Here is a 57,671-nt window from a genome sequence, read left to right on the forward strand (position 1 = left end):
GGAGGTGGATCTGAGCGGGGTGGCCGAGGGGGAGCGGGAGGCGGCGCTGGGTGAGTTGTTGCGGGCTGATCTGGCCGAGCGCATCAGCGGGCCGCCGGGGACGTGGGCGGCCGGGGGCAGGCAGACGGCGGTGTTGCCGGTCTCCGTCAGGCCGTAGATCTGCGCGAACTCGCAGTCCAGGACGGTGAGGCTCTCCTCCAGGAGGGCCTCGGAGATCGGGGAGCCGCCGTACACGGTCTTGCGCAGGGTGGTGAAGTCGACGGCGGTGACGCCGGGTTCGGTGAGCATCATGCGGAGCATGGCCGGGACCACGCAGGCGGTGGTGACGCCGAGGTCGCGGATGAGGTCGACGGCCTGCCGGGCGGCGAAGGCCCGCATCGCCACGATCGTCGTGCCGGCGTTGAGGTTCTGGGTGGCCCACCACAGCCCGCCGACGTGGAAGCCGGGGATGCCGACGAGCGCGATGTCACCCGGCCGCCAGTCGATCCAGTCCAGCCCCTCGCTCGCGAGACCGTCACGGATCGCGAAGAAGCTGCGGTGGGCGAGCACGACTCCCTTGGGCAGGCCGGTGGTGCCGCTGGTGTAGAGCTGGGCGACCGGAGTGTCGGGCGTGGCTTCGAACTCGGTCTCGGCGTCGGGGTGTTCGGCGCGCCATTCGAGAACCGAGCCGAGACCGACGACCGTCTCGGGCGGGGCGGTCGGCATGCCGCCGACGATCGGCGCGAACTCCTCCTCCAGGAACAGCAGCCGGGTGCCGGAGTCCTGGAGGATGTGGCTGACCTCGGGCGCGGTGAGCCGCCAGTTGACGGGGACCAGGACGGTGCCGGTCTTGGCGCAGGCGAAGAGGACCTCGTAGTAGTGCTCGGACTCCTTGCCCAGGTAGGCCACCCGGTCGCCCTCGGTGAGCCCGGCGGCGCGCAGCGCGTGGGCGAGGCGGTTGCTCGCGGCGTGCAGGTCCGCGTAGGTCAGGGTGCGGCCCTCGCAGAGCACGGCGGGGGCGGCGGGTCGCCGGTCGGCGTGGAAGCGGGCGGTCTGGACGAGGGTGGTGAGTTCGGGGTGGTGCAGCCGGTGCCGCACCGGCTGCGTACGTGTCTGCATGGACGTTCTCCCGTTCGGCGGGGCATCGGTGAGTCAGGGGACGTTGACGAACGCGAGGGTCGCCTCGCCGTCGCACCTGCCGCCGTCGCCGTCCCAGTAGCGGTACGACGTCCGCGCGTGGAGGAAGGGGGCGCCGCCGCCGGGGGTGCGCCGGGTGACGGAGTGGAACTCCATCTCTCCGGAGAAGGCACGGGGGTCGACGGGGCGGCGGAAGCTGCCGGCGAAGCGTGCGATGAGGATGTCGGGGAGCTGGTGGCGCCAGAAGTCGTCCGGCGTCCAGGACCCGAACCCGGTCAGGAGCCCTTCCCGTACGGACATGGCGACCAGGTAGTACATCATCTGGTTGTAGGCGATGTTGGCCTCCACCGAGTTCAGGTGGCCGGTGTCGTCGATGTAGCAGGACTCCGGGATCGCGAACTCGCAGCGGACGGCGGAGAGTCCGGCGCCGGCGGTGACGAGGGCGGATCTCAGGTACTTGCAGTTGTCCTTGTAGGGCACCAGGACACGGGCCAGCAGTTCCTCGTCCGTGGCGTACGTGGCACAGGCGGCGTACGTGGCGTTCGAGTCCTGTGGCGGGGCCTCGGGGCGGTCGGCGGCGGGCGCGGTCACGCGGCCGGTGTCCCGTCGTACAGGGTGCGCTCGTCGTGGACGGTGAGGCGGTGGGAGACCGTCGGTTCGGGTGTCGTGGTGTGGCGGGCGCGGTGGATCAGGCTCCGGTTGTCCCAGATCAGCAGGTCGCCCTTCGTGAAGCTCTGGAGGTGGATGTTGCCGTGCTCGAAGGTCTCGTCGAGCTGTCCGGTGGCCTCGAAGAGCCGCTTGAGCAGTTCCTCGTCGAGCGGGTTGCCGTCCGCGTCCTCGATGCCGACGGTGAAGCCCTCGCTGATGTAGAGGACGGTCTCGCCGGTCATGGGGTGGATGAAGGTGGTGGGCTGGACGACGGGCGGGGTCCTGGTCTCGACCTCCTCGATGACTTCGCAGAGGGGGCGGTACACGTCGTGCGGGCGGATCTTGAAGTACTTGCGCACGGAGTGCCGGCACCGCGTCCCGGCGATCTCCTTCTTCAGTTCGGCGGGCAGCGCCTCGTAGGCCCGGCCCATGTCGATGAAGTACGTTCCGCGGTTCTTCTCCGGGATGACCAGGGGGTAGATGAGGGTGATGCCGAAGGGGTCGGGCATGAACTGGTAGTCGGCGTGCCAGAACTTGCCGGTCTTCGGCACTCCTGTCTGCCTGCCGTTCTCCGGGACGTTGGAGGAGACGAATATCTCCGGGACCTCGGGGTGCTCGTACATCGGCTCGTAGTAGGTCTCGGGGCGGCCGAGGCGCTCGCCGAGTGCGAGAAACTCCCGCGGGGCGAGGTCCTGGCCCTTCAGGACGGCGATCTTCTTCGTGTAGACGGTCCGCTTGAGCGTCGCGATGTCGGCGTCGGACGCCGTGGTGTGGTCGAAGTCCTCGACGGTCGCGCCTGGTCCGGCTCCGGCCTGGTCCGTGATCCGCATGGTCGTTGGTCCTTCCGCGGGGTGCGGGGGTGGGGTTCAGGAGTGGGGTTCAGGGGTGGGGGTGCGCGGGGTTCAGACGGTGGTGGCGCGGCGTGCGTCGATGAGTGCGGCGATCTCACCGAGCGTGAGGCCGGGCTGGAGTTCGTCGTCGCCGACGGTGACGCCGAGGTCGCGTTCGATACGGATGCTGATCTCGACGGTGGTCAGGGAGTCGACGTCCAGGGCGCCGAGGGTGGCCTCGGAGCGGATCAGGGCGGCGGGGGTGTCGTGGAGGCGGGTGAGGATCCCGACGAGTTCTTCGTAGGTACTGGTCATGGTGTGGTCCGTTCCGATTGCGGATGCGTGGGGAGCGAGGGCCAGGTCAGCAGGCAGGAGCCCCAGGTGAGGCCGCCGCCGAAGGCGGTGAGCAGGAGGCGGTCGCCGGGCCGGATCCGCCCTCGGGCGGCGGCGTCGGCGAGGGCGAGCGGGATGGAGGCGGCGCCGGTGTTGCCGACGGAGTCGACGTTGGCCACGCAGCGTTCCCGGGGCAGGCCCAGGTCGTCGGCGACGGAGTGCAGGATGCGCAGGTTGGCCTGGTGGGGGACGAGGTGGTCGACGTCGTCGGTCTTCCGTCCGGCCCGGTCCAGAGCGGTCCGCGCCGAGGCGGCCATGCGGGTCACCGCGTGGCGGTAGACCTCCCTGCCGCGCATCGCGAAGTGCCGCTGGGCAGGGGTGGGTTCGCCGCCGTGGGCGTACGGCCGGCGGGAGCCGCCGGCGGCGACCATGATCAGGTCCTCGTGGGCGCCGTCGCTGCCGAGGTCGACGTGTCCGACCGCGCCGGGCTCGTCCGGGTGCCCGGCGCGCAGGACGACCGCTCCGGCACCGTCGCCGAAGATGATCGCGTTGGCCCGGTCCAGCGGATCGACGATCGTGGAGTAGGTGTCCGCGCCGATCAGCAGGACCCGTGCGGCGACCCGGGAGGCGATCAGACCCGCGGCGGTGGCGAGGCCGTACACGAAGCCGGTGCACACCGCGCCGACGTCGAAGGCCGCGGCCCCGTCGAGCCCGAGCCGGGCCGCGACCAGGGGCGCGGTGGCCGGGCAGGGGCGGTCCGGGGTGGTCGTGGCGACGATCACCGTGTCGGCGGAGCCGTCCCCGGAGCCGCCCTCGGCGGAGCGCAGGGCGAGCCGCCCGGCCTCGACGGCGAGGTCGGAGGTGGCCTGGCCGGGGTCGGCCAGGTGCCGGCGCCGGATCCCGGTGCGGGTACGGATCCAGGTGTCGTCGGTGTCCAGCCGCTCGGCGAGTTCGTCGTTGGTGACCACGCGGGACGGCACCCACCCGGCCAGTCCGCACAGGACGGCCGCCGGGGCGGACGGGCTGGGGGCGTTGCTGGGCACAGCTGTTCTCCTGACGGGGTGGGGAGGAACGGCGGGTTGAGGAGAGTTACCGGGAGGTAGCGGTTCCGCGCAGGGCCAGGACCAGCAGGCCCCCGCAGCCGAGACCGGCCGCGACGGCGAACACGGCGGACCGGATGCCGGTGAGCAGCGCGTCGTCCGGCGGGTCCTGGCCGCTGCCGCCCGCCAGAGCGACCAGCAGGGCCAGTCCCACCGCGCCGCCGACCTGGAGGCTGGTGGAGGCCATGCCGGACGCCACCCCCTGGTCCTCGGGGGCCGTCCCCGAGCCGGCGGCGATCCACATGCCGGTCCAGGCGGCGCCCTGGCCGAGGCCGAGCAGCACGATCCCGGGCAGCAGCAGGCCGTACGGGCCGTCCGCGGTGAGCGCGGCTCCCAGGGCGGCGGCTCCGGCCGCACCGGCGACCAGACCGCCGACGAGCATGCGCCGTACGCCGACGGCTGCGACGGCCCGTTCCCCGGCCTGGGTGCCCAGCGCGGTCACCACGGCCGGTACGAGGAAGGCGAGGCCGGTCGTGAACGGGCCGTAGCCGCGCACGTTCTGGAAGTACAGGGTCAGGAAGTAGGGCAGCGAGTTGAACGTGGCGCTGTAGAGGGCGGTGACCGCCATCGCCGCGGCCAGACCCCGGTGTGCGAACAGCCGGGCCGGGACCAGCGGGTCGCGGGCGCGGGACTCGACGACGGCGAACAGGGTCAGGAGGACGACCGCGAGACCGGCGGCCGGCGGGACGGACGGGCTGGTCCAGCCCGCCTCGGGCGCATGCACCAGGGTGAACACCAGGAGGGTGATGCCGCCGGTCCCGCAGAGCGCGCCGGTCACGTCGTAGCTCCGCGCGCCGAGGCGTGGGCCACCCGGACGCGGACCGTCCGCGGGGAAAAGGCTCCGGCCGGCCCACGCCATGGCCGCCGCCACCGGCACGTTGACGAAGAACACCGACGGCCAGCCGAACGCGCCGACCAGCACCCCACCGAGCAGTGACCCCAGGCAGAGGCCGCCGGCCCCCGCCGCACCCCACACCGCCAGGGCGCGGTTGCGGGCCGGTCCCTCCTCATAGACCGTGTTGATCAGGGAGAGCGTGGCCGGGAAGAGCAGCGAACCGCCGATGCCCTGGACCGCGCGGACGGCGACGAGAGTCCCCGCCGACTGCGACACCCCGCCCACCAGGGAGGAGGCGGCGTAGACCAGGGCCGCGGCGACGAACGTGCGGCGCCGGCCCAGCAGGTCCGCCGTCCGGCCGCCCAGCAGCAGGAAGCCGCCGCTCGTCACGACGTACGCGCTCACCACCCACTGGAGGTCGTGCGCGGAGAAGCCGAGGCCGGTGCCCATGTCGGGAAGCGCGACGTAGACGATGTTGTAGTCGAGCGCGATGACCAGCTGAGCGAGCGCGAGAACGAGAAGCGACAGTCGTGCACGCATCGGTCGGCCTCCTCCTCACGCCTGAACGGGAAACGGCGGTGAATTCGAACTCGATATCCACGCCGGTCGATCAATTTCGGTCACCATAACACCCCGGAGAAGGCTTGAGAATGATTCGCCGGAAAACATTTCTCCGCGACTTGGATCGCATTTTCCGGCACGCCTGAATTCCGGCGGACAGAAATTCCGCCGGCTGAATTCGCGGTACGGGTTGCGGGCGGTCAGCCGTCACCCATCAGGCGCCTGATCTCGGTGATGAGCGCGACCAGCGCGCGCCTCTCCGGAACCGTCGTCTCCGGATGCCACAGGTCCACGAGCAGACAGGTCCGCGGACGCTCGCCGTCATTGCGCGCCTCATGCTCGAAGGAATAGTCGAAGAGCAGGCATTTCCCCTCCCGCCAGGAACGGCTCTCACCCGCCACGGTGATACTGCAGCCGTCCGGAATGTCGACCGCGAGATGCAGGTTGATACTGAAGTTCCACAGGTCGCTGTGCGGGGCGATGACGGCCCCGGGGAGCAATGTCGAGAAGTGGGATTCCAGGAGGGGGCAGATCTTCCCGGTGTCCACCGCGAATTCCTTGAGCACCCGGTACGCGGTGGGTGCGGGTCCGGCCGACTCCTCGACCAGCGCCCCTCGCCGGTACAGGTAGAGGGCCTGCCAGTCCTCCTGTCGGGTCAGGTAGTGCTCGTAGCCCGAGAACGCCTCCCGCCGTCCCGCCCAGGCGGCGGTCAGCTCGTCCTTGACGGCGGGGTGGGCGCTCTCCAACGCCTCGACGATCGGGGCCAGTTCGGGATACCCGTGCGGATCGTGCCACGGGGTGGCGGACAGTCCCGGCAGGATCCACTTGGCCTGCTTCTGCAACGGGTGCCGTGGGCCGCCTCCGCCGGGCTCCAGCATCCGTTCCACACGCAGGAGGGAGTCCGTGCCGTGGTCGCCTCTGATCGCCGCGAAGGCGGTCTCCATCTCGGGTGTCATACGGGCCCCTCCCACTGGTGCCACGACCGGCTCCACGAGCCGGTGTCGCACTAGTAGTCGGACGCACAGGTGAGCGGGTTCCCGCGGGTTTCCGCCGATCGCCCAGCCGGGCGGAGCCGTTGGTGCTCCCCCGGCGGGGAGCACCGACCCGTCCCGTCAGGCCGCCGGTGCGGCCGGGGCCTCGGCGCCCAGGAACTGCCGTTCCAGAGCCGCCCGGGCGCGGGACACCCGGGAGCGGACGGTGCCGACGGCGCAGCCGGTGAAGCCGGCGGTCTCCTCGTAGGAGAGGCCGACCACCTGGGTGAGGACGAACGCCTCACGGCGTTCGTCGGGCAGCGCGTCCAGCAGATCGAGCAGGGCCACGCCTTCTTCGAAGCCCGGCAGGCCGCGCGGCTGGGTGCGTTCGACGGCCGCCTGCCAGTCGGAGGTGTCGGCGAGCCGCGGCCGGGCGGCGGCGTGACGGAAGCTGTCGGCCACCGCGCGACGGGCGATGGACAGCAGCCAGGTGCGGGCCGAGGCCCGGCCTTCGAAGCGGTGCAGGCTGCCGAAGGCCCGCACGAAGGTGTCCTGGGTCAGGTCGTGGGCGGTCTGGGGATCGCCGCTGAGGTGGACGACGTAGCACAGCACGTCGTTGTGGAGCGCGCGGACGAAGCGCTCGGCCGCATGGCGGTCGCCACTACGGGCGGCCAGCGCCCAGGCGGTCGCCGCCGCGTCCGTCGCGGCGCGTTCCGTCCGGGAAGCGGGCAGGACGGTAGCAGTCACGTGATGTCCTTCTCGGGTCGTCCGGGGCCGGCCGCTGGGAGCGGCGGCGCACCGGGACTTGGGGTGCGGCCGTACCCGGTGGGTACGGCGATGCCCGGGGCCCGTCAGGAGGCGTCGGCGCAGGGCGGCACGCGGACGTACCGGTGTGAAGCGCCGGCAGGAGGAACTGCGCGCGAAGGCGGCAGGACGGAAGGCGAGACGTGAGGCCCCGGTGGTTCCGGCTGTCTCAGGCGACAGCGGCACCCGTGGGCGGGGCCCGAGAGGTGAGGGAACAGCACAGCAGAAGGCGCGCCGGAGCCGGGACGTCGGTGGCGCGGCGCCTGCCCGCGAGCGGGCGCGGGAGCGGCGCGGGGCCGGCGAGCAGCATCCGCAGCGGGGCCACCAGCCGGGTGGCCGCGGCCCGCAGGACGCTGAAGAAGGCACGCTCGCCGTACGCGAGCCAGAGCCCGCACAGGATGGCGGCCAGGAGGTGCGCGGCGAACATGCCGTACGTGGTGGCGCCGCTCATGCCGGCCATACCGTGCGTGTGCTGGGCACCGGCCATGGTGTGCGCCATGGACCCCATGTCCATGCCGCCCATCTCCATGCCGCTCATGCCCGTCATGGAACCCGCGGCACTCACGGCGGCGCCCTGGCCGGGCACCGCAGCAGGTGTGAGCTTCTGTGCCAGCGAGAACGCCTCGTGGAGCACCGCCTGCGCCACCGTCACCACCGTGACGATCTGCGTGCGTTCGCGCTCACGCCCGGCCAGCAGCCAGCCCGCCGTGCCGGTCCCGGCCGCCCCGGCCGCCATCGCCCACCAGGGGACGGAGGTGCCGGACATGATCACGTGGCCGAGGGCGGCGAGCAGCACGCAGGCGGCGGCGAACACACCGGCTCGCAGCGCACGGCACCACCCTCGGACAGTCATAGCCCGCCCATCCTCGCACCCGGCGTCCGCTCGTCGTCAGGGGATACGTACGGGCACCCGCCCTCCGACTCACCGGCCGAACGGTAACGCACCTCACACCGGGTGACCGGGAACCCGGCGGGCGGTCGGCACGACTACCGGAACGGGGCACTCCCCGGACGCACCGCCACCGCAAGGACCTTGACCCGCCCACTGTGCCGGAACTCCAGGACGAAGGGCACCAGGTCGCCCGAGTTCCACTTCCCGGCCGGAGCGGGCACCGCCAGATCCACCCCCTGCGGCGACATCGTGACGCTCCCGCCCGCCGGTATCCCGACGGAGTCGACGGTGGCGCGGTAGGCCGCGTTCCCGTCGTTCATGCGGTGCCGGCCGAGCGTGACGGCGCCGGTGACGTCGCGCGAGGTCACGCGTGTCAGACGGTCGGCGGAGCCGCCCGTGTTCTCGATACGGAAGAACGCGGCCGTCTCCCCGCCCCCGGCGGACGGCAGCAGGACGCGCCCCTCGGTGACGCTCATCCGCGGCGGGCTGCCCGCCCTGCCGGTGCCGGTCCAGACGGTCAGGCCCGCCAGCGCCACCGTGCACGCGGCGACGGGAACGAGAGCGGCGAGCACGCCGTCCCGCAGCCGCCGCCGGGCGCCGAGGGCCGTGGTCGTCCACCTCACAGAACAGCCGCCTTCCCGTTCCGCGCCCCGCGCCCCCGGCCTGCGCCCCCGCGGCGCGTCGGCTGCCAGCGGCGCAGCCGCAGGCTGTTGGCCACCACCAGCACCGAACTCACCGACATCGCGGCGGCGGCGAGCATCGGGTTGAGCAGCCCCACCATGGCGAGCGGCACGGTCACGACGTTGTAGCCGAAGGCCCACAGGAGATTGGCGCGCATGGTGCCCAGAGTGCGCCGGGCCAGCCCGACGGCGTCCACGAGCGCCTCGATGTCACGGCGCACCAGGGTCAGGTCCGCCGCCCCGATGGCCACGTCGGTGCCGCCGCCCATCGCGATGCCCAGGTCGGCGCCGGCCAGCGCGGCGGCGTCGTTCACACCGTCGCCCACGACCGCGACCCGCGAGCCCTCCGCCCTCAGCCGCCGGACCAGGCCGGCCTTGTCCTCCGGGGAGCAGCGGGCGTGCACCTCGTCGATCCCGAGCGCCTCCGCCACGGCCCGCGCGGGGGCCTCGCGGTCCCCGGTGGCGAGCACCGGGCGGATGCCGAGGCGCCGCAGCCGCTCCACGGCACGGTAGCTGCCGGACCGTACGAGGTCGCCGACGGCGATCAGCGCCACGGCCCGGCCGTCCACCCGGACCACCACGGGCGTGTACGCCTCGCCCTCCGCCGCGACCAGCGCCTCGGCCAGCACGGGCGGCAACTCGCCGTCCGGAACGGCCACTTCGACCGTACGACCGGTCACGCGCCCGGTGACACCCCAGCCCGCCCTGGCGGCGAAGCCGGTCACGTCCGGCAGCGACTCCTGGTCGGCCGAGCGGCGCGCGTACGCCGTGACCGCCCGCCCGACGGGATGTTCGGAGCCCTGCTCCACCGCTCCGGCCAGCCGGACCAGTTCCTCCTGGGCCGGGCCACCGGGCACGGTGGTCACCCGGGCGACGGTCATGTGACCGGAGGTCAGGGTGCCGGTCTTGTCCAGGACGACCGTGTCCACGTGCCGGAGCGCCTCCAGTGTCCGCGGCCCGCTCACCAGCACCCCCAGTTGCGCCCCGCGCCCGGTGGCGGCCATCAGCGCGGTCGGGGTGGCGAGCCCGAGCGCACACGGGCAGGCCACGACGAGGACGGCCACGCAGGCGGTGAGGGCGGCCTGCGGGTCGGCGCCGGCGCCGAGCCAGAACCCGAGGACGGTCACCGCGATCGTCAGCACCACCGGCACGAACACACCGGCCACCGCGTCGGCCAGCCGCTGCGCCCGCGCCTTGCCCGCCTGGGCCTCGGTGACGAGCCGGGTGATCCGGGCCAGCCGGGTGTCCGCGCCGACGGCCGTCGCCCGTACGAGGAGCAGCCCGCCGGCGTTGACGGCCCCGCCGACCAGCGCCGAGCCGGGGCTCACCTCGACGGGCTCGCTCTCGCCGGTGACCAGGGACAGGTCCACGGCCGAACTGCCCTCCGCCACCCGCCCGTCCGTGGCGACACGCTCACCCGGGCGCACGACGAAGAGCTGGCCCACCCTCAACTGCTCCATGGGAACGGACCGCTCGCCGTGCTCGTCACGGACCGACACCTCCTTGGCGGCCAGGCCCGCCAGCGCGCGCAGGGCCGCCCCGGTCCCCCGGCGTGCCCGCGCCTCCAGGTACCGCCCGGTCAGCACGAACAGCGGCACGCTCACCGCCGCTTCCAGGTAGACGTGCGCCGTGCCGTCCGACGCCGACGCCGACGCCGACGGCAGCAGGCTGAACGGCATCCGCATGCCCGGATCGCCCGCTCCCCCGAGGAACAGCGCGTACGCCGACCAGGAGAAGGACGCCACCACGCCCAGCGAGACCAGCGTGTCCATGGTGGCGGCGGAGTGGCGCAGCCCTCGTAGCGCGCGCTCGTGGAAGGGCCACGCGCTCCACACCGCCACCGGCGCCGCCAGCACGAAGCACAGCCACTGCCAGTTGCGGAACTGCACGCCGGGCACCATCGACAGCACCAGCACGGGAACGGCGAGCAGCGCGGTGCCGAACAGCCGCTCGCGCTCCTGCCGGGCGGTTGCCCCGGCCCCGTCCGGGTCGGCGTCCGCCGTCCGCTCGTCCTCCCGGCCGGGCGGCGCCGGCAGGGCGGCCTGGTAGCCCGCCTGTTCGACGGCCGTGACGAGTTCCTCCGGCGCGACGCTCGCCGGGTGGCTGACCCGGGCCGTCCCGGTGGCCAGGTTCACGGTCGCCGTGACGCCGTCCAGCCCGGCGAGCTTCTTCTCCACCCGCCGCACACACGCCGCGCAGGTCATCCCGCCGACGGTGAGGTCCGTGACCAGGAGGCCGGCCACCGCTTCGCCCGCCATCACCGCCCCCTTCCGTCCGTCATCCCCGGCATGTCCTGGGTGCTCCCGTCCGTTCCGTGCATGTCCTTTGCGCCGCCGCCGCGCCCGCCTCCGGTGTTGCCGGCGGTCCCGGTCCCGTGCATGCCGGGCGCCACCGGCCCGGCGGCCTCTCCGACCGCGTAGGACGCCGAGAACACGAGGACGAGCAGCAGCAGGAAGCCGCACAGCGCCGGGGGCGGCAGCGGCATGCGGGCGATCGCGCCGGCGGGGTGGGACGGTTGTCGGATCTCGGCCATGCTCGACCTTCCTGGTCGCGTCGAGCCGTCGTGCAGCAAGACAGCGGTGGGAGCCGTATCGCTCCAGTAGTCGGCCGCTCGGAAGATCGAGTTCCCGGGCCCGGACATGACGTGCGACACACCAGGGGCGGACGGTGTCGCGGCGGGCCACCGCGCCGGACGGCACGCCGCCGCGCGGTCGCGGCGACGGTGTGCCGGGCTGCCCGGTACGGCCGAGTCCGCCGGGAGGTACGGCAAGAGCCCGGTACGTGGGCCACTTCGAGGGGAGTGGACCGAGGCCAGGCGGGAGTCCGGCGCACGTCCCCGGGGGATCGAACGGACCGTCCTCGGGAAGCGGGTCAGCCCTCCGGCAGCACCGCGTCCCCCAGCCAGTACGCCGCGACCAGCGCCAGCTCCAGATCGAGGCGGTCGTCCTCCAGCGGGCGGCGACGCTGCGCGACGGCACGGGCGACGCGGTACTTCACCGTGTTCTTGTGCACGTGCAGGCGGTCCGCCGCGGCGACCAGGCTCCCGCGTTCCTGGATCAGCACGAGCAGGGTCTCGCGCAGCCGGGCGGCGCTCTCGGTGCGGGCGGCCAGTCCACCCAGCGCGGTCGCCACCAGGCGGCGGGTGCGGGGCAGGTCTGCCGTGAGGAGCGCGGCGGCGCGGACGCCGGGATCGGTGTAGCTCACGACCGAGGGCGGTTCGCCGCTGCCGAACGTGGCCACGCGAAAGGCCTGGAGGGCGTCCTCATGGGTGTGCCGGAAGCCGGCCAGTCCCGAGGCCGGGGCGCCGAGGGCCGCGTACACGTAGGGCGCGGTGCGGTCCAGGACCGCCGCGGCCGCCTCCAGATCCGCCGTCGCCTCGGGGCCGAAAGGGAACCAGACCCAGGCCGAGGCCCGGTCCTTCGGCCAGAAGACCGGGCTGCCCACGGCGCCCAGGGCCTGCCCGAGCCGGCCGGCCGCGGACTCCAACTGCGGCAGGTCGTCCCGTGCCTCGTGCCCGCTCGTGGTCCACAGCACCGCGCCCAGATGCTGCCGGCGCAGCCGGATGCCCAGTGTGGCCTCCGCGGCGCGCTCCTGGACCGCGTCCCCGGCCAGGATCCTCTCCAGGGTCTCCGCCCGGACCGTGTTGCGGTGCGAGAGCCAGCGCTCGCGCTCGGCCTGGTACTCCTCGATGACCTGCTCGGAGACGGTGTCGATGTAGACGAAGTTGAGCCCGAGCAGGGCGCGCACGGCGGCCAACGCCCGTGCCGGGTCGGGGTGCTCGCGGACCAGTTCCTCGGTGGACCACGTCAGGTGCAGATGCTGCCCGAGCCGGTAGGCGCGCACCAGCGCGGTCACGGCGACACCGCGCTGGGCCAGCCGGCGCGCGTACTCCCGGGCCTCCGCGGGGGCCACCAGCTCGGCGAGGTCCAGCTCGCCGCGGTAGAGCGCGCCGGCCGCGCGCAGGTTGCTCTCCACGCTCCGCTCCAGCAGAGCCGCGGTCATCCGGTCCTGCGGCAGCTGAGGGATCTGCTCCCGCATGGCCGCGGCGAGCGCCGCGGTGAGCTCCCCCATGTGCTCGGCGACAGCGGCACCGATCACGCTGACGTCGGCGGGCACTTCCACGTCGTACCGCCCTGCCATCCCGGCGCCTCCCGCAGTGTCCCAGGGGCCAATGAATGCGGCCCGGCGGGACCATTCTGACCCCATTCCTTGTCCCCCCGGGACAGTGTCGGCGGTCACAGCCCTTTCTACCTTCGACGCACCCTCGAAGGACTGGAGCCATCCATGACGCCACCGGCGTATCTCCCCTGGGCCGCGGAGCCGGGCCATGCCGACCGCCCGTGCGTGCGCGACGAGCGCCGTCAACTCACCTACGCGGAGTTCGCCGCGTGGGTGGAGGCGGCGGCCGAGCAGTTCGCCGAGCGCGGCATCGGGCGCGGGTCGGTGGTCGCGGTCATGCTGCCGAACCGCGTCGAGCTGCTCGTCGCGATGGTCGCCGCGTGGCGGCTCGGCGCTGCCGCGACGCCGATCAACCCGGCGTTCACCGCCGAGGAGGCCGGCTACCAGATCAGAGACGCCGGCAGCGCCCTGGTGGTGAACGCCGGCCCGGGCGCGCCGGACGGCGGCCGGCCCGGTCTCTCCGTCGACGAGCTACGGCGTGTGCCGTCCGGTGAGCCGTTGCCCGCGGCACGCACGTCTCCGGACGAACTGGCCCTGCTGGTCTATACGAGCGGGTCGACGGGCCGGCCCAAGGGGGTGATGCTCGACCACGCCAACCTGGAGGCGATGACCTCGATGATGGCCGACCTCATGCGGCTCACCGCCGACGACCACTGCCTGCTCTTCCTCCCGCTGTTCCACGTCAACGCGATCTGCGTCAGCTTCCTGTCGCCGATGCGCACCGGCGCCCAGCTGACGCTGATGGGCCGGTTCACCGTCGACGGGCTTCTCGACGCCGTCGAACGGCACCGTCCGACGTACTTCTCGGGCGTGCCCACGATCTACTCCATGCTGCTCGCGCAGCCGCGCGACGCCGACTTCTCCTCGGTGCGGTTCGCCGCGTGCGGGGCCGCGCCGGCCTCGAAGGACCTGCTCGACGCGGTCGAGGCACGCTTCGGTTTCGTGCTGGCGGAGGGCTACGGCCTGACCGAGTGCACCTGCGCCGCCACGAGCAACCGGTGGTGGGACGAGCGCAAGGTCGGCACGGTCGGTCCGGCCTTCCCCGGGGTGCGGGTGGAGATCATGGGCGCTGCCGGGACGATCCTGCCCCGCGGCGAGCGCGGCGAGGTGGTCATCCAGGGGCCCAACGTGATGCGCGGGTACCTGGGCCGCCCCGAGGCCACGGCCGAGACCCTGCGCGGCGGCTGGCTGCACACCGGCGACGTCGGCGTCCTCGACGAGGACGGCTACCTGCGCATCGTCGACCGGATCAAGGACATGATCATCCGGGGCGGCGAGAACATCTACCCCCAGGAGATCGAGGCCGTCCTGCTCTCCCGCGAAGGCGTCTTCGAGGCCGCCGTGATCGGCCAGGCGGACGAGCGGTTCGGCGAGGTCCCGTTCGCCTACGTCTCGCTGCGTCCCGGGGCCGCCGTCACCGGCCAGGACCTGATCGAGGCGTGTGCCGCGCACCTGGCCCGCTACAAGGTGCCCGTGGGCGTGCGCGTCCTCGACGCCCTGCCCAGGAACCCCGTCGGCAAGATCGACAAGCCCGCGCTGCGCCGGCAGCACGAGACCGTCACCACCGGAGCGTGAGGCATGGCCTTCAAGACCCCCGTCTTCCCCGCGGTCGACCCCGAGGAGTTCCTGCGCCGCCCGTTCTTCGAGCGGGTCAAGGTGCTGACCGGCTTCTGGGCCGGGAACGGCTTCGGCAGCCCGTGGGTGCTGCACCTGATCTACGTCCTCAAGCTGGTCGGTGTCTCCACGATCGGCGGCCTGCTGGTCGTGACCGCGACCTCCGACGTCGGCGGCCTGCTCGACGTCGGCCGGTGGTGGGACGAGCCGGTCGTCTACCAGAAACTCGTGCTGTGGGTCGCTCTCCTGGAGGTGGTCGGCGTCGGCGGCGCCTGGGGCCCGCTCACCGGCCACTTCAAGCCGATGTACGGCGGAGCGCGCTACTGGCTGCGGCCGGGCACGATCCGGCTGCCCCCGTGGCCGCACGTGGTGCCGTTCACCCGCGGGGACCGGCGCGGTGTCGTGGACGCCGTGCTGTACGCCGCGATCCTCGTCAGCCTGGCGGTGGCGATCGTGCTGCCCGGCGTCGGCACCGCGGCGCTGTCCGCCGCCCGTCCCGACGTGACCGGTGGCCTGGTGCGGCCTGTGCTGTTCGTGGTACCGGCCGCCTTGCTCGGGCTGCTCGGGCTGCGGGACAAGGTCGTCTTCCTGGCGGGGCGAGGCGAGCAGTACGTCCCGGTGATGGTCGCCTGCGCCACGCTGGACTTCACCGACATGATCATCGCCGCGAAGCTGATCATCGTCATCGTGTGGGTGGGCGCCGCGGTGTCGAAGTTCACCCGGCACTTCTCGTTCGTCGTGCCTCCGATGGTGTCGAACGCACCGTTCATGCCCAGGGCTCTGCGGCTCAGGCACTACAAGAACGCGCCCGAGGACCTGCGTCCCTCCGGCCTCGCCCACTTCATGGCGCACGTGATGGGAACGCTCGCCGAGTTCGCCCTCCCGCTCGTGCTGCTGTTCAGCACCAACCGGGAACTGACCCTCGTCGCCGTCGCGGGCATGGTGCTCTTCCACCTCTTCATCACCTCGACGTTCCCGTTGGCGGTGCCGCTGGAGTGGAACATCCTGTTCGCCTACACCGGGATCTTCCTGTTCGCGGGGCATCCCAACGGCGAGGGCTACGGCCTCTTCGACTTCAGCGAGCCGTGGATGCTGCCGCTGATCGCGGGGGCCCTGCTCTTCTTCCCTGTGCTGGGCAACCTGCGCCCGGACCTGGTCTCCTTCCTGCCCTCGATGCGGCAGTACGCCGGGAACTGGGCGTCGGCCGTCTGGGCGCTGGCGCCGGGTGCCGAGGAACGGCTGGCCGAACTGCCGGTCCCGGTCAAGCCGCACCACCGGCAGCTGCACGCCTTCGGCTACCCCGCTCCGCAGGCCGAGATGGCGATGCAGATGTTCGTCGCCTGGCGCTCGATGCACACCCAGGGCAAGGGGCTGCTGTCGGTGGCGCGGACCTACCTCGGTGACGACCTTGACACGTACACCGTGCGCGAGGGCGAGATCGGCGCGAACCTGGTCGTGGGCTGGAACTTCGGCGACGGCCACCTTCACGACGACCAGCTGATCGAGGCGATCCAGCGGCGGCTGCACTTCGCCCCGGGGGAGTTGGTGGTGTTCTGGGTGGAGTCCCAGCCGATCCACCGGCCCGTCCAGGAGTACTTCGTGATGGATGCGGCCCTCGGGATCGTCGAGCGCGGCCGGTGGGACGTGCGCGACCTCGTCGACCAGCAGCCCTGGCTGCCCGACGGGCCCGTCCCGCTGGAAGTCACCTGGCGGCACCCGCAGCACCATCCGGCGTACCGAACGGCGAACGGCGAGGGAGCGCTCGCATGACGACGGCAGTCGTGGTCGGCAGCGGGCCCAACGGGCTCGCCGCCGCCCTCACCCTCGCCGCGGCGGGGGTGAGTGTCCGCGTCATCGAGGCGGCGGACGTGCTCGGCGGCGGCGTCCGGTCCGCCGAGCTGACCCTGCCCGGCCTGGTCCATGACGAGTGCTCCGGCTTTCACCCCCTGGCGCCCGGCTCGGCCTTCGCCCGACGGTTCGACCTCGCCGGGGCCGGTCTGAGCTGGCGGTGGGCCCCGGTGGAGTTCGCGCACCCGCTGGAGGGCGGGCGCGGCGCGGTCGCGGTCCGGTCGGTGGCCCGGACCGCCGCCGGGCTCGGGGCGGGCGGCCGGGGGTGGCAGCGGACGTTCGGGCCGCTCGCGGAGCGGTTCACGACGATCAGCGAGGAGTTCCTGCGGCCGGTGCTGCACGTTCCGCGGCACCCGCTCCACCTGGCCCGCTTCGGTGCCTACGCCGGCCTGCCGGCCACGCTGCTGGCGCGCCGCTTGCGCACACCGGAGGCCCAGGCGCTCTTCACCGGCGTCGCCGCACACGCCTTCCGGCCCCTGGACACGCTCGCCTCCTCGGCGATCGGGGTCGCGCTGACCACGGCCGCGCATGCCTTCGGCTGGCCGGTCGCCGAGGGCGGTACGGCCGCGATCCGGGACGCGATCCTGGCTCGCGCGGCCGAACACGGCGTGCGGTTCGAGACCGGCCGCCGGGTGACCTCCCTGGACGAACTGGGCAATCCTGACGTGGTCATGCTGGACACCTCGCCGGCGGCGGCCGCCCGGATCGCGGGCGACCGGATGCCGCCCCGCGTCCGGCGCGCGTACCTGAGGTACCGCCACGGGCCCGGCGCGTTCAAGGTCGACTTCGCCGTCGAGGGCGGCGTGCCGTGGCTGCACGAGGGTTCGCGGTCGGCCGGAACGGTGCACCTCGGCGGCGACACGGCGGAGCTGGCGGCCGCCGAGAAGGACGTGGCAGCCGGGCGGATGCCTCAGCGGCCGTTCGTGCTCGTCGGGCAGCAGTACCTCGCCGACAAGACCCGCTCGGCCGGCGACGTGCACCCGCTCTACGCCTACGCCCATGTGCCGGCCGGCTACACCGGCGACGCGACCGAAACGATCATCGCCCGGATCGAGCAGTACGCCCCCGGCTTCCGCGACCGGATCCGGGCGACGTACGTCCGCTCCACCACGGAGCTGAGCCGGCACAACGAGAACTACGTCGCCGGTGACATCGTGACCGGCGCCAACGATCCCTGGCAGCTGCTCTTCCGGCCACGCCCGGCCCTCGACCCGTACGCCACCGGCATCCCCGGCGTCCACCTCTGCTCCGCCGCGACCCCACCCGGTGCCGGCGCCCACGGGATGTGCGGCTACAACGCCGCACAGCGCGCACTGGCCCGGCTCTGAGGCCCGGTCCCTCTGCCGGCCGGTCCGGTCGGCTTCCCCCGGACGCCGACCGGACCGCCCCTGCGCCTGGGCGGACTCCCTTTACATGAACACATTCGGTGCGCGGAGTGCGAGGAAGCGGTCGAGCAGCTTGCCGTGGTCAATGAGGTCGACCGGCTTCCCGGTCTTCTCGCGCGACAACGCGATCCCCGGCACCCGAAGCCGTCGACCCGGTGGCGATGTCCGAGCCGCACACCCTTCGGTCCAGGACGCGGCGGTCCGTGATGCCGGTGCGGTCCGAGCCGTCGCGGTACGGCTGAAGCGGCGGGTTCCGGCCGAGTACGCCGGCCGCGTGCTGTGTCCCGGCGACCCGCAGGAGCTGCTGCCGCCGGCTCTCGCACCGGGATCCCGCACCGGCCGCACCCGCGGCCCGGGCGTTCCCGCGGGTCGCGCTCACCCGCCTGCCCGCGGACGCGGCGGTCCTGTGGCGGCGGGCGGCGACGTGTGCCGCGGTGCGGGCTACCGCGAGAGTTCCTCCAGCGACGCCTGCTTGGTCTCCATACCGCAGACGGCGGTGACAATCAGCCCGATGACCAGCACGGCCGCGAAGAGACCGAAGACGACGGCGATGCCGTGGTCGACGAGGGCGCCGATGACCGTCGGGGCGAGGACGGCCGCGAACCCCCGCCACGAGCTGGCGCTGAGGGCGCCCCAGGAGCGCATCCGGGTGGGGTAGATCTCCGCGGTCCAGGCGTACACCAGCGGGTCGACGCCGCTCACACCGAGGAGCATCAGGCCACCGCCGGCCAGGAGCGCGGGCCAGGTGTGGAGGTTGCCGGTCACCGCCAGCACGACGGCCAGCAGGGCACCGGCGAGGGAGATCACGTATCCCGCGAGGAACCAGCGGCGCCGGCCCACGCGGTCGACGGTGGCTCCCACGACGGTGATCAGGACGATGGTGGCGAGGGTGACCGCGCCGCTGAGCAGGGCGGCGGTGGAAGGGGAGACACCGACGCGCTTGACGTAGAGGCTGGGCATCCAGGCGGTGGCGCCGAGCAGGGTGAAGAAGACGGTGAACCACAGCACCCAGGCCGTGACCGTCCGCCTGCGGTACTGGGGTGACAGCAGTTCGGTGTGCCGGGTGGACGCCAGGTCGGCGCTCGGTGTGTTTTCAGGGGCCGCGGCGGAGTCGGCCGCGGCGGCGGTGGAGCCGGCCGCGGCTTCCATGGCGGTGACGATCCGCTCCGCCTCGGCGAAGCGTCCTTGCCGGACAAGAACGCGCGGCGACTCCGGCAGCAGGCGCCAGGCGACCAGGGCGATCAGCAGCGGGGCGCCGCCGATGGCGAACAGCAGGCGCCAGGCGTTCTCGGGGCTGGTGGACGCGAGCAGGGCGGCCGCGGTCAGTGAGGTGGCCAGGTTGCCGAGCGGCGAGGCCAGTTTGTAGAGCACGGTGACCCGGCCCCGCTGCCGGGCCGCGACGAACTCGCCGAGCAGGGCGGACGCCACGGGCACTTCGGCGCCCAGGCCGAAGCCCTGGATCAGTCGGATGGCCCCCAGACTGGTGCTGCTCCAGGCCAGGGCCGAGACCAGAGCGAAGACCCCCATCACGGCCAGGGCGACGAGAAACACCCGCCGTCGCCCCAGACGCTCGCTGACCAGGCCGAACCCGATCGCGCCCACCGCCTGCCCGAGGAAGCCCGCGCTGACCAGCAGACCGGCCTGGCTGGAGCTCAGCCCGTACGTGGCGGAGATCGCACTGAGGACGGTGGCGATGGAGACGACGTCGAAGGCGTCGAAGAAGGTTCCGGCCCCGAGCGTGCCGACGACGCGGGCATGGAACCGGGAGACCGGTATCCGGTCCAGCCGCCTGATCAACTGGTCGGCTTGCAGGGCTTGTTGAGTGTTCTGCGCATCTGTCACGGCCATGGCGGCAGCTCCTCGTCGAGCTTGCAGGGGGATGCGGTCTGCACAAGAGCCCGCCACTTTCACTCACAGAAAGCGGCTTGTTCTAGTCGGAAGGAACCAAAGCACCGGGGCCGGAATGACGTCAAGAGCCGGTCGCCGTAGACATTGCCGCGACTTCGGAGCTATCGTCCCAGGAGACTTTGAAAGCTACTTTTATGCAGTGAAAGCAGAGGGTCGCCATGGAGTGGTTGGGATTGGAGGGCCGCCGGGCGCTGGTCATGGGAGCCGGCGGACTGGGCGCCGCCTGCGCCCGGGGGCTGGCCGACGCGGGGGCGCGGCTTGCCGTGGTGGACGTGGACGAGGCGAGGCTGAAGGCGCTACGGGACGAGCCCGCGCTCGCCGAGGCCGATGTGCACGTGTTCCCGGCCGACGTGACGTCCTCCGAGGCGTGCGAGGAGGTCGTCGCGGCGGCGGTCGATGCGCTCGGCGGGCTGGATGTGCTGGTGCACGCGGTCGGCACGAACGACCGCCGCCCGGTGGTGGACACCCCGGACGAGGTGTGGGAACGGATCCTCACGCTGAACCTGTCGAGCGCGTTCTACGCCGGGCGGGCCGCCGGACGCCTGATGCGCGAGGGGGGAGGTGGCAGCATGGTGTTCTTCTCGTCGGTCTCCTCCCGGCTGGCGCACAGACACCACGCCCCCTACGCGGCGACCAAGGGCGGCCTCGACCAGCTGGTGAAGGTGATGGCCCGGGAGTGGGCGGCCGACGGCGTGACCGTCAACGCGGTCGGCCCCGGCTACACGGAGACGGAGCTGACCAGGGAGTACCTGGACAAGCCGGGAATGCGCGAGGAGATGGTCGGCCTGGTACCGGCCGGACGCCTGGGCACGCCGGAGGACGTGGTCGGCTCGGTGCTGTTCCTCGCCTCGCACCGGGCGTCGTTCGTCACCGGGCAGGTGCTGTACGTCGACGGCGGCCGCACGCTCGTATGAACCGGCGGATCTCAGCTTCCGCCGAGCAGCCGCGTGATCTCCCGGCAGGCGTCCAGCAGCGGCGGACGCAGCTCGTCGTGCAGACGGGCGACCGGGAACTCCATGGCCGGTACGGCGACGTTGACGGCGGCGACCACCGCGCCGGACGCGTCGCGCACGGGCGCGGCCACCGAGCGCAGGCCGTAGGCGAGTTCCTCGTCCTGCACCGCCCAGCCCTGCTTGCGGATCCCGTCCAGGGCGGGCCGCAGTTCGGCGAGCGACCGAAGCGCGTTGGGGCCGGTGGTCCCGGCGAAGGACGCCGCGCTCAGGCGCTCCTCCAGTTCGGTGTCGTCCAGCCCGGCCAGCAGCACCTTGCCGATGGAGGTGCCGACCGCCGGGAGCCGGGAGCCCACCTGGATGTTCGCGGTCACCAGGTCGTTGTTGCGCAGCCGGATCAGGTACAGCACGCGGTCGTCGGAGAGCGTGCCCAGATTGACCGTCTGTCCGGTCACCGCGGCGAGCCGGCGCAGCGGCCCGTCGGCCAGCTCCACCAGGTCCATGCCGCGCAGCGCCGCGAAGCCGAGCGTGAGCACCTTCGGAGCGGGGCGGTAGGCGCCGTCGGGCAGCTGCTCCAGGAACCCCTCGGTGACCAGGGTGGCGGCCATCCGGAAGGCGGTCGGCAGCGGCACCCCGGTCTCCGCGGCCATGTCGGTGAGCTTCATCGCCGGGCGCTGCTCGGAGAACAGCCCGAGCAGCCGCAGCCCCTTGGCCAGCGCTTCGACGTGATAACTGCGCTTGGACGCGGCGCCCTCGACGGACGGGGAGGTCGGTTCATCACGCGGCGGCAACTCGGGGCTCGCTTTCTGCACGGGCGTACGCCTGAGGGGCAACTTTCATTGTACGGAAGTCAATATCACGCAGGAGTCGCCTTGCACACAGGAAGGCGTGAGGAGGACACATGGGAGCGCGACTGACCGGGCTGCTGCCCGGCCGACTGGACAAGGAACAGACGGAGGTCTACCGGGCCATCACCGGCGGCCCCCGCGCGGCCGGACCCCAGGCGTTCGCCCTCACGGACCGGGAGGGGCGGCTGCGCGGCCCCTTCAACGCCATGCTGCTCAGCCCGCCGGTGGGCCTCGCGCTCCAGGCCGTCGGCGCGGCCGTGCGCTACGGCTCCGTGCTGAGCGACCGGGCGCGCGAGCTGGCGATCCTCGCCGTGGCCGCCCACTGGAACAGCACCTTCGAGCGCGCGGCCCACGAGGCCGTGGGCCGCGGGGCCGGTCTGACCGAGCCGGAGCTGGCCACGCTGAGAACCGGAGCGGTACCCGAGCTAGCCGACCCCGTCGAGCGCGCCGTCCTGCGGGCGGCCTCCGCGCTGCTGAGCCACGGCACCCTCAGCGACGAGGAGTACGCCGACATCGTGTCCTCGGTGGGAGAACGAGCCCTGTTCGAACTGACGACCCTCGTCGGCTACTACGGCACTCTCGCCCTCCAGCTCCGCGTTTTCGCAGGTGAGGGGCCTTGACAGCCCGTAGCGACCCATAAATACTCACATCACGTTCACGTAGCGAATATCGCTTTCACTCACCGAAAGAGGCGGGCAATTCCGTGAAACTCATCACCTTCGACGACGGACGGGTCGGCAGGCTGGAACTGGAGGAGCGGCTGGTACTCCCGCTGGAGGTGCCGAGCACCCGGGAGTACTTCGAGCGCGACGGCCGGGTGGCCGAGACCGGTGAGCGGCTGTCGCTGGACGACGTGAGGCTGCGCGCCCCGATCGTGCCGAAGAAGTTCTTCCACACCTCCGGCAACTTCCGTGAGCACGAGGACGAGTCGAAGAACGTCGACTGGTCGCACCCCATGCACAAGGGCATCGTCTTCTTCCAGAACGTCGACGCGATCGTCGGCCCCGACGAGCCGGTCATCTACCCCGAGCACCTGACCAGCGAGCTGGACTACGAGCTGGAGATCGCCGTCGTCATCGGCAGGCCCGGGAAGTTCTTCGGCGTGGACGACGCGCCCGACCACATCGCCGGGTACGTGGTCTTCAACGACATCACCGCCCGCGACATCCAGCGCCGCGAGATGGAGTCCGGGGTCTTCTCCTTCTGCAAGGCCATCGACACCTTCTGCCCCGTCGGCCCGTACATCGTCACCGCCGACGAGATCCCCGACGCGCAGAACCTCGACATGGAGCTGCGGGTCAACGGCGTGGTCCGGCAGAAGTCCAACACCAACCGGATGTCGGTCTCCATCCCGCACCTGGTCGCCTACCACTCCCCGCAGGGCTACAGCGCGGGCGACCTGATCACCACCGGCACCGTCCAGGGCGTGGCCGGCTTCAGCGGCGACCCGGAGATGTACCTCAAGCCGGGCGACGTCGTCGAGGCCGAGGTCGAACGACTCGGCGTGCTGCGCACCCCGATCGTCAGCTGGACCGAGGGGCACGGCACCCCCGTACCCGAGAAGGTGGACTGGTGAGGCTCGCGGTACGGGACGGACGGGCCGTCGTCGTCGGCGGCGACCGGGCGGCCGACGTGGCAACCGCCTCGCGCGGACTGCTGCCCGCCGACCCCATGGCCCTGCTGGAGGACTGGCCGCGGGTACGCGACTGGGCCGCCGGACTGCCCGAGGACGCCTACGACCTGACAGTTGATCCGGCCGCGCTCGGCGCACCCGTGCCGCGCCCCCGCCAGGTGTTCGCGGTCGCCCTCAACTACCCGCCGCACGCGGCGGAAGCCGGCTACATCCCGCCCGCGGAACCGCTCGTCTTCACCAAGTTCCCGGCGTGCATCACCGGCCCGCACAGCACCGTCGCCCTCCCCGAGGGCAAGGTGGACTGGGAGGTCGAGCTCGTCGCGGTGATCGGCCGCGAGACCTACCGAGTGAGCGAGGACCGCGCCTGGGACGCGGTGGCCGGTCTGACCATCGGCCAGGACCTGTCCGAACGGGTCTCCCAACTGCGGGGGAAACCAGCGCAGTTCAGCCTCGGCAAGTCCTTCCCGGGTTTCGGACCCATCGGTCCGGCGCTGGTCACTCCTGACGAGCTCGACGACCCCGACGACCTGGAGATCACCGGCCTGCTCAACGGGACGGTCGTCCAGCACGACCGCACCAAGTCCATGATCTTCCCGGTGCCGGAGCTCATCGCCCGTCTGTCCGCCGTACTCCCCCTGTTCCCCGGCGATCTGGTGTTCACCGGCACCCCGGCCGGGGTCGGCAACCGCATGAACCCGCCGCGCTACCTCACCGCCGCCGACGAACTCGTCAGCCGCATCGAGGGCATCGGCGAGATCCGCCAGCGCTTCACGGCCCCCGAAGACCACTGAGCCTCGCGGCCCCCGACACCACTGCCCCCTCAGACAAGGACCCGCATGTCCCCGCAGAAAACCGCCGTCCCCCGCCGTTTCGAGGGCCGCACCGTCCTGGTCACCGGCGCCGGCACCGGCTATGGCGCCGAGATCGCCGTCCGCGCCGCCCAGGAGGGCGCCCGGGTCGCCGTCCACTACCGCAGCTCCGCCGCCGGAGCCGACAAGACCGTCGCCCGCATCAAGGACGTCGGCGGCGAGGCGTTCACCGTGCAGGCCGACATCGCCGTGCACGCCGACGTCATCCGCATGGCCGACGAGGTCTTCGACCGCTTCCACGGCCTCGACGTGCTGGTCAACAACGTCGGCGACGTGGCGGGCGACCAGATGTCCTGGCGAGACCTCACCGAGGAGTCCATCGACCACGTCCTCGCCGTGGACGTCAAGGGAACCATGCTCTGCGTCCACGAGGTCGGCTCCCGCATGCTGGAGCAGGGCCACGGCGCGATCGTCAACATCGGCTCCACCGTGATCGTCCGCGGCAGCGCCCGCGCCCCGCAGTACGCCGCCGCGAAGTACGGCATCCTCGGCATCACCAAGTCCTACGCCCAGGCCTTCGCGCCGGTCGTCCGGGTCAACACCTTCGCCCCCGGTTTCATCGAGACCGAGACGCTGCTGAACCGGGCGGACTGGAAGTCCGGCCGCCGCGAGGACATGATCGCCAAGACCCCGATGGGCCGCATCCCGGGCCCGGCCGAACTCGCGGGCACCGCTCTCTTCCTCGCCACCGACGACGCCGCCCACATGACCGGCGTCTACCTCAACGCCGACGGCGGCTTCAACATGATCGGCGCCTGACACGGCCCCGGACGACCGGAGGCGCGGCCGCCCGGTCAGTGCCCTGACTCCCCTGCCGCGCCCCCGCTCTCCCCGCGGCGGACTGCGGCGGGACGGTGTCGTACAGGGTCGCCAGGGCGCGGGTGCGGAAGAACGCGTGCAGGGCTTCCCGGTCGGTCTCGGTGACCCGGCCGGGATCCTTGAGCAGCAGTTGGCGGGCGGTACGGGTGCTGTCCGGAAGATCCGGGCGGACGTCCCAGACGAGCTGGACGGCGACCTTCGAGGCGGTACGGACCCGCTCCAGGTGCCCGTTCATCCGGTCGACGAGTTCGCCGGCCTGACGGATGCGGGCCGCGAGGTGGCGGCGGATGTCGCCGGTGAGGATCTGGTCGAAGAGGCGCCGCTCGGCGGTGGTGATGTCGTCGCGGCCGCGGTCGCGCTCCTTGGTGAGTGTGGTGAGCAGGCCGGTGGCCCCCCACGCGTACGCCGTCGGCGGGCCCTCCCGGACGCAGGTCTGCCCCTGACACCTTGCCAGGAGCAGACCTCACGCCTACTGGACAGCGAAGCCTACGAACGCGGTCCAGGCCGCCGCATCGACTTCAAGGCCACGGCGGGCTATGTCCTTGGAGTCGCGTACGTGGACAACGTGAGGGCAGACGGCGACCTCGACGCACTGGCCGCCCTCGCCACTGCTGTAGCTGCTCGTGCGCCAAGTAACCACTTCATCGACGTCGGTGTTCATGTCTCTCCCAGCAGTTCCTCAATGAGGGTCAACGACTCGCGGGGCGTGAGAGCTTGTGCTCGTAGCAAACCGTACTGCTCTTCAAGCTCACGGACGGTGCCCCGATCCGTATAGAGGCGGCTGTGCTTGTATGCCTCCACATAGGCGATCCTCCGCGCATCCTGCGTCTCGATCAAGGTGAAGGGGCCAGCCAGACCGGCGTGCTCGTCCCGCGCGTTCGGCATGATCTGGATCTCGACGTTTCTCCGCTGTCCGCACAGCAGAAGCTGCTCCAACTGTCCGCGCATCACGTGGCCGCCGCCCAGGGGCCGTGTCAGCACAGACTGCTCGATGACAAAGCTCAGGGTCGGCATCGGCAGACGGCTAAAGATCTCATGCCTCGCGAGACGTGCGGCGACCCGCTCCTCGATCGTCTCGTCGCTCAGCAGCGGCCGTCGCATCGTGAACACAGCCCGCGCGTACTCCTCCGTCTGCAAGAGCCCGTTGATGAGGTGCGTGTCGTAGACGTGCAGCTCAACCGCCTCCCCCTCCAACCGCGCCGCATCCCGAAAGAACGCCGGATACTGGGCCCGAGCCACCTCCTCCTTCATCTCCTGGAGGACCCCGCCCGCGTCCAGCACCTCGTCGGCCCGGTCGATGAACCTCGGCGGAGCCACCCGGCGTCCCTGCTCGTACGCGGCGATGGTGGACACCGAATACCCCGTCAGCGAGCCGAACTCAGGGCGCTCCAGGCCCGCCCGCACCCGGAACCTCTTCAACTGCCGCCCGAAGACGCGCAGAACACCTGAGCCGGCGTCGGGTTCCGGCTGCCGTCCCTCTCCGTCGCCGTCACCGTTTCCGAACGCCTCGTCCACAAGCCCCGTCGGTTCACTCATCCCCGTACCACCTCCCCCGGCCAACGCGCCCCCGCGCAGACCGTCACGCTCTGCCCCGCCTACACTCGCGTACCGCACACCTACAGCGACCCTCCGTGTGCGCGCCGTATCTGGTCACGCTAGGACGACACCGGCAGCGTGGACCACATGAACAGCCGAACTTCCCCCACACGGCGAACTCCCGAGGCCGAAGCCGATGCCGATGCCGCAGGAAAAACCGCACCCCGGACCGAGAACGCCTGCTCCCGCCCCCTCCACGAGTTCACGATGGCCTTCACCTCCTCCCCGCGCGGCGCACGCCTCGCCCGCAGGCTGGTCTCCCACCGGCTCGACACGTGGGGGTATCCGTACGACGGCCGGGTCAACGACACGCTCACCCTGATCACCGCCGAGCTGACCGCCAACGCCGTACGGCACGGGCATGTCGCCGGACGGGACTTCCATGTCCGGCTCACCGAGAGCACCGGCTTTCTGCGCATCGCGGTCACCGACACCCGGGCCGAACGCATCCCGATGCTCTCCGACCGGGAGCCGCCCGGCGACGCGGAGTCCGGCCGGGGCCTGCTGATCGTGGCGGGGCTGGCGACCCGTTGGGCGGTCGCCCCGCGCGTGGGTGCGCCGGGGAAGACCGTCTGGGCGGAACTGCGCCTGACGCGAGACGCGCAGGACCCGGCCATCGTCGACCGGTTTCACGCCAACGGCCGGGACGGCGGCTCCTCTTGGGCGTCCGGTGTCAGTGCCGGCCACTAGTCTCGTTCGCCCGGCAGGGAGCCGGTGAATCAGGGGGAGTACGAGACCGTCATGCCCGACAACCACACCGGATACGTGATCTCCGTCGTCGACGAGGATCCGCTGCGCGCCCGCAAGGACGCACGCGAACTGCTCGCCGCGCTCGGCGAGGTGGACCCGACGGCCAGGCTAGACCTGCCCGAGCCCGGCAGTCTGGCGGGGATCGGCGACAAGGGCGGGCCGTCCGCCGAGACCGTCGGGCTGCTGCTGAGCGCCGGTTCGTTCGTGGTCTCGCTGGTGCAGACGTGGCTGGCGCGGGTCCCGCAGCGCACCGTCGTGGTCAAGCGGCCCGACGGGGCGACCCTGCACATCACCGGCAAGGAGGCCCGCGAGGACGACACGCTCATCGAGCGGTTCCTCGCGGACGACGGCGACGACGGCACGACGGCGACGACGGCGGGCTGAGCGGCGATGACCGACAACGACCGGCACGCGTTGCTCGTCGGCGTCTCCACGTACGACAGCGAGAGGTACGCCGACCTCCCGGCCGTACGCGCCGATCTGCACTACATGCGGGCCGTGCTGGAGAACACCGAGATCGGCATGTACAACGAGTGCGCGCTGGCCGCCGAGCCGACGCGGGCGGAGATGCTGCACGCCGTCGAGACGTTCCTGGAGGCACGGCAGCCGAGTGAGACGGCGCTGCTCTACTTCAGCGGGCACGGCGAGTACTGCGAGCAGGACGGCCAGTTGTACTTCCTGACCCGGGACACCGACCCGGCCGACCTGCCGGGCACGGCCGTGCCGGCGGAGTTCCTGGAGCGGATGCTGCAGTCCTGCCGGGCCGCCTCCAAGCTGGTCCTGCTGGACTGCTGCTCCAGCGGGTCCGTCGTCCAGGGCTGGACCGCGAAGGGCCCCTCGGGGGAACCGGACCGGCCCGCGCCGAGCACCCTGCTGCGGCCGACCGGCGTGTACTTCATCACCGCGTCCGACGCCCTCCAGGCGGCCTCCGCGATGGCGCCGCCCGGGTCAGGCCTCGGCACCTCCCGGTTCACCGGGGAGATCGTCGAGGGGCTGCGCAACGGTCGGATCAAGGAGGGCGGCTGGATCACGCCGGACGACCTCTTCGACTACCTGACCGCGCAGATGACCCGCGACGGCGTACCGGAGGAGCAGCAGCCCACCAAGTCCACGATCAGGGCGACGCGGAGCCTTCCCTTCGCCCGGTCGGTGGCACGGCCGGTGCGGCTCCCCGAGCTGCCCCAGGACGCCGCCGGTACCGCCCGGCGTTCCCCCGCGCTGCTGAAGGCCAGGGAGCTGGCGGAGGCGGACGAGCGGGACGGCGTCGACCGGGAGGGGCTGCTGCGGTACTACGCGGACTGCCTCACCGCGCAGGCGGCGGCCGGAATGCGGCCGGACCGGGACGGCGGCCGGAACAAGAAGTACTTCCTGCTGGCCCAGGGCGAGGAGACCATCCAGTCGGGGCGCGGACCGCACATCGTCGCGCCCGGAGCGCTGCCCCGGCCGGAGGGGCGGAGCGGCTCGGACACCGAGGCGGCGGCGCGGCAGGAGTACTGGTACGGCTATCCGGCGATCACGCTGCCCGCACGGGACGGCGGCCGGGGGCGGCGCGCCACGGTGGAGCTGGCACCGCTGCTCATCCAGCAGATGGAGCTGGCGCCGGACGAGGACGGCCGGGACGTGCTCCGGCCCAGCGGTGTGCCGTCCCTGCACAGCGGCGTCGTCTCCGAACTCCTGGACGCGGGTGACGCGGCCGACCTGGTCGCGCGCTGGCAGCCGGCCTGGCAGGAGGGCAACGACGCCCAGATGCTGCGCGCCGTAAGGGAGTTGCTGGACGAGCTGGGGCTGCCGGAACTCGAACCGCTGGACCCGTCCGCGCTGAGCGACCGCACGGTGATGCAGGCGCTGCGGCCCGGCGCGCACAACGCGGCCGTGCTGCTGGTGCCTTCCGGCGCGGAGGCCATGGCCACCCAGGCGCTGGTGGAGAACCTGCTCCAGATCTCCACGCGGACCACGCAGATCACGGGCACCGCCCTGGACGCGCTGCTGACCGGCGGGGCCCGCCAGATGCCGGCCGCGACCGCCCTCGCGGCGGACCCGGTGACGCCCGTCGCTCCGGGACCGTGCAACGAGAGCCAGGAGCTGGTGATCTCGTCGGCGATGACCCAGCCGCTGACGGTGGCGACCGGACCGCCCGGCACGGGCAAGAGCGAGGTCGTCACGGCGGTCGTCACCACCTGTGTCGCCGCGGGGCAGTCGGTGCTGGTCGCCTCCACGAACAACGAGGCCGTGAACGTCGTCGCCCAGCGCTGCGACGACATCGCACCCGGCCTGCTCATGCGGACGGGCAACGCGGAGGCGCTGGAGCGGGAGGCGGCCAAACTGGAACGGCTGCTCGCCGAACCGGCCGAGGCGCCGCGGCGCGGATCGGCCACTGTGGGCGGCGACCTGCGCAACACCCGGGGAAACGCCGACCGGCTGCGGGCGCAGGCGGCACACCGCGTCGGTGAGGAAGGGCAGTTGCTGGAACTGCTCCGCGACCGGGAGGAGCGGGCCGCGGCCCTGGAGCTGCCACTGTCCCTGCTCGAAGGGGTCTGGGCGGCGGACGTCGACGGCGTCGCAGCGCTGGGCCGGTGGGCGGAGCGGGCGCGGAAGACGGCCGGGGCCCGCTGGTGGCAGCTCGGATCGTGGCGGCGCGGGCGCGCGCTCGCCGCGCTGGTCGCGGCGGGGGCCGAGCGCCCGGACGGTGCCGGACCGGCCTGGCCGGAGTGGGCGACGCAACGACCCGTGCCGCCCGAACTGCTGGAATCCCTGGCCGGGATCGTGTCCGTGGAGCGGCAGGTGCGGGAACTCGTCCACCGGCACGGGGAATGGGACGAGGAAGGGCTCAAGCAGTCCCGGCTCGCGACGGCGGAATCGCTGTCCGGGCTGTCGGCGGAACTGTCCCGTGCGCTGTCCGCCGAGGCCCTGGACCGGGCCACCGGGCCCATGAACCAGCGGCTCCAGGCGCTCCGCCGCCGCTCCGGCTACCAGCGCAGCCAGAAGAACCTGATGACGCACATCAAGGGGTGGGCCGTCAGCACCCACTCGGTGCGGCAACTGGAACTCGCCCCGAAGCTGTTCGATCTCGTGGTCATCGACGAGGCCAGCCAGTGCTCCATCCCGTCGGTGCTGCCGCTGCTGTTCCGGGCCCGCCGGGCACTGATCATCGGGGACCCCATGCAGCTCGGGCACATCCCCGGCGTGTCACCGCAGCAGGAGCGTCAGGCACGGGTTCGGGCCGGGCTGAGCGCCGCGCAGCTGGAGCACCACCGCCTCACCTACCACGTGTACTCCTCGTACCATGCGGCCGAACAGCACGGCGACAGCGCGCTGCTCCTCGACGAGCACTACCGCTGCCACCCGCGGATCGCGGACGTCGTCAACGGCCACTGCTACGGCGGCCGGTTGCGGGTGCTGACCGACGTGCGGCGGCAGGTGCCGGCGCACGACCCGGTAGGAGCGGCCGACCCGGCACCGGTGCTCGGCTGGGTCGACGTACCGTCCGGGGAATCGGCACGCGGCGGCGACGGGCAGTCCTGGCGGAACGCGGAGGAGGCGGAGGCCGTCCGGCGCGTGGTCGACGGACTGCTGGCAGGGCTACCGCCGGACGCGACCGTGGGAGTGGTCACGCCCTTCCGGGCGCAGAAGGAGACACTGGCACGGATGTGGCGGGACGACGACCGCGTCCGGGTCGGCACGGTCCACACCTTCCAGGGCGGGCAGCGGGACGTGATGGTGCTCAGCCCGGTGGCGGCGCACAACACACCGCCCCGGACGACGCACTGGGTCGCGAGCCAGGTCAACCTGTGGAACGTGGCGGTCACCCGCGCCAAGTCGCAGCTGATCACGGTGGGAGGCCGTGCCTTCTGGCAGGACCAGAGCGGACTGCCCGCCCTCCTCGCCGGGCGTTCGGCTCCGCTGGGAGCGGGCGACGACGGCACGACGGCCGAGGCCGGCGCGTCCGGCCCGGTGGCCGAGGCCCGCGCGGACCTCGCCGACCGCCTGCAGCGGTACCTGGCCGGACGGGGCATCACCGATCTGGAGCGGGCCGTGCTGGTGGGCGGCCACCCGGTCGACCTGCTGTTCACCGACGCCGGCGAGAACACGGCGGTGCTGATCGACCCCGGCGCGGGGCCCGGTGCGGACCCCGCGCGGCACCTCCGGCTGACCCACGCGCGAGGCGACCTGCTCACCGGCCTGCCCTCCGGGGGTCATGGGGCCAAGCCCTGCCCCGTGAGCCGGACGGTGCGCGTGCCCGCCTGGCGGATCCTCGCGGGCGAGACCGCGCTGGCACCGCTGTTCGGCTGAGCACCGGGCAAGGCGGCCGGGCCCGGACGGCCAGGTGCCCGGCGGCGCCCGGCGGCGGTCCGCTCAGCCGCCGGGCGGACTCCGCACGGCGTACGGCATGTGCTGGACGTTGCCCTCCCGTAGCCTCTCCGTCGGCCCGCCCCACCCCCTCGCTGGTCGAGAGCGGACCGTGCGCGCAGCCGCTCAGCCATTCCTCGCCCGTCGAGCAGCCGCCACGACTCACTCAGAACATGGTCGACCACGATGTCGTCGACCACCTTCACCGGTCGATCACGAGTTCCTCTGTCCCGGGCTCCCGGCCGGTGGGAGCAGGAAGCGCGGGGAGACGGTGGACTGCCGTCAACTGGGTTTTGGCGTTCAGAGGTGGGGGCCGTGCCCGAGCGGTGTCAGTACGCATCCGTGGGGGGCAGCCGGACGGTGAAGCATGCGCCGCCTTCGGGTCCGTGGCCGACGACGGTGATGCGTCCGCCGAGGCGGGCCGCCAGCTTGTCGGCGATGGCGAGTCCCAGTCCGCTGCCCACCGGGCGGGTCGCCCGGTAGCGGTCGCGCAGGACTCCCCTGCGGAACGCCGTGGCCTCGTCCTCGGGTTCGAGGCCGGGCCCGCCGTCGCGGACCTGAAGCCGCGGGCCGTCCGTGCCGCCGGGCTCGCCGGCGCGCAGCGCCAGGACGACGGGCGCCCCGGCCGGAACGACACGAAGGGCGTTGCCGATCAGGCCGTCGAGGAGCTGCCGCACGCGGAAACCGTCGGTGACCGCCTCGACGGGGGCCGTGGGCAGTTCGGTCCGCAGGACGACTCCGTACTCGTCGGCCTTGACCCGCCAGGCGGCGGCCGCCTGTCCGACGACGTCCGCCAGGTCGGTGGGGGCCGGATCGAGACGGAAGTCGTCGGCCTCCAGTCGCGCCAGGGCGAGCAGGTCGCTGGTGAACGCCTCGAGCCGGTGTGTCTCGGCCAGCAGGGTGGTGCCGACCTGGGCGGTCTCATCAGCCGCGACGACGCCGTCTGCCAGAGCCTCGGCGTATCCGGTGACGACGGTGAGGGGGGTGCGGATCTCGTGGGAGACGGACAACAGGAACTCCCGCTGCCGCTGTTCGGCGTCGGCCAGGGCCGCGTCCAGCACGGCCAGCGAGTGGTGCAGTGCCTCGGCCTCGGCCGTGCCGCCCGGCTGGTGTCCGGGCAGCCCCCGCTCGCCCGCGGCGAGCCGTCCGGCCGCCGTGGCGGCCGTCGCCAGGGGGCGGGCGATGCGGCCGCCCGCGGCCGCGCCGACGAGGGCCGCGCCGCACAGACCGATGAGCAGGGGGAGGACGAGTGCCCGCCGGGTGCCGTCGACGGCCTCCTGCACGTAGGTGGCCGGGCGGGTCAGCACAGCCGCGCCTCCGTTCGGGCCGGGGCGGCCCTCCACCAGGATCTGCTCTCCCGCGAGGCTGCCCGAGGACGACAGTTCGTGCCCGGCCAGCAGCGTGTCCCGGTCGGCGTGGGTGAGGACGGCCGCGGCCGAACCGGAGACGGAGCCGTCCGGCGCGATGACCGCGACGCGCACGCCGGCGACTTGTGCGTAGGGCCCGGCGCCCTGCGCGAGGAGCGTGGAGAGAGCGGGCAGCCGGGCGAGGGCCTGGGCCTGGCGCCCGAGCTGGTCACGCTCGCGGTGCTCGGCCTGACGGCCCGCCGCCTGCCAGGCGGTCACCCCGGTCAGGGCCGCCGCCAGTAGCGCCACCGAGGCCGTGGATGCCGCCAGCACCCAGCGCAGCGACGGCGGCCGAGAGCCCGCCGGCAGCAGGTGCCTCGCCGCGCGCCGGACGCGCCGGAGACGCCGGAGACGCCGGAGACGCCGGAGACGCCGGATCAGCGTCGTGCGCCGAAGCGTCGTGTGCCGAAGGACCGACGCCCGCCGTGCCGACCCCGCGCCCGCCAGGTGCCCGGTGCCCAGCGCTCCCCGGCCGTCCGGACCGGAGGGTGTTCCCCTCACTGGGGCATCCGGTAGCTGTAGCCGACACCGCGGACCGTCCGGATCGGGGTGGGTTCGCCCAGTTTGGCGCGGAGCTGCGAGACATAGACGTCCACGACCCGTCCGTCCCCGTAGTCGGCCTGCCCCCACACGGTGGCCATCAGCTGGGCCCGGCTGAACACCTGGCCCGGGCTGCGCGCCAGGTGGTACAGCAGGTTGAACTCGGTCGTCGTCAGCTCCGCCGGGGCGCCGTCCACGCACACCGTGCGGCGCGCCGGGTCCACTCTGATCCGGCCCCGCACCAGCGGTCCCGGCTCGGGCGGGCCGGCGGTGCGCCGCAGCACCGCGTTCACCCGGGCGACCAGTTCGCGGGGGGAGAACGGTTTGGTGACGTAGTCGTCGGCGCCCAGTTCCAGGCACAGCACCCGGTCGGCCTCCTCGTCGCGGGCGGTGACCAGCAGCAGGGGAGTCCAGTCGTGCGCGGCGCGCAGCCGGCGGCAGAACTCGACCCCGTCGACCGCCCCGGGCAGGCCGATGTCCAGCAGGACCGCGACCGGCCGCAACCGCGCCAGCGCCGCCAGACCGGCCTCGCCGTCCCCCTCGACGTGCACCCCGAAGCCCTCCCGGGCAAGGTAGAGCCGCTCCAGCTCGGCGATGCGGTGTTCGTCCTCCACCACCAGCACCAGTCCGCGGACGGCGCGGGGCGCCGAGCCGGGCAGGACCGAGGGTGGGTCTGCGGTGGGCACGGGCTGTTCACTCTCCTGACCGCGGCCGGTGCGTCCCGTCCAGGGCCTGGCCGGCGCACTCGTCGCGTCCGTCGATGTTAGTGCCGCCGGGCGGTGTGGACCGGGCGGGACCGGCGGCCTTACATTCCCCGAACATTCACCGGACAGGGCCTTGGTACGGCGGGCCCAGACTGCTGCCGCGGCGCTGCCGCATGTCCGTTCCCCCTGTCATGAGGTGACGATGTCCACCGCACAGCCCACTCTCCCGGACGCACGGCCGCAGGCCGTACGCCGCCCCGGACCGCTCCACCGCACGGGGCGCTGGTGCGCGCTGCGGCCGCGCCGGGTCGTGGCCGCCTGGCTGCTCCTGCTCGCCGCCTTCCTCGGCCTGGCACACGCCTTCGGCGGCACGTACAGCGACGACTTCACGCTGCCCGGGACCCAGGTGCAGACCGGCACCGATCTGCTGAAGGTGCACGCGTCGGGCGTCGGCAGGGGCACGCAGTCCCCGATCGTCCTGCACACCGCGCACGGCACCGTCCAGGACCACGAGCAGGAAGTGGCGGACGCCGTGGCGGCCCTGGGCAAGGTCCCGCACGTCCTGGGGGTGACCGACCCGCTGAGCCCCGGCGCCCCCGCCGGCTCGCTCGCCGAGGACGGCCGGACGGCACTGGTGCAGGTGTCCTTTGACGCCAACCCGGGGAGCTACGAGGACGGGTGGCTCAGCCGGATCGACCGGGCCGTGGCGGGCCTGCGGCACGACGGTGTCCAGGTCGAGTACGGAAGCCAGCTCGGCCAGTCCGTGGCCAAGGGGGGAGGCGACCGGCTGCCGGAACTCATCGGACTCGCCACGGCGATCATCGTCCTGCTGTTCGGTTTCGGCTCGGTCGTCGCGGCCGGGGTGCCGCTGGTGGCGGCCGTCGCCGGACTCGGCGTGGGGCTGCTCGCCCTGAAGGTGCTCGCCTCGCACATCGGCTTCGCCACCACCGCCCCGACCCTGGCCAGCATGATCGGCCTCGGCGTGGGCCTGGACTACGCCCTGTTCCTGACCACCCGTCACCGGCGCCTGCTGCGCGACACCGGCGACGTGGGCGAGGCGGCCGGCCGCGCGGTGGCCTCCAGCGGACGTGCCGTGCTCGTGGCCGCGGGCACGGTCGCCGTCGCGCTGGCCGGGCTCAACGCGTCCGGCATCTCCTTCCTGGGCGCGCTCGGTGCCGCCGCCTGCCTCACCGTCGTCACCGCCGCGGTCGCCGCTCTCACCCTCACCCCCGCGCTGCTCGGCTGGTTCGGTCCGCGTGTCGACCGCTGGCGGGTCCGCCGGCCCGTCGACGAACCCGACGGCGGCCAGGACTTCTGGCACCGCTGGGCGGGCGGCATCCGGCGCCACCCGGCACGGGCGTTGGCCGGCGGTCTGCTGCTGCTCGGCGTCCTCGCGGCACCCGCCCTGTCCATGCGCACGGCGCACGTCGACGCCGGCGCCGCCGCCCCCGACACCACCGGGCGCCGGGCGTACGACCTGATCTCCAGCGCCTTCGGGCCGGGCGCCAACGGCCCCCTCACCCTCGTCGTCACCCTCGCCCAGGACCACGCCCCGACCGACGCCGACCGGTCCCGGGTGGCGGGGGAACTCCACGACGCACTCGCGGCGGACCCGCGGGTCGCCTCCGCGGGCACCCCGGTGGCCACCGCGGACGGGGCGCTGCTGACCACGCGGATCGTGCCCCGTACCGGGCCCCAGGACCAGGACACGGCGGACCTGGTGCACGACCTCACCGACACCGTGCTGCCCCGCACGCTCGGCCCCGAGGACGCGCACGGCTACCTCACCGGCCCCACCGCCGGCCAGATCGTCTTCCGTGACATGCTGGCCGACAAGCTCCCCCTGGTCGTCGGCGTGGTCACGGCGGCGGCCTTCGTCCTGCTGGTGCTCGTCTTCCGGGCCCCCGTCCTGGCGCTCAAGGCCGCGCTGCTCAACCTGCTGTCCATCGGCGCCGCCTGGGGTGTCCTGGTCGCCGTCTTCCAGTGGGGCTGGGGCTCCTCGCTGCTGGGCGTGGACGAACAGGTGCCCATCGAGCCCTACGTCCCGGCGCTGATGTTCGCCATCGTCTTCGGCCTGTCCATGGACTACGAGGTCTTCCTGCTGTCCCGGGTCCGTGAGCACTGGCTGGCCGGTGCGGACACCCACTCCAGCGTCGCCGAGGGCCTGGCCGCCACGGCCCGAGTCATCTCCTGTGCCGCCCTCGTCATGACCAGTGTCTTCCTCGCGTTCCTGCTGAACGACAGCGTCGTCGTCAAGATGCTGGCTCTCGGGCTCGCCCTCAGCATCGTGCTCGACGCCACGGTCGTACGGCTGATACTCGTCCCGGCCGCCATGTACCTGCTGCGTGAGGTCAACTGGTGGCTGCCGTCGTGGCTGGACCGGCTCCTCCCGCGTCTCGACGCCGAGGGCTCCGCGTCGGCCGGCGCCCGGTGAAGCGCCGGCTGCTGCCCGCCGGACGGGCCGCCCGTGCCGCCCTGGGCGCGGTGCTCGCCCTGGTGATCCTCTGCGCGTCGGGCGAGGCCGTGGTCCGGCACGCCGTGACCGAGCGGGTGACGGCCGCCCTGGGCGGCCGGCTGGGCGGCCGTCCGGACGTGTCCCTGGGGGCACGCCCGGCGCTGCTCACCCTGCTGGACGGCACCCTGCCGACGGTCACGGTGGCGGGGCGCGCGAGCGCGGCCGGTTTCACCGGCGTTGCGGTCACCGCGGTGCTGTCCGGGGCGGTCGTCGACCGGTCCCGGCACACCGCCGAGGTGTCCGGCTCCCGGGTCACCGCGGAGGTGTCCACCGCGGCGGTCACCCGGCGCCTGGCGTCGGCCGCCGGCCAGGGCGGCGCGACGGTCTCCGGCGTCACCGCCGAGCCCGCTTCCGGAACCCTCGAACTCGCCGTCCGCAGCGGTCTCGCCACCGTCAGGGTGCGGCCCGCCGTCCACGACAGCCGGCTCACGCTCTCCGTGGTGGACGGCGACGTCCTCGGCTCGGCGGCCCCCGCGGCGCTGCTCGACCGCGTGCAGTCCCGCGTGGACAGCCTCACCGCGTCGCGCCGGCGGGAAAGCCGGGACAGCGCCGCCGGCGCGCTCGGCCTGAGGCTGAAGGACGTCACCGTCACCGGCGAGGGCCTGCGGCTCGTCCTCACCGGCGGCGCGGCCACGCTGGACGGGAGCGGCTCCTGAGGAGACGTCCTGTGCGCCGCGGCCGTCCGTGCCGAGCACGTGAGCCGCCGCCCGTGGCGGCTCGCCGTCCAGGCGGCGGTCCGCGCTCACCGTTTTCGCAGGCGCGCCGTCAGCCGGGCCAGCAGGGGCAGTGCCGCCGCGAGGGTCGCGCGCTCCTCGGCGCTCAGCGAGTCGCTGATGGCGCCGCCGAGCGTCTCCGCGCGCCTGCGCCGTTCCTCGGCGAGGCGCTCGCTTCCCGCGGGAGTGAGGTGCAGCAGGAGCTTGCGGCCGTCCGCGGGGTGCGCCTCGGTACGTACCAGGCCCTGAGTCACCAGCGCCTTGACCGCCTTGGCGACCGCCTGATGGCTGACGCCCCGCTGCTGGGCGACGTCGGCGGTGGTCGTCGGGCCGTCGCGGTCGAGACAGCCCAGGACGGCGGACTCGGTCGCGGGCATGGTGTCGGCGGTGCGCACGGTGCGCACCAGTTGTCCGACGGTGAGCCGGAGTTCCTCGGCGAGTCGGTTGTCGTCGTCCATGGCGGCAACCTACCCCGATTCCCACAACCGGCCCGCAGGCGCGATATACAACCAAGGTGTACAGTTTGGTTGTAGAAACTGCGGCCCGAGAGGAATCCCGTGAAGCTCACCAAGCACGCCCACGCCTGCGTCACCGTCGAGAAGGACGACACCCGTCTGGTGATCGACCCCGGCACCTTCACCCCGGACGCGGCGGCCGCTGTCGCCCGGGCGCAAGCGGTCCTGATCACCCACGAGCACTTCGACCACTTCGACGAGAAGCTGGTCGCCGCCGCCCTCGCCGACCGGCCCGAACTGCAGGTCTACGGCACCGCCGCCGTCGCGGCGGCCCTCGGCGGCCAGGACAGCCGCGTGCACACCGTCGCCGCCGGCGACACCTTCAGCGTCGGCTCCATCCCCGTCGCCGTGTACGGGCACCGCCACGCGCTGATCCACGCCGACATCCCGTGCCCCGACAACGTCGGCTACCTCCTCGACGAGGGCACCCTCTACCACCCCGGCGACGCCTACTTCGCACCCGACGCCCCCGTGCGCACCCTGCTGCTCCCCACCAGCGGACCGTGGACGAAGCTCGGGGAAGCCGCTGACTACGTACGCGCCGTCAAGCCCGAACACATCATCCAGATCCACGAACTCATGCTCAGCGAACTCGGACAGCACTCCGTCGCCAACCTCCTGGGCGAGAACGGCCTGACCGGCACCGCGATCCAGCGCCTCGCGCCGGGCACCGCCGTCCAGCTCCAGGCCCGGTAGGGCCCCGGCTCCCCGACGAAGGAGCGGCATGCGCTTCGCGACCGTCCGCACCGGCGACACCCTCACCGGCGCCCGCATCGAGGGCGACCGCGCCGTCCTGGTCGACGCCACCGACGCCGTCGACGCGTACCGGCGCCGAGACCGGCTGCGGGACATCGGCGAGACAGACGCCGGCACCGCCCACTACGCCCGCGTCTCGCCCACCCCGGCGCACATCCTGTGCATCGGCCTCAACTACCGCAGCCACATCCGGGACCTGCGGCTCCCCACCCCCGAGTATCCGACCTTCTTCGCCAAGTTCGCCTCCACCCTGACCGGCCCACGGGACACCATCGCCCTGCCCCGCGTCAGCGACCACATCGACGGGGAGGCGGAACTGGCGGTCGTCGTCGGACGCCGCCTCCGCCGTGCCGGCCCGCAGGAGGCGACGGAGGCCATCGCCGGCTACACCGTCGCCAACGACTTGTCGATGCGCGACTGGCAGCACCGCACGACCGAAGCACTCCAGGGCAAGGTCTTCGACCGCTCCACCCCCCTGGGCCCGCTCCTTGTCACCCCCGAGGAGGTCGACGACGCCCGCGACCTGACCATCGCCTTCTCCGTCGACGGCGTCGAGTGGCAGCGCGGATCCACCGCCGACCTCGTGTTCACGCCGGCGCAACTCCTGTCCTACTGCAGTACCTTCCTCACGCTCGAACCCGGTGACGTCGTCCTGACCGGCACACCGGGAAGGACACCCCGCGCGGCCGCCCCGCTCGTACCCGGACAGCGACTGGTCACCGCGATCGAGGGCCTGGGAGAGGCCGTCAACCCGACCGCGGCCGATCCGCTGCCCGACACCCGCCCCGCCTGGCCGGAACGGAACCCCGACACCGCGATGACCTGACCTCCGCGCCCGACGGCCCGACCCGAACGCGCCGAAGCCGTCCCCGCCGCGGGGGTCGCCGGCCCGGCCCCCTCGGCAACCCGGCCTCGCGGGTCCGTCCGATCAGTGGGCGTGCGCGATGGGCTGTTCGGACCAGATGGTCTTCTGGTTCCGGCCATGGCGGCAGCCCCAGCGCTCGGCGAGTTGTGCGACCAGGAACAGGCCGCGTCCGCCCTCGTCGGTGGTGCGAGAGCGGCGCAGACGGGGTTGGGCGCTGTTTGAGTCGGTGACCTCACAGACCAGAACGTGGTGGCGGATCAGTCGCAGCTCGGCCGGCGGACGACCGTAGCGGATCGCGTTGGTGACCAGTTCACTGACGATGAGTTCGGTGGGGAAGAGGAGGTCGTCCAACCCCCATGCGGTGAGTTGTCGGGTCGTCCATGCCCGGGCATCCGAGACAGCAGCCGGATCAGCCGGTATCTGCCAGTGAGCGGTGTCCTCGGCCGGTACGGCACGGGTGCGTGCCAGCAGCAGGGTCGCGTCGTCACGCGGTGCCTCGTCCACCAGATGGCCGAGGAGGGCCCTGCCGGTCTCGTCCAGGGCGCGGTCCGGGCGGCAGGAGGTGGCGAGCGCATCGGTCAGCCGCTGGAGCCCGTCGCCGACATCGTGCGCACCTCGATGGACCAGGCCGTCGGTGTAGAGCGCGAGGACGCTGCCCGGCTCGAGGTCGATCGTGGTCGTCTCGTACGGCATGCCGCAGACGGCGAGGGGTGGCCCCGGAAGAATGTCGACGGCTTCGGCGCTCCCGTCGGGCCGCACGAGCACGGGCGGCGGGTGCCCGGCACTGGCCATGGCGCAGCGTCGGGTGACAGGGTCGTAGACCGCGTACAGGCAGGTGGCGCCCATGACGTCGTGGTCGCCAGGTGGTGCTTCCGCCGCGAGGCGCTGGACCAGGTCAGCGATCCGGGTGAGCAACTCGTCCGGCTCCAGGTCGAGGTCGGCGAGGGTCTGGATGGCTGCGCGCAGACGGCCCATGGTGGCACTGGCGGGTATGCCGCGGCCGATCACGTCTCCGGCGACGAGGGCCAGCCGGAGAGCGGGCAGGGGTATGGCGTCGTACCAGTCGCCGCTGGTGCCCGCCCCACGGCCTGTGGGCAGGTAGACGCCGGCGGTCTCGGCTGCCGGAGTGTCGGTCGTGGCCGGGGGAAGGAGTCTTTGCTGAAGGGCCACGGCCGCCCTGTGCTCGCGCGTGCAGCGGCGGGCGTTGTCGATGGCGAGCGCTCCCCGTGAGGCGATCTGCCTCATGAGATCCACCTCGTCCTCGGTGAACGGTTCGGACGGGCCGGTGCGCCAGACCACGATCGCGCCGAGGGTGACGCCGCGGGCGTGCAGGGGCGCCACCATCACCGCTCGGGTGCCGTGCGGAAGGAACTGCCCGACCAACTGCCGGCCGCCGATGAGCGCGACGAACTCGTCCCGGTCGTAGACGACCGTCTCGCCACGCTGGAAGCGGAGCAGGAGGGGGTGGTCGGACAGGGGTGGGACGAGGTTGCCGCACCGGATGCCGGGCGGCCAGGCCGCGGTGGCCGGCGCCAGCGCCGCGTTGCGCAGATGCAGATCTCCTCCGCCCAGCCGCTCGGCGGGTTCGTCACCGTCGAAGACGGCTTCCGCAAGGTCGACTGCTGCGAGGTCACCGAAGGTGGGCACAAGGACGTCCGCGAGATCCTGCGCGGTCCGCGTGATGTCCAGGGAGCCCCCCACCCGTTCGGCAACCGCATGGGCAAGATCCAGCTGTCGGCGGGCACGCAGTTGGTCGATGTCGTCCACGTACAGGGCTGCGACCCCTGCGGGCCGTCCTCGCGAGTCCTCCAGACGGAAGGCGGACAGCGACAGCGCGTGCCGCCGCGCGGGATGATGCCGCCAGCTCACTCGCCGGCTCCTGTGCATCACCGGGACTCCCGTCTCGAGCACCTGCCGCAGTACCGCCTCGATGCTCTCGGCGTCCTCGGCGCACAGCACGTCGCCCAGCCGGGCGCCCGGCTGTACGGGGCGGCCGTCGAGCGCGTCCGGCGTGGCGTTCGTCTGGACGGTGGTGAGATCAGTGTCGTGCAGGGCGACCGTGATCCGGTTATGCGCGGACAGTGCACGCAGGAGCGCTGCGCCGTGCTGGTGGTCGGCGACGTGCGGGGTGGGGGCCGCGAGCACGAGGAAGCCCGCCGAGCCGCTCACCCGTGTGGTCCGGAAGGTGACATCGATCGTGTTGCCGCACCGGTGCCGCAGTCGTACCCGGCCGGTCGCCGGCGGTGACATGGCCCGGCGCAGGCCGTGCGGGGTGTCGGCCACCAGTTCCCGCACGGGGCGGCCGTGGACCTCGTCGGCGCAGAACCCGGTCAGGTCCTGCGCTGTGCCGGTCCACCCCACCACCGCGCCTCGATCGTCGAGCACGGCTGCGGCCAGACCGTCGAAGGCTGGGAGCCTGACGCCGGGGCTGGTGCCGGAGACGCTCGTCGCTCCTTGGGAGGCACCTGCCGGGTCGGCGTTTTCAACATTCGATGTGTCCATGCTCTGGCTTCCCTTACGAGGATTCGCGGCCGGGGAGAAAGATCCTGTGGTGGCTGTCGGCGCTCACAGGGCGTCAGCTGTGGATGGCAGGTCTCGTTCGGCCCAGACGACCTTGCCGTCTGCTGCTGAGCGGGAACCCCACCTGCGCGACAGCCGGGCAACCAGGCAGAGGCCGCGGCCGTGCTCGTCGAGAGGACGCAGATGACGGGGGCGTGGTTGGCCGGTGTTGCTGTCGGAGACCTCACACGTGAGGACCCGGTGCTGGATGAGCCTCAGGCGGCTCGGGCCGTTACCGTGACGGATCGCGTTGGTGACCAGTTCACTGACGATCGACTGCACCGGTGCCACCAGCGGCTCCAGACCCCATTGCCTGAGCTGACGGGCAGCCAGCTGCCGGGCTGCCCGGACGGTGCCGGGTTCGTTCGGCAGATCCCAGGAGGCGACCTGGGCGGGTCGCAGCGCGCGCGTCCGCGCAAGAAGCAAGGTGACATCATCGGCCGGCGTCTGAGCCGACACGTTCTCCATCGCCCGCGAGCACAACTCCTCAAGGGAGGCCCCGGGCTGCGTCAGGGCGGCGCCCAGCCGCCGCAGGCCCACGTCGATGTCCTCGCCGCGGGACTCGACCAGGCCGTCGGAGTAGAAGGCGAGCACGCTTCCTTCGGGCAGCTCCAGTTCCACGGACTCGAAAGGCACCAGCCCGAGCCCCAGGCCCAGCGGGGCCCCGGCGGGCAGATCGGGGATGGTGACCCGGCCCTGTGCGCCTACGATCAGGGGCGGTGGATGCCCGGCCCGCGCCATCGTGCACCGTCGGGTGACCGGGTCGTAGACGGCGTACAGACAGGTGGCACCCACCACCGCGGGAACCGTGTCGGAGACGTCGGCCTCGTCGTTCAGCCGCCGGACCGTGTCGTCGAGGTGCGCCAGCAGTTCGTCCGGTGGCAGGTCGAGGTCCGCGAGCGTGCGCACGGCTGTACGCAGCCTGCCCATGGTCGCCGCGGCATTGATGCCGTGCCCCATCACATCGCCGACGACCAGGGCCACCCGGGCTCCGGACAGCTCGATCACGTCGAACCAGTCACCCCCCACGCCGTGATCCATGTCGGCCGGCACATAGCGCGAGGCGACCTCGACGGCGGCACCGCCGTGCACCCGGCGAGGGAGCAGGGCGCGTTGCAGCGTGAGGGCCGCGGTGCGCTCACGCGCGTACTGCAACGCGTTGTCCAGGCACAGTGCGGCCCGGGTGACCAGCTCCTCGGCCAGGAGCAGGTCGTCCTCCTGGAACGGCGTCTGTTCCACGGAGCGGCCGAACAGCGCCAGTCCCAGCACGCAGCGCCGCGCACGGATGGGTACGACCATCAAGGAGTGGACGCCGCTGTCGCGTACCTTCTGCGCCCGCACCGGGTCGTGGTCGACCCAGGGGCCGGAACGAGTGTCCAGCACCGGCTCCAGGTACGACCGTCCCGTGCGCATGGCGGCTGAGAACAACGAGTCGGGGTCGGCGTGGACCACTTCTTCACGTACCCACGGCAACTCGAGGACCCCCAGGTCGATGGAGGCCAGGCCGGCGCGGCGCAGCAGCGGCGGGCGGCCACTGGTCGTGCCGGTCCGCGCCGACGGCTCGACGCCGAACGGAACAGACTCCACGAGATCGACCAAGGCGTGGTCGGCCAGAAGGGGCACGACGAGATCTGCCAGTTCCTGACCGGTCTGCATCACGTCCAGGGTGCTCCCGATGTGCGTGCCGGCCTCGCTGAGGATGGCGAGGCGCTCACGTGCCCGCCGGTTCCCGGTGACGTCCACGGTCATGGAGCACACGCCCAGCGGGGTGCCGTCCGCGCCCTGGAGGCAGAAGAACGAGGCGGAGAACGCGTGCTCACGGGGCCGGTCCGCAGGCGGCCACGCACGGTACTCGTGCACCGTCGTCGTGCCGCTCTCCAGCACCTGCCGCATCACGACCTTGAGCGCTTCGGCCTCGACGGCGGGCAGTGAGCCCTTCAGACCACGCCCGAAGCGCCGGTGACGAGGCACGCCGTCGTGCCGCTCCATGGCGTCGTTCACCCATACGCAGCGCAGCTGCGCGTCATAGACGACGATGCCGATCGGGGCCCGGGCAAGGAGTGACTCCCGCACCGGTCCCCCGCCCCCCGCCGGAGACAGGGAGCCTATGTCCGTCACGGACACCAGCCACCGGGTGCCGGCGTCCCGTCCCCGCAGCAGTGAGACCCGCAGCGTCATCCTGAGCGTGCGGCCGTCGCGGTGGCGTATCGCCGCGGCGCCGGACCAGCCGCCCTGCGCACGGCACTGCTCGGAGAACGCCGAAGCCCTCCGGGCGTCCTCGGGAGGCGGCAGCACGTGTGCGGCGGAGCGGCCCACCACCTCGCCGGCCGCATAGCCGACGAGCTGCTGGGCGGCGTGCGTCCACCCCACGACGATGCCCTCGGCATCGAGCATCGCTATCGCGGCATCGGGCACCTCAGGGGTGCCGCCCGGGTCGGCGAGGAGGGTGAGGGTGTGGTCAGTGTGCGTCATCGCGGTCCGTCCCATCGGTGCGGAAGTAAGAGCGTCGGCATGTGGCCCGGCGACCCTGTGTGCAGCCGTGGTGAACGGCGATGTCCCGGTGAGCGGCACACGGTGCGGCGAATCTCATATCTGGGCAATTCGCCCATTTATGACGAAATCATCAGATGCACTCGCGTGGATGTCAAGGGCCTCACGTGTGATCGGACAATCAGACTGCGCGGGTTACGGCTGCCGACGCCGAGGTGCTTGTCCTCGGTGCTGTACCTGACAGGCACCAGCGCCCCGGCGATCACCCGCTCGGCACGGGTCGCTCCGCACGTAACCGATGGCGTGTTGCGCCGCGGCTCCGCTCCTCTGCCGCTGGGACGCCGGTTGGTCAGCGCCCGAAGGCCCGCACAGGGCCTTACTGGTCAGGTCCCGGCGCCGGGACGATGCCGGGGAACCCATACCCGGAGCGCCCGAGGACTGATGCGGCACCGCACGGGCGTCGGCAGGCTGACGGCTTCGCCGTCCAGCCCGGCGGGGAGGACGGGGACGTCGGCGTACACGACAACGTCGTCGGGCGTGGCGAGACGGGTGAGGCCGTTCGGCCGCCCGCTGCGCAGCCTCGTGACCGTCTCGGCCGGCGTCTCCGCCCTGGCGGCCAGTACTCCCAGGAGGCCGGAGTCGAGGTGCGCACGCCTGCCGAGCCCGGCCGGGTCATCCAGCTGGTAGGGGTTGTTGCTCACCAGCACGGCATCCGGCCCGTGCACGGTGAGCGGCCCTGCGCGAACCACCAGTTCCGGGCCCTCGTGGCGGGCCAGGAATTCCGGAAGGATCCGCACCGCCGTGCCAAGTTTGTCGTCCCTGTAGGCGGGGTCCCGCACCAGGGCGGCATAGGCGCCGAACGACACGTTGTTGACGAAGACCCGTTCGCCTGCGTATCCCAGATCCACGCGCAGCTCGACGCCGTCCGTGAGGGCCTCCAGCGCGGCCGAAGGGTCCTCACGGTCCAGACCGAGATCCATCGCGAAGTGGTTGCGGGTACCCGCCGGAATGACCACGAAGGGCAGGCCGCTCTCCGCGGCCACCTCGGCGACAAGCGCCTGCGTACCGTCTCCGCCGGCCACCCCCAGCAGGTCCGCACCGTCATCCACCGCACGTCGGGCGACAGTCGCCAGGTCCTGGGGCAGGGAATGATCGATCAGGAAGACCTGAGCACCGAGCACACGTGCTCGTTCCGCGATGCGGAACCGGCTTGCTTTCCCTCCCCCCGAACGCGGATTCACGATCAGACAGGGCCGCCGTGCGCCGGTCGTCAGCCGCGACGCGTTCTCGGTCACGGCGCGTACCCAAAGGCCGCGTGTGTCAGCCCGGCGCACCCCACTGGTGGCAACAGGACTGCCGGGATCACGCCCGCGGCTGACAGCGCCGCCCTCCGCCGGACCGACGGTCCGGCGCTTGCACCTGCGGCCACCGCCACCATGACACTTCCCTCGACAGTTCCGACCTACGGCATCAGCTTGCAACCCTGCCTGGACAGCCGCACCTGGCACCAGCACCGCCGTAGCCGGACACGCCTGCGTCGAGAGCATTCCCTTGGGGACGGCCGAGGCATCCGCCGGTTGTCTCCGTCCGCTTCACTGCCGGCTCGCGGCGACCCGCCGCAGCCCGTGTCAAAGGCTGCCAAGTGCCACCGCGCGGGAGCCACCCGGCGAGGAGGTCTTCGCGTTTCCCGTGACCGGGGCTGGGCACCCGGTGCCCATGGCGACGCGTCCGGTTCCGGTGCGAACCATCCTCGCCACCATCGGCCTGGTGCTGGCCACCTACGTCCTGCTCGAGCTGGTGATCCAGGCTCGCCGGGTCCTGATCTGGGCGGTCATCGCGGTGTTCTTGGCCGTCTCACTTCATCCAGCGGTCGAAGCGCTGCAACGACGGGTGCCGCGGTGCCGACGGCCGGTGGCCACCTTGCTGGTCTTCCTGGCCGCAGCCGCGGCCGTCGGCGCGGTGGTCGCCCTGTTCGTCATCCCTCTGGCCCAGGAGGGAAGCCGGTTCGCCGGTCGTCTGCCCGCGATGATCAGGGACACCCAGGCCGGCCGCGGGCCAGTCGGTAACCTGCTGGAGCGGACGCACGCTCTGCGGTATGTCCAGCAGCATCAGGCGCAGATCCGCGCCTTCGCCACCGGCCTGAGCACGCCCGCCTTGAAGTTCATCCGCAGTGCCGCGAGCACCGCGACCGGCGCTCTCACCATCTTCGTCCTGGCCTATCTGATGGTGCTGGAGGGCCCCAAGGCCATAGACCGGTCCCTTGCCCTCGTGGACGAGGCGCCCGCGGCCCGGATACGCCGCGTCGGAGCCGCGTGCGCCCGTACTGTCAACGGCTACCTGACCGGGAACTTGCTGATCAGCATCATCTGTGGGCTCCTGACCTACGTCGTACTGCTGGTTTCCGGGGTGCCGTTCGCCGGCCTGCTGGCCCTCTTCGTCGCTCTGACCGACCTCATTCCCCTGGTGGGGGCCACCATAGGGGCTGCCGTCGCCTCCACCGTGGCGTTCGTCCACTCCCTGCCGGCCGGCATCGGAGCCATCGTTTTCTTCATCGTCTATCAGCAGGCCGAGAACCACCTCCTGCAGCCGGTCATCCTGTCGCGGACGGTGAAACTCAACCCCCTCACCGTGCTGCTGGCCATCCTGATCGCCGCCGAAGTCGCCGGGATCCTCGGTGCCCTCCTGGCGATTCCTGTCACCGGCATCGTCCAAATCGTGCTCAAAGACATCTGGGCTCACCGCGGCGGTCGACCGCCGCGGGCAGACAGCGGCCCCGAGAACGCCGACGGCTCCGACGATCCCGGATGACCGCCAGTCGGGCGCGACGGGCGACGCCGGGATCGATCGCCTTCACAGCCGGCCGCGCGCCACTGCGATGAGGTTGCGCGATGTCGCCGCTCGCCGCGCCGGGCGATCCGCCCCCCGATCAGTGCTGGGGGTGCGGACGTGCGTGGAACAGGCGGCGCCGCGGGGTGGGCGTGCCGGCAGCCAGGTGGCCGATCTCGACGCGTGTCATGACGGCGCGTACCACCTCCGTCAGGCCAAGAACTATGGCCATGACGCCCACTACCAGGGTGAGTGTCCCGATGGAGGCGAACGGCATGACGATCATCACGATGCCGGCCATGGTGCCGATGATGCCGAAGGCCACATGCCAGCCGCGCGCGGGCATGGCCTGGTCGGAGGCCGCGGCGACCGTCTCCAGGGTGCCTCGCATCAGCCAGCTGAAGCCGATCCACAGGGCGAGCAGGAAAATCGACTCCAGCGGGCCCCGGAAGCAGATCAGTCCCAGCAGGACGGAGGCCGCGCCGGTGACGAAGTGCAGTACGCGAAGATGCCGGGCGACGTGGGTGCCGAAGGCGGCGGCGAGTTGGAAGACACCGGTGGCCAGCAGGTAGACACCGAAGAGGACGCCGACGACGCGGAGCGTCTCGCCCGGCCAGACCAGGGCGATGACGCCCAGGGCGATGGTGAGGAGGCCCATGGTGAGCAGGATCTGCCAGCCCATGTTCGCCACGGCGGACATGCCCTCGGGCAGACGAGCCTCCTGTGGTTCCGTGACGCGCGGCGGAACGGAGCCGAAGGAATCGGAAGGAGATGTCATGGCACCGGCCTCCTACTGGCAGCAGCATGGTCACGTCCGTACATGTCCATCGTCACCCGGTCAGCCTCATGCTGCCCGGTGGGAAGGGCTGGGGGTCCGTGGCCCGTGAGGTACTCCGAGTGTCCCGTTCGCGTGGACGGCGGCATTCACCCGTGGGGGGTGATGACGGCGCGTCCTTGGATCCTGCCGTCGTGCAGGAGCTGGTAAGCCTCGTTCGCGCGCTGCAGGGGGAAGTGCTCGACCAGTACCTTGATCTTCTCCTGCTGGGCGAGCGTGATCACTTCCATCAGGTCGGTGAGGGAGCCCCAGTAGGGCGCGGCGACCGAGCACTCGTGCGGCGGGCTGGAGAAATCGACGGGCAGGGCTCCGCCGCCGAGACCGACAATGGTCAGGTGGCCGAGCATCCTGGCCACCTGAGCGGCCATCCGCAGCGTCGGGTCCACGCCGACCATGTCCAGCACAAGCTGAGCGCCCTGCTGCGCCGTCATGTCCTTGATGCGGGCGATCGCCTCGTCACCCGAGAGCAGAGCCTCGTCGGCGCCCATACGCTTGGCGGTCTCCAGCTTGCCGGCGTCGGTGTCCACGGCGACGACGGTGGTCGCCGCGCTCAGCGCGCGCAGGATCTGGATGGTCATCTGGCCCAGGCCGCCGGCCCCGATCACGACCGCGGTGGAGCCCGGCCCCAGCAGGTGCAGCGACCGCTTCACAGCGTGATAGCTGGTCAGCCCCGCGTCGCTGAGCGGCGCGGCCTGGCGGGGATCGAGGACGCCCAGCGGAATCAGGTAGCGCGCCGCCGGGATCAGCAGGTACTCGGCCATGCCGCCGTCGTGACCACCGCCCAGGCCCGGGCCCTGACCGGCGCGCTGCCGGCAGTAGTTCTCCTGGCCCTGACGGCAGTTGGCGCAGATGCCACAGCCCCAGGAGCCGTAGACGATCACAGGGTCCCCGGGCGCGAACCCGGTGACGCCCGGTCCCAGCCGCTCCACCCATCCCGCGTTCTCATGGCCGAGTGTGAGGGGCAGATCCGTGAAGCCGGGTGGCGGTGCGGGTGCCTGCATGATGTGCAGATCGGAGTGGCAGGCACCGGCACCTGCGACCTTCACCAGAACCTGCCCCGGCCCCGGCTCGGGCACCGGCACCTCGCGCAGCTCAGGAGGCTGCCGCCAACCGACGAGTTGAAAAGCTCGCATGGCGATCCTTCACGCACACATGGGTCAGTCGCGGATGCCGTCGATGTCGACGAGGACGTGGCGCGGGCCGCGGAAGATCTGGTTGTGCCGGTACGGCGGCGGGTCCTCGACGAGCCGGGGGTTCTGCACCCGGCGGACGAACTCACCCACCGCGCTCTGGACCTCGAGCCGCGCGAGCGGAGCGCCGAAGCAGAAGTGGATGCCCTGACTGAAACCGAGATGCTGGTTGTCGGGGCGTTCGAGGTCGAGTTCGTCGGGGTCGGTGAACCGTTCCGGATCGCGGTTCGCCGAGCCGTACGCCAGGAAGATCGGCGCCCCCTTCGGGATGGTGGTGCCGGCGATGTCGATGTCCTCCACGGCGGAGCGGGTGTGCCAGAACTGCACCGACGACTCGTAGCGCAGCAGTTCCTCCACCCCGGGCACGATCAGGTCGGGCCGGCGGCGCAGCGTCTCCAGCGTGTCGGGGTGGCGCAGCAGGGTGAGCACACTGTGGGCGATGAGGTTGACCGTGGTCTCGTGTCCCGCGAAGATCAGGAGCAGGGCGTTGCTCGCGAGCACGCCCTTGGACATCCGTCCCTCCGGGCCGTCCTCGTTCACCAGTGCTGAGAGCATGCCAGGGCCGGGCTGCCGGGCGTATCTGTCGAGCAGCTCGGCTGCGAACTGCCCGAATTCCTGCACGGCCTGCCGCCCCCCGGCCTGCCGGCTCCGGATCTCTTCGGAGGCGGCTTCCGGACCGAAGTCCAAGGCGTCCAGGGCCGTTTCGATCCAGTGGTGGAAGCGTGGCTCGTCCTCCGGCGGCACGCCCAGAACCTTGCAGATCACCGTCACCGGCAGGGGGTAGGCGAAGTCGTCGACGGCGTCGACACGGGTCTTGCCCCTCATGTCGTCCAGGAGGCCGCCGACGATGCGGCGGATCTCGGGCTCCAGGTCGGATACCAGGCAGGGCGCCTGGGGCGGGCCGACGAAGTGCGGCGTCATCATCCGGCGATCCCGATCGTGCTCGGGCGGATCGCAGGTGATGATGTTCGGCTCCAGGGAGATGACCGCCTCCGAGATCGGCTCGGCCTCCGCCGAACCCTCGGCCTGGGCCGCTGCCGGGACGGGAAGCTTCCTGACATCCGAACTGACGCGGGGGTCGTGCAGCAGCGCGACGATCTCCCGGTAGGTGCTGACGACATAGGTCCCGTCCGGCTGCCGCGCCACCGGCTGCTTGCGCAGTTCCTCGTAGAACGGGTACGGGTTGGCGCGGTTGGCGTAGCGGAGGGCCTGCTGCCAGGGGGTTTCCTCGACCACGAGGCTCCCCTCCTTCTTCCTGTCGATGCTGTCCGGCTACCGGCTTGACGCGAGCGCGTCAGTGACGGCGCGGCCGGAACTCGGCCGTCCGCTCGCTCGGGGCATGGCCGGTCAGGACGACGTCGGGAACCGCCGTCGGGACCCGCGGGTCCGGGAATTCGGCCGGCATCGGCTTCATGTCGGCCGGCTGATCCCAGCCCGGCGGCGGGGGCGGGAACGGACCGGATTGTTCGATCAGCTTCCCGTAGTACTCCAGCCACTTGCCGTGATCGAAGGCGACGGCGGCAACGATGCGGCCCCGGTGACCGTAGGCGGCAGCGAAGCGGCGCTCCTCGACGGATCCCTGGGTGAAGACGATCTCGTCACCGAAAGGCGGCACGCCGACGGACTTGATGTTCACGCCGAACTGACCGGACCAGAAGCCGGGCAGCAGCAGATGCGGGCGATAGTGGGGCTCCAGGTTCACCATGTTGTGCGCCGCGGCCTCGGCGCCGAAAACGGCGTTGTCCCAGTGCTCCATCGCCAGGAACTGGTACTCGTACAGCACATGCGGCGCACGCGCCACGTCACCTGCCACGTAGACGCTGTCGGTGACCACACCGTTGATGTCGAAGGCACGACCACCGGCGTCGCACCCGACGCCCCAGAAACCGGCCGCCAGCCCCGAGCCCTCCAGCCATTCCACGTTGCGGATCGACCCCAGGGAGGCCACCACCACGTCGGCGGCGACGGCGGTTCCGTCGGACAAATGCGCACGCCGCACATGCCCGCCGGAGTCGCCCTCCAGTGACGACACGCCCAGCCCGCAGCGCAGGTCCACGCCATGATCGCGCTGCATCTGCGCGGCGATCTCCCCGATCACCCCGCCGAGCGCGCCGACCAGGGGCGCCGAACCCCGCTCGACGACGGTCACCGGGATGCCGAGCTCCCGGCACACAGAGGCCACTTCCGAACCGATGAACCCAGCGCCGATCACCAGGACCCGCGACGGCGGCTCAGCCAGCTCCTTCTGCAGCTGCTCTGCGTCATCACGCGAGCGAATCGTGTGTACCCCGTGCAGGGCGGCCTCGGCCGGGTTCGGCCACTGTCGCGCGCGGGTGCCCGTGGCGATCAGCAGCCGGTCGTACGGCACCTGGCCGCCGTCGGCCAGGCGCACCTGCTTGGTGGTCCGGTCCAGCCCAGTGGCGGCCACCCCGAGCCGCCAGTCGGCATCCACTTCTCGCATGCGGGGCAGCTTCGTGTGGTCGGCCGGCACCCAGCCCTTGAGTACCTGCTTGGACAGCGGGGGACGGTCGTAGGGCTCGTACGGCTCGTCCCCGATGATGGTCAGAGAACCCGTGAAACCCTCCTCGCGCAGAGTCTCCGCGGCCCGCAGCCCGGCCAGAGAAGCACCCACGATGACGATCCGGCCACTGGCCCGGAACTCGCGCACCAGCTCTGCGACCGTTGTCGGCAGGGTCATGACGTCGCACTCCCCTCCGCGCCGTCCAAGCGCTCGACAACGATCGCCCGCACCGGGCAGGCCGCAGCCGCTCGCTCGACCTCCAGGCGCCGCTCCTCGTCCGGGTTCGGCTCATAGGTGAGCGCCTCCTGACCGTTCAACCTGAAGACCTCGTGCGCCAGATACACGCACTGGGCGTATCCCTGGCACCGATTCAGGTCCACGACGATCCGCATGGGCAGCCTTCTTCCGATCTGCCGCCGCCCCTCCCGGCGACCACCGACACGGTCATGCAGCCTCGGTCATGACGCCATGGGGCGGTTCCCCGAGCCTCCTGTCAGGCGACCGGGCCGGATGTCCCACCCGTCGCCCCGACCGGGCCACCGAACAAGCAGGCCGGTCCTGTTCGCCGCATCGCTTCCCTTCACGGTGACGCTTGTCGGCTGTGAGCGTGACCGCAACCAGAAGGCGCCACATCGACGGCGCCGGCATCAGGGTGCGCCCCGGTCATCACGCCTAGAAGAAATACTCGTCCCGCCCTCCGACGATCGCAAACCCGCCACCGCGGCGGACAAGCTGCCTCAGGGCCGACGCGGTGGGGCAGCGGACCGAACGCAGCCGGGCGTTCTGTCAGCCGCTGGCGAAGGAGGTCCGTGGCAGGAAAGCCGGACGCGCAGCGACCTGGGCTCGCCGGCCAGGGACGAGCCCGGGGTCATAGCGCTTCAGGGCCACGGACTCAACGGCGGCCGACGTCCTGGCCGTCACGACCGGCGGTGAGCCGGCTTTCCAGGCCCGTGATCAGCGTGTCCATCACCAGACGGAACATGCGGTCCTGATCAGGGCCTTCCTGGCCTGCCTCCCCTGGGCCGGGGTCCGCATCGGTGGGCCCGACTTCGCCGGCATCGGGGCCGGGGGCCTTGAGGCTCGCCCACTGCTGGAGCGAGCCGTTGAGTTCGGCGCTGAGGACACCGACGACGACGGCCACCATGAGAGCGGCGATCTCCGTCACCTCCGGCTGCGACACCCCGGCAGCGGCCACGACCGCGGTGAGCGCGGTCCAGAACGGGTCGTCGGGCTGGATGAAGTCCGGCTGGTGGCTGAACGAGTAGGCCAGCAGCTCGGGGTGTCGGTGTGCCAGGGTCCGGAAGTCGGTGGCGAGCAGGCGGATGCGCTCCGGCCAGGGAGCTTCCTCAAGGGTCACGGTGCGGAACTGGGCGCCGACCATTCTTGTCACGCCACGCAGCACGGCTTCCTTGTTCGGCACGTGGTGGTACAGCGACATCGGGTTCGCATCGAGTTCGGTGGCGAGTTTGCGCATGGTGAGCGCCTCGACCCCGTCCGCGTCGATCAGCCGCAGGGCGGCCGCATAGATCCCGGCCTCGGTCAGAGGAACGTCCCTCTTCCTCGTTCCCCGCGGGGGACGCCTCACCTTTTTTTCCATACCACGTACGGTACCAGTTTCGTACGCCGTACGGAAATGGGCTTGATCACAGCGCCCGTAGCGCGCCCCAGGCTTGCGCCGAGTTTCCATACGCCGTACGGTACGAGTTCCATACGGCGTATGTTTCCGTGATGCAGCGCGGTACCGACCAGCGCGCCCTTGCCCGTCCCCACCACCCCTCCACGCAGAGGAGCAAGCCATGACCACGCACTCCGCGAACGGCCTTCGCCCCATCCGGTCCCCGCGCGGGATCCCCCTGCTCGGCCACACGCCCCAGATCCCCGACACCAACCCGGTGGAGTACTTCAACGAGCTGTCCAGGCAGTTCCCCGAAGGCATCTACGGCATGGACATCGCCGGCATCGAGCAGGTCTTCGTCTACGACCCCGACCTGGTGGCCGAGGTGTGCGACGAGACGCGGTTCTTCAAGCAGATCGAGAAGACCCCGCTGAGTCATGTGCGGGACTTCGCGGGGGCGGGACTGTTCACGGCCCACCAGCACGAAGAGGAATGGGCCATGGCCCACCGGATCCTGCTGCCGGCCTTCAGCCAGCGGGCCATGAGGTCCTACTTCGGGCAGATGCTGGAGATCGCCCAGAACCTGGTCGGCAAGTGGGAGAGCCGAGAAGGCCAGCCGGTCGCCATCACCGACGACTACACCCGGCTCACCCTGGACACCATCGCCCTGTCCGGTTTCGGCTACCGCTTCCGCTCCTTCGACAAGGAGGAGCTGCACCCCTTCCTCAACGCGCTGCTGGGCGCGCTGATCGAGTCACTGCGGCGCTCCCAGGAGCTGCCGATGATGACCAAGCTCCGCAAGGCGGACGACAGGAAGTACCGCGAGAACATCCAGCTGATGCGCGACCTGGTCGAGAACGTGATCAAGGAGCGCCGTGAGGGGAAGGGCACCGGTGAGGAGGACCTGCTCGGCCTGATGCTGGAGGCCACCGACCCGGAGACCGGCAAGCTGCTGGCGGACGACAACGTCCGCGACCAGGTGCTGACGTTCCTGATCGCCGGCCACGAAACCACCAGCGGCCTGCTGTCGTTCGCCACCTACTCGCTGATGCGCAACCCGCACGTCCTGGCGCAGGCGTACGCCGAGGTCGACCGTCTGCTGCCCGGTGACACGGTCCCGGACTACGACACGATCATGCAGCTCGACGTGATCCCACGGATCCTGGAGGAGACCCTGCGCCTGTGGGCTCCCATCCCGCTGATCGCCAAGGCGCCCATCGACGACGCCGTCATCGGCGACCGGTACGAGCTGAAGAAGGGGACCAGGGCCAACATCCTCATGGGCGCGCTGCACTCCCACCCCGGGGCGTGGGAGCGCCCGGAGGAGTTCGACATCGACCGGTGGCTGCCGGAGAACCGTGTGGAACAGCACCCGCACGCCTACAAGCCGTTCGGCAACGGTGTGCGCGCCTGCATCGGCCGCCAGTTCGCGCTCACCGAGGCCCGCCTGGCCCTCGCACTGGTCCTGCAGAAGTTCAGGTTCTCCGACACCGGCGACTACCAGATGGACGTCCGCGAGGCGCTGACGCGCAAGCCCGGCGACTTCCAGCTGGTCGTCCGCAAGCGTCAGGAGCACCAGCGGACCGTCTTCGGCGCCACCGACCTGCGGGCCGACGACACGCAGGCGCGGACAGCGGTCAGCGGCGTCGGTGTGAACCTGACCGTCGCCTACGGCTCCAGCCTCGGCTCCTGCGAGGACCTGGCCCGCACCATCGCCGACCGCGGCGAACGCTCCGGCTTCGGCACCACCCTGGTGAGCCTGGACGAACTCGGCGACAACCTGCCCACCGAGGGCCTCCTCGCCGTCGTCGCCGCCAGCTACAACGGCAAGGCCCCCGACAACGCCCAGCGCTTCGACGACCTGCTCGCCACCGGGCTGCCCGAGGGTGCGCTGTCGAACGTGCGGTTCGCACTGCTGGGCGCCGGCAACACCCAGTGGGTAGCCACCTACCAGGCCTTCCCCAAGCGGATCGAGGAAGGTCTGCTGGCCGCCGGCGCCACCCCGGTCCTCGAGCGCGGCATCGCGGACGCCGCCGGAGACTTCGACGGCATGGCGAGCCGCTGGATGGACACCCTGTGGACCACCCTGGCCGAGGAGTACGCCGCCGACACCTCCCAGGCAAGCGGCCCGCGCTACCAGGTCCAGCTGCTCACCGAGTCCGACGTGCGCCCCGCCATCGTCTCCGAGCAGGCGTACCCGCTCACCGTGGTGGCCAACGAGGAACTCGTGGCCGACGCGACCGGCCTGTGGGACTTCAGCATCGAACCGCCGCGCCCGTCCGCGAAGTCCATCACCTTCGAACTGCCCGACGGCATCACCTACGACACCGGCAACCACCTCGCCGTCTTCGCCAAGAACGAACGCCCCCTGGTGGACCGCGCACTGAGCCGGCTCGGCGTCGACTTCAACCAGGTGCTCCGGCTCGACCAGCCCGACGGCGGCCGCACCCACCTGCCGGTCGGCACCCCCGTCACCGCCGGCATCCTGCTCACCGAGTTCCTGGAACTGCAGGACGTGGCCACCCGCTCCCAGATCAAGACCCTCGCCGAGCACACCCAGTGCCCCTGGACCCGGCCGCAGCTCCAGGCATACACCGCCGACACCCAGGAGGCCGAGGAGCACTACAGCAAGGAGATCCTCGGCAAGCGCATCTCGGTGCTCGGCCTGCTGGAGCGCTTCCCCGCCATCGAGCTGCCACTGGCGGTCTTCCTGGAGATGACGGGCCCGATCCGTCCCCGCTTCTACTCCATCTCCTCCGCCCCGTCGGCCAACCCGCGCCAGGTGCGCCTGACCGTCGGCCTGCTGGAGGGCCCGGCCCTGTCCGGCGACGGCCAGTACCGCGGCACCTGCTCCTCCTACATCGCCGGCCTCGAACCCGGAGACATCGTCTACGGCTACGTCCGCGTGCCCTCCCCGACCTTCGCCCCGCCCGCCGACCCCGCCACTCCGCTGATCCTCATCGGCCCCGGCACCGGCATCGCACCACTGCGCGGCTTCCTGGAGGAGCGCGCCCGGCAGCACGCCAACGGCACCCAGGTCGGCATGTCGCAGGTCTTCGTCGGCTGCCGCCACCCGGAACACGACTACTTCTACCGCCAGGAGATGCAGGACTGGGAGCAGGCCGGGATCGCACAGATCCACACCGCCTTCTCCGCCGTGACCGGCCACCCCGCCCGGTTCGTGCAGAACGCCATCGCCAACGCCGCCGACACCGTATGGCAGGCCATCCAGGACGGCGCATACCTCTACGTCTGCGGGGACGGCCGCCGCATGGCACCCGCCGTCCGCGAGGCCCTCACCGCCATCCACCGCCAGAAGACCGGCAGCGACGACGAGACCGCCCAGCAGTGGCTCGCCCAACTCGAAGCCGACGAGCGCTACCAGCAGGACGTCTTCGCCTGATCCCCCAGACGCCGGGAGGCGTGCGGCCCGTCCTGCCACTCCCCGCACGCCTCCCGGCCACCACAAACCATTCAGACCCCACACGGCACCCGTGTCCCGAACCGTCGGGCGGTGCCGCACACAGAAAGCAGAACTTCATGGACACCATGCTCGCCGGACGCTTCCACCTCGACAGCAAGAAGTTCGCCGTGGAAGAGGTCCCCATCCCCGTACCCGGCCCGGGCGAGGTCCTCATCGAGGTCAAAGCCGCAGGCGTCTGCCTCTCCGACGTCCACCTGATCGACGGCTCCCTCGTCCCCCTGTTCGCCACCTCCGACACGATCACCGTCGGCCACGAGGTCTCCGGTGTCATCCACACGCCCGGCCCCGACCTCAAGCGCGGCCTGCCCGTCGGCACCCGCGTCACCCTGGAAGCCGGCAAAACCTGCGGCAAGTGCGCCGGATGCGTACGCCACCGCCCCTGCACCCAGATGCTCACCGCCGGCATCGACTACGACGGCGGCTGGGCCGAGTACGTGATCGCCCGCGAGGACACCCTCATCCCCATCCCCCACAGCCTCCCCTTCGACCAGGCCGCGATCATCCCCGACGCCGTCTCCACCCCCTACGCCGCCGTCGTCACCACCGCCGGCGTCCGTCCCGCCCAGTCCGTCGGCGTCTGGGGCGTCGGCGGAGTCGGCGCCCACAACGTACGCCTCGCCC

At 71.9% G+C, this 57,671-nt stretch carries 47 protein-coding genes and 1 pseudogene (1 of these 48 running past the window's edge); 18 read left to right on the forward strand and 30 right to left on the reverse strand.

The features are described 5' to 3' along the window. From AB0P24_RS16595 to AB0P24_RS16655, 13 genes are all read right to left on the reverse strand, one after another. Positions 1–1,098: AMP-binding protein (locus tag AB0P24_RS16595; protein WP_365794465.1), on the reverse strand; the 1,098-nt coding region annotated here is incomplete at its 3' end. 33 nt (positions 1,099–1,131) lie between these two features. Continuing rightward, a complete protein-coding gene (locus AB0P24_RS16600) occupies positions 1,132–1,707 on the reverse strand; it encodes an FcoT family thioesterase (protein ID WP_365794467.1) in 576 nt (191 codons plus the stop codon). After that, complete coding sequence (locus AB0P24_RS16605) at positions 1,704–2,594, reverse strand: TauD/TfdA family dioxygenase (RefSeq protein ID WP_365794469.1); 891 nt, start codon at positions 2,592–2,594, stop codon at positions 1,704–1,706. The genes AB0P24_RS16600 and AB0P24_RS16605 overlap by 4 nt, the downstream gene beginning before the upstream one ends. A 72-nt stretch (positions 2,595–2,666) precedes the next feature. Beyond that, a complete protein-coding gene (locus AB0P24_RS16610) occupies positions 2,667–2,909 on the reverse strand; it encodes an acyl carrier protein (protein ID WP_365794471.1) in 243 nt (80 codons plus the stop codon). Continuing rightward, positions 2,906–3,970: a beta-ketoacyl-ACP synthase III gene (locus AB0P24_RS16615; protein ID WP_365794473.1), complete on the reverse strand. Its 1,065-nt coding sequence runs from the start codon at positions 3,968–3,970 to the stop codon at positions 2,906–2,908. The genes AB0P24_RS16610 and AB0P24_RS16615 overlap by 4 nt, the downstream gene beginning before the upstream one ends. A gap of 46 nt (positions 3,971–4,016) precedes the next feature. After that, positions 4,017–5,402, reverse strand: coding sequence for an MFS transporter (locus AB0P24_RS16620; RefSeq protein WP_365794475.1), 1,386 nt, complete (start codon positions 5,400–5,402; stop codon positions 4,017–4,019). Positions 5,403–5,623: 221 nt separating this feature from the next. Further along, positions 5,624–6,379 (reverse strand): aspartyl/asparaginyl beta-hydroxylase domain-containing protein, encoded by a 756-nt coding sequence (locus AB0P24_RS16625; protein ID WP_365794477.1) that lies wholly within the window; start codon positions 6,377–6,379, stop codon positions 5,624–5,626. A gap of 156 nt (positions 6,380–6,535) precedes the next feature. Beyond that, positions 6,536–7,141, reverse strand: a complete 606-nt coding sequence (locus tag AB0P24_RS16630; RefSeq protein ID WP_365794479.1) for a sigma-70 family RNA polymerase sigma factor — start codon at positions 7,139–7,141, stop codon at positions 6,536–6,538. A 226-nt stretch (positions 7,142–7,367) separates the two neighbouring features. Further along, complete coding sequence (locus AB0P24_RS16635) at positions 7,368–8,051, reverse strand: hypothetical protein (RefSeq protein ID WP_365794481.1); 684 nt, start codon at positions 8,049–8,051, stop codon at positions 7,368–7,370. A gap of 134 nt (positions 8,052–8,185) precedes the next feature. Then, positions 8,186–8,713, reverse strand: coding sequence for a copper chaperone PCu(A)C (locus tag AB0P24_RS16640; protein WP_365794483.1), 528 nt, complete (start codon positions 8,711–8,713; stop codon positions 8,186–8,188). Further along, a complete protein-coding gene (locus AB0P24_RS16645; protein WP_365794485.1) occupies positions 8,710–11,028 on the reverse strand; it encodes a heavy metal translocating P-type ATPase in 2,319 nt (772 codons plus the stop codon). Before AB0P24_RS16645 ends, AB0P24_RS16640 begins: the two co-directional genes overlap by 4 nt. Beyond that, entirely contained in the window at positions 11,028–11,303 is a 276-nt protein-coding gene (locus AB0P24_RS16650; protein WP_365794487.1) for a hypothetical protein, read from the reverse strand. Before AB0P24_RS16650 ends, AB0P24_RS16645 begins: the two co-directional genes overlap by 1 nt. Positions 11,304–11,641: 338 nt before the next feature. Beyond that, the gene (locus AB0P24_RS16655; RefSeq protein WP_365794489.1) at positions 11,642–12,910 is read right to left on the reverse strand and encodes a helix-turn-helix domain-containing protein; all 1,269 of its coding nucleotides are present in this window, start codon (positions 12,908–12,910) and stop codon (positions 11,642–11,644) included. A 144-nt stretch (positions 12,911–13,054) separates the two neighbouring features. Between AB0P24_RS16655 and AB0P24_RS16660 the strand changes: the two genes are divergently transcribed. Genes AB0P24_RS16660 through AB0P24_RS16670 form a run of 3 tightly spaced genes read left to right on the forward strand, consistent with a single transcriptional unit; the run spans position 13,055 to position 17,739 of the window. Beyond that, a complete protein-coding gene (locus AB0P24_RS16660; RefSeq protein WP_365794491.1) occupies positions 13,055–14,524 on the forward strand; it encodes an AMP-binding protein in 1,470 nt (489 codons plus the stop codon). 3 nt (positions 14,525–14,527) lie between these two features. Next, positions 14,528–16,333: a DUF3556 domain-containing protein gene (locus AB0P24_RS16665; protein WP_365794493.1), complete on the forward strand. Its 1,806-nt coding sequence runs from the start codon at positions 14,528–14,530 to the stop codon at positions 16,331–16,333. After that, positions 16,330–17,739, forward strand: a complete 1,410-nt coding sequence (locus tag AB0P24_RS16670; RefSeq protein ID WP_365794495.1) for an NAD(P)/FAD-dependent oxidoreductase — start codon at positions 16,330–16,332, stop codon at positions 17,737–17,739. The genes AB0P24_RS16665 and AB0P24_RS16670 overlap by 4 nt, the downstream gene beginning before the upstream one ends. A gap of 498 nt (positions 17,740–18,237) precedes the next feature. On the opposite strand, the gene AB0P24_RS16675 is transcribed toward AB0P24_RS16670, so the two are convergent. Next, positions 18,238–19,644: an MFS transporter gene (locus tag AB0P24_RS16675; protein ID WP_365794497.1), complete on the reverse strand. Its 1,407-nt coding sequence runs from the start codon at positions 19,642–19,644 to the stop codon at positions 18,238–18,240. Positions 19,645–19,862: 218 nt separating this feature from the next. Here AB0P24_RS16675 and AB0P24_RS16680 point away from each other — a divergent pair, with 218 nt between their 5' ends. Continuing rightward, a complete protein-coding gene (locus AB0P24_RS16680) occupies positions 19,863–20,618 on the forward strand; it encodes an SDR family oxidoreductase (RefSeq protein ID WP_365794499.1) in 756 nt (251 codons plus the stop codon). Between the two features lie 11 nt (positions 20,619–20,629). Here AB0P24_RS16680 and AB0P24_RS16685 read toward each other — a convergent pair whose 3' ends face one another. Next, positions 20,630–21,466, reverse strand: a complete 837-nt coding sequence (locus AB0P24_RS16685) for an IclR family transcriptional regulator (protein WP_365794501.1) — start codon at positions 21,464–21,466, stop codon at positions 20,630–20,632. A gap of 89 nt (positions 21,467–21,555) precedes the next feature. Between AB0P24_RS16685 and AB0P24_RS16690 the strand changes: the two genes are divergently transcribed. From AB0P24_RS16690 to AB0P24_RS16705, 4 genes are all read left to right on the forward strand, one after another. Next, entirely contained in the window at positions 21,556–22,122 is a 567-nt protein-coding gene (locus tag AB0P24_RS16690; protein WP_365794503.1) for a carboxymuconolactone decarboxylase family protein, read from the forward strand. Positions 22,123–22,205: 83 nt separating this feature from the next. Next, positions 22,206–23,078, forward strand: a complete 873-nt coding sequence (locus AB0P24_RS16695) for a fumarylacetoacetate hydrolase family protein (RefSeq protein ID WP_365794505.1) — start codon at positions 22,206–22,208, stop codon at positions 23,076–23,078. Beyond that, positions 23,075–23,926 carry a fumarylacetoacetate hydrolase family protein gene (locus AB0P24_RS16700; RefSeq protein WP_365794507.1) on the forward strand — a complete coding sequence of 284 codons (852 nt, stop codon included), beginning with the start codon at positions 23,075–23,077 and terminating at the stop codon, positions 23,924–23,926. The genes AB0P24_RS16695 and AB0P24_RS16700 overlap by 4 nt, the downstream gene beginning before the upstream one ends. Before the next feature lie 45 nt (positions 23,927–23,971). Next, positions 23,972–24,763, forward strand: a complete 792-nt coding sequence (locus tag AB0P24_RS16705) for an SDR family oxidoreductase (protein WP_365794509.1) — start codon at positions 23,972–23,974, stop codon at positions 24,761–24,763. Positions 24,764–24,887: 124 nt separating this feature from the next. On the opposite strand, the pseudogene AB0P24_RS16710 reads toward AB0P24_RS16705, so the two are convergent. From AB0P24_RS16710 to AB0P24_RS16720, 3 genes and pseudogenes are all read right to left on the reverse strand, one after another. Beyond that, a pseudogene (locus AB0P24_RS16710) lies at positions 24,888–25,233 on the reverse strand (hypothetical protein); the annotation flags it as partial. Between the two features lie 59 nt (positions 25,234–25,292). After that, complete coding sequence (locus AB0P24_RS16715; RefSeq protein WP_365794511.1) at positions 25,293–25,484, reverse strand: DUF397 domain-containing protein; 192 nt, start codon at positions 25,482–25,484, stop codon at positions 25,293–25,295. Further along, positions 25,481–26,359 carry a helix-turn-helix transcriptional regulator gene (locus tag AB0P24_RS16720; RefSeq protein ID WP_365794513.1) on the reverse strand — a complete coding sequence of 293 codons (879 nt, stop codon included), beginning with the start codon at positions 26,357–26,359 and terminating at the stop codon, positions 25,481–25,483. Before AB0P24_RS16720 ends, AB0P24_RS16715 begins: the two co-directional genes overlap by 4 nt. A 267-nt stretch (positions 26,360–26,626) precedes the next feature. Here AB0P24_RS16720 and AB0P24_RS16725 point away from each other — a divergent pair, with 267 nt between their 5' ends. From AB0P24_RS16725 to AB0P24_RS16735, 3 genes are read left to right on the forward strand one after another with little or no spacing between them, the layout of a single operon-like run. Further along, positions 26,627–27,109 carry an ATP-binding protein gene (locus AB0P24_RS16725; protein WP_365794623.1) on the forward strand — a complete coding sequence of 161 codons (483 nt, stop codon included), beginning with the start codon at positions 26,627–26,629 and terminating at the stop codon, positions 27,107–27,109. A gap of 51 nt (positions 27,110–27,160) precedes the next feature. Beyond that, the gene (locus AB0P24_RS16730; protein ID WP_365794515.1) at positions 27,161–27,553 is read left to right on the forward strand and encodes a hypothetical protein; all 393 of its coding nucleotides are present in this window, start codon (positions 27,161–27,163) and stop codon (positions 27,551–27,553) included. A gap of 6 nt (positions 27,554–27,559) precedes the next feature. Further along, positions 27,560–31,459 (forward strand): AAA domain-containing protein, encoded by a 3,900-nt coding sequence (locus AB0P24_RS16735; protein WP_365794518.1) that lies wholly within the window; start codon positions 27,560–27,562, stop codon positions 31,457–31,459. Positions 31,460–31,845: 386 nt separating this feature from the next. Here the strand turns inward: AB0P24_RS16735 and AB0P24_RS16740 are convergent, their stop codons facing one another. Beyond that, positions 31,846–33,195 (reverse strand): HAMP domain-containing sensor histidine kinase, encoded by a 1,350-nt coding sequence (locus tag AB0P24_RS16740; protein ID WP_365794520.1) that lies wholly within the window; start codon positions 33,193–33,195, stop codon positions 31,846–31,848. Positions 33,196–33,419: 224 nt separating this feature from the next. Beyond that, positions 33,420–34,148, reverse strand: coding sequence for a response regulator transcription factor (locus AB0P24_RS16745; protein ID WP_365794522.1), 729 nt, complete (start codon positions 34,146–34,148; stop codon positions 33,420–33,422). Positions 34,149–34,368: 220 nt separating this feature from the next. On the opposite strand from AB0P24_RS16745, the gene AB0P24_RS16750 reads away from it, so the two are divergent. Together AB0P24_RS16750 and AB0P24_RS16755 are read left to right on the forward strand one after the other, a co-directional pair. Further along, the gene (locus AB0P24_RS16750; protein WP_365794524.1) at positions 34,369–36,600 is read left to right on the forward strand and encodes an MMPL family transporter; all 2,232 of its coding nucleotides are present in this window, start codon (positions 34,369–34,371) and stop codon (positions 36,598–36,600) included. After that, entirely contained in the window at positions 36,597–37,337 is a 741-nt protein-coding gene (locus tag AB0P24_RS16755; RefSeq protein WP_365794526.1) for an LmeA family phospholipid-binding protein, read from the forward strand. The genes AB0P24_RS16750 and AB0P24_RS16755 overlap by 4 nt, the downstream gene beginning before the upstream one ends. An 86-nt stretch (positions 37,338–37,423) precedes the next feature. On the opposite strand, the gene AB0P24_RS16760 is transcribed toward AB0P24_RS16755, so the two are convergent. Further along, entirely contained in the window at positions 37,424–37,852 is a 429-nt protein-coding gene (locus AB0P24_RS16760; RefSeq protein WP_365794528.1) for a MarR family transcriptional regulator, read from the reverse strand. A 99-nt stretch (positions 37,853–37,951) separates the two neighbouring features. Between AB0P24_RS16760 and AB0P24_RS16765 the strand changes: the two genes are divergently transcribed. Both AB0P24_RS16765 and AB0P24_RS16770 read left to right on the forward strand, forming a co-directional pair. Continuing rightward, positions 37,952–38,605, forward strand: coding sequence for an MBL fold metallo-hydrolase (locus tag AB0P24_RS16765; RefSeq protein WP_365794530.1), 654 nt, complete (start codon positions 37,952–37,954; stop codon positions 38,603–38,605). 28 nt (positions 38,606–38,633) lie between these two features. After that, positions 38,634–39,491, forward strand: coding sequence for a fumarylacetoacetate hydrolase family protein (locus AB0P24_RS16770; protein ID WP_365794532.1), 858 nt, complete (start codon positions 38,634–38,636; stop codon positions 39,489–39,491). A 102-nt stretch (positions 39,492–39,593) separates the two neighbouring features. Here the strand turns inward: AB0P24_RS16770 and AB0P24_RS16775 are convergent, their stop codons facing one another. The 3 genes from AB0P24_RS16775 to AB0P24_RS16785 form a co-directional block, all read right to left on the reverse strand. Beyond that, positions 39,594–42,032: a SpoIIE family protein phosphatase gene (locus AB0P24_RS16775; RefSeq protein ID WP_365794534.1), complete on the reverse strand. Its 2,439-nt coding sequence runs from the start codon at positions 42,030–42,032 to the stop codon at positions 39,594–39,596. A 63-nt stretch (positions 42,033–42,095) separates the two neighbouring features. Then, the gene (locus AB0P24_RS16780; protein ID WP_365794536.1) at positions 42,096–44,561 is read right to left on the reverse strand and encodes a SpoIIE family protein phosphatase; all 2,466 of its coding nucleotides are present in this window, start codon (positions 44,559–44,561) and stop codon (positions 42,096–42,098) included. Positions 44,562–44,962: 401 nt separating this feature from the next. Beyond that, a complete protein-coding gene (locus AB0P24_RS16785; protein ID WP_365794538.1) occupies positions 44,963–46,126 on the reverse strand; it encodes a diacylglycerol kinase family protein in 1,164 nt (387 codons plus the stop codon). A 169-nt stretch (positions 46,127–46,295) separates the two neighbouring features. Between AB0P24_RS16785 and AB0P24_RS16790 the strand changes: the two genes are divergently transcribed. Beyond that, positions 46,296–47,387 (forward strand): AI-2E family transporter, encoded by a 1,092-nt coding sequence (locus tag AB0P24_RS16790; protein ID WP_365794540.1) that lies wholly within the window; start codon positions 46,296–46,298, stop codon positions 47,385–47,387. A gap of 118 nt (positions 47,388–47,505) precedes the next feature. Here the strand turns inward: AB0P24_RS16790 and AB0P24_RS16795 are convergent, their stop codons facing one another. The 6 genes from AB0P24_RS16795 to AB0P24_RS16820 form a co-directional block, all read right to left on the reverse strand. Then, positions 47,506–48,183 carry an HdeD family acid-resistance protein gene (locus AB0P24_RS16795; protein WP_365794541.1) on the reverse strand — a complete coding sequence of 226 codons (678 nt, stop codon included), beginning with the start codon at positions 48,181–48,183 and terminating at the stop codon, positions 47,506–47,508. Between the two features lie 146 nt (positions 48,184–48,329). Continuing rightward, on the reverse strand, positions 48,330–49,373 hold the full coding sequence (locus AB0P24_RS16800; RefSeq protein WP_365794543.1) for an NAD(P)-dependent alcohol dehydrogenase: 1,044 nt from the start codon (positions 49,371–49,373) through the stop codon (positions 48,330–48,332). Between the two features lie 24 nt (positions 49,374–49,397). Next, on the reverse strand, positions 49,398–50,666 hold the full coding sequence (locus AB0P24_RS16805) for a cytochrome P450 (protein ID WP_365794545.1): 1,269 nt from the start codon (positions 50,664–50,666) through the stop codon (positions 49,398–49,400). 58 nt (positions 50,667–50,724) lie between these two features. Further along, positions 50,725–52,128 carry an FAD/NAD(P)-binding oxidoreductase gene (locus AB0P24_RS16810; protein WP_365794547.1) on the reverse strand — a complete coding sequence of 468 codons (1,404 nt, stop codon included), beginning with the start codon at positions 52,126–52,128 and terminating at the stop codon, positions 50,725–50,727. Then, positions 52,125–52,343 carry a ferredoxin gene (locus tag AB0P24_RS16815; RefSeq protein WP_365794549.1) on the reverse strand — a complete coding sequence of 73 codons (219 nt, stop codon included), beginning with the start codon at positions 52,341–52,343 and terminating at the stop codon, positions 52,125–52,127. Before AB0P24_RS16815 ends, AB0P24_RS16810 begins: the two co-directional genes overlap by 4 nt. Before the next feature lie 500 nt (positions 52,344–52,843). Continuing rightward, positions 52,844–53,536 carry a TetR/AcrR family transcriptional regulator gene (locus AB0P24_RS16820; protein ID WP_365794551.1) on the reverse strand — a complete coding sequence of 231 codons (693 nt, stop codon included), beginning with the start codon at positions 53,534–53,536 and terminating at the stop codon, positions 52,844–52,846. Between the two features lie 211 nt (positions 53,537–53,747). Here AB0P24_RS16820 and AB0P24_RS16825 point away from each other — a divergent pair, with 211 nt between their 5' ends. Then, the gene (locus AB0P24_RS16825) at positions 53,748–56,969 is read left to right on the forward strand and encodes a cytochrome P450 (protein ID WP_365794553.1); all 3,222 of its coding nucleotides are present in this window, start codon (positions 53,748–53,750) and stop codon (positions 56,967–56,969) included. Between the two features lie 137 nt (positions 56,970–57,106). Continuing rightward, positions 57,107–57,671: the 5' portion of a zinc-binding dehydrogenase gene (locus tag AB0P24_RS16830; protein WP_365794555.1), read on the forward strand. 482 nt of this gene lie beyond the right edge of the window; only the first 565 of its 1,047 coding nucleotides appear in the window; it begins with the start codon at positions 57,107–57,109; its stop codon lies off the right edge, out of view.

It is taken from the genome of Streptomyces sp. NPDC086519, assembly GCF_040686075.1.
GTDB classification, from domain to species: Bacteria; Actinomycetota; Actinomycetes; order Streptomycetales; family Streptomycetaceae; genus Streptomyces; species Streptomyces shenzhenensis.

What these genes read in the sequence shown, in the direction of transcription:
- AB0P24_RS16795 (WP_365794541.1), bottom strand. Translation starts at nt 48,183, where the DNA reads ATGACATCTCCTTCCGATTCCTTCGGCTCCGTTCCGCCGCGCGTCACG.
- AB0P24_RS16775 (WP_365794534.1), bottom strand. Translation starts at nt 42,032, where the DNA reads ATGGACACATCGAATGTTGAAAACGCCGACCCGGCAGGTGCCTCCCAA.
- AB0P24_RS16645 (WP_365794485.1), bottom strand. Translation starts at nt 11,028, where the DNA reads ATGGCGGGCGAAGCGGTGGCCGGCCTCCTGGTCACGGACCTCACCGTC.
- AB0P24_RS16620 (WP_365794475.1), bottom strand. Translation starts at nt 5,402, where the DNA reads ATGCGTGCACGACTGTCGCTTCTCGTTCTCGCGCTCGCTCAGCTGGTC.
- AB0P24_RS16725 (WP_365794623.1), top strand. Translation starts at nt 26,627, where the DNA reads ATGGCCTTCACCTCCTCCCCGCGCGGCGCACGCCTCGCCCGCAGGCTG.
- AB0P24_RS16675 (WP_365794497.1), bottom strand. Translation starts at nt 19,644, where the DNA reads ATGGCCGTGACAGATGCGCAGAACACTCAACAAGCCCTGCAAGCCGAC.
- AB0P24_RS16785 (WP_365794538.1), bottom strand. Translation starts at nt 46,126, where the DNA reads ATGCTCTCGACGCAGGCGTGTCCGGCTACGGCGGTGCTGGTGCCAGGT.
- AB0P24_RS16735 (WP_365794518.1), top strand. Translation starts at nt 27,560, where the DNA reads ATGACCGACAACGACCGGCACGCGTTGCTCGTCGGCGTCTCCACGTAC.
- AB0P24_RS16730 (WP_365794515.1), top strand. Translation starts at nt 27,161, where the DNA reads ATGCCCGACAACCACACCGGATACGTGATCTCCGTCGTCGACGAGGAT.
- AB0P24_RS16670 (WP_365794495.1), top strand. Translation starts at nt 16,330, where the DNA reads ATGACGACGGCAGTCGTGGTCGGCAGCGGGCCCAACGGGCTCGCCGCC.
- AB0P24_RS16750 (WP_365794524.1), top strand. Translation starts at nt 34,369, where the DNA reads ATGTCCACCGCACAGCCCACTCTCCCGGACGCACGGCCGCAGGCCGTA.
- AB0P24_RS16705 (WP_365794509.1), top strand. Translation starts at nt 23,972, where the DNA reads ATGTCCCCGCAGAAAACCGCCGTCCCCCGCCGTTTCGAGGGCCGCACC.
- AB0P24_RS16680 (WP_365794499.1), top strand. Translation starts at nt 19,863, where the DNA reads ATGGAGTGGTTGGGATTGGAGGGCCGCCGGGCGCTGGTCATGGGAGCC.
- AB0P24_RS16780 (WP_365794536.1), bottom strand. Translation starts at nt 44,561, where the DNA reads ATGACGCACACTGACCACACCCTCACCCTCCTCGCCGACCCGGGCGGC.
- AB0P24_RS16690 (WP_365794503.1), top strand. Translation starts at nt 21,556, where the DNA reads ATGGGAGCGCGACTGACCGGGCTGCTGCCCGGCCGACTGGACAAGGAA.
- AB0P24_RS16760 (WP_365794528.1), bottom strand. Translation starts at nt 37,852, where the DNA reads ATGGACGACGACAACCGACTCGCCGAGGAACTCCGGCTCACCGTCGGA.
- AB0P24_RS16625 (WP_365794477.1), bottom strand. Translation starts at nt 6,379, where the DNA reads ATGACACCCGAGATGGAGACCGCCTTCGCGGCGATCAGAGGCGACCAC.
- AB0P24_RS16810 (WP_365794547.1), bottom strand. Translation starts at nt 52,128, where the DNA reads ATGACCCTGCCGACAACGGTCGCAGAGCTGGTGCGCGAGTTCCGGGCC.
- AB0P24_RS16815 (WP_365794549.1), bottom strand. Translation starts at nt 52,343, where the DNA reads ATGCGGATCGTCGTGGACCTGAATCGGTGCCAGGGATACGCCCAGTGC.
- AB0P24_RS16715 (WP_365794511.1), bottom strand. Translation starts at nt 25,484, where the DNA reads ATGAACACCGACGTCGATGAAGTGGTTACTTGGCGCACGAGCAGCTAC.
- AB0P24_RS16660 (WP_365794491.1), top strand. Translation starts at nt 13,055, where the DNA reads ATGACGCCACCGGCGTATCTCCCCTGGGCCGCGGAGCCGGGCCATGCC.
- AB0P24_RS16800 (WP_365794543.1), bottom strand. Translation starts at nt 49,373, where the DNA reads ATGCGAGCTTTTCAACTCGTCGGTTGGCGGCAGCCTCCTGAGCTGCGC.
- AB0P24_RS16720 (WP_365794513.1), bottom strand. Translation starts at nt 26,359, where the DNA reads ATGAGTGAACCGACGGGGCTTGTGGACGAGGCGTTCGGAAACGGTGAC.
- AB0P24_RS16635 (WP_365794481.1), bottom strand. Translation starts at nt 8,051, where the DNA reads ATGACTGTCCGAGGGTGGTGCCGTGCGCTGCGAGCCGGTGTGTTCGCC.
- AB0P24_RS16605 (WP_365794469.1), bottom strand. Translation starts at nt 2,594, where the DNA reads ATGCGGATCACGGACCAGGCCGGAGCCGGACCAGGCGCGACCGTCGAG.
- AB0P24_RS16825 (WP_365794553.1), top strand. Translation starts at nt 53,748, where the DNA reads ATGACCACGCACTCCGCGAACGGCCTTCGCCCCATCCGGTCCCCGCGC.
- AB0P24_RS16650 (WP_365794487.1), bottom strand. Translation starts at nt 11,303, where the DNA reads ATGGCCGAGATCCGACAACCGTCCCACCCCGCCGGCGCGATCGCCCGC.
- AB0P24_RS16655 (WP_365794489.1), bottom strand. Translation starts at nt 12,910, where the DNA reads ATGGCAGGGCGGTACGACGTGGAAGTGCCCGCCGACGTCAGCGTGATC.
- AB0P24_RS16790 (WP_365794540.1), top strand. Translation starts at nt 46,296, where the DNA reads ATGGCGACGCGTCCGGTTCCGGTGCGAACCATCCTCGCCACCATCGGC.
- AB0P24_RS16770 (WP_365794532.1), top strand. Translation starts at nt 38,634, where the DNA reads ATGCGCTTCGCGACCGTCCGCACCGGCGACACCCTCACCGGCGCCCGC.
- AB0P24_RS16665 (WP_365794493.1), top strand. Translation starts at nt 14,528, where the DNA reads ATGGCCTTCAAGACCCCCGTCTTCCCCGCGGTCGACCCCGAGGAGTTC.
- AB0P24_RS16610 (WP_365794471.1), bottom strand. Translation starts at nt 2,909, where the DNA reads ATGACCAGTACCTACGAAGAACTCGTCGGGATCCTCACCCGCCTCCAC.